General features: G+C 33.5%; 53 protein-coding genes and 1 tRNA gene (1 of these 54 running past the window's edge). 27 read left to right on the top strand and 27 right to left on the bottom strand.

Annotated features, from left to right (window positions below; genetic code table 11):
• The 6 genes from rpmB to FC091_RS12415 form a co-directional block, all read right to left on the bottom strand.
• Positions 1-182, bottom strand: the 5' portion of a protein-coding gene (gene rpmB, locus FC091_RS12440; RefSeq protein ID WP_138434594.1) for a 50S ribosomal protein L28. Its footprint begins 55 nt before the window's first position; only the first 182 of its 237 coding nucleotides appear in the window; it begins with the start codon at positions 180-182; its stop codon lies beyond the left edge, outside the window.
• 79 nt (positions 183-261) lie between these two features.
• The gene (locus FC091_RS12435) at positions 262-1,509 is read right to left on the bottom strand and encodes a competence/damage-inducible protein A (protein WP_138434593.1); all 1,248 of its coding nucleotides are present in this window, start codon (positions 1,507-1,509) and stop codon (positions 262-264) included.
• Positions 1,510-1,851, bottom strand: a complete 342-nt coding sequence (locus tag FC091_RS12430; protein WP_138434592.1) for an Hpt domain-containing protein — start codon at positions 1,849-1,851, stop codon at positions 1,510-1,512.
• Positions 1,852-2,463 (bottom strand): fumarylacetoacetate hydrolase family protein, encoded by a 612-nt coding sequence (locus FC091_RS12425; RefSeq protein WP_138434591.1) that lies wholly within the window; start codon positions 2,461-2,463, stop codon positions 1,852-1,854.
• Positions 2,464-2,491: 28 nt separating this feature from the next.
• A complete protein-coding gene (locus FC091_RS12420) occupies positions 2,492-3,394 on the bottom strand; it encodes a carboxypeptidase-like regulatory domain-containing protein (RefSeq protein ID WP_138434590.1) in 903 nt (300 codons plus the stop codon).
• A 65-nt stretch (positions 3,395-3,459) separates the two neighbouring features.
• Positions 3,460-4,236 (bottom strand): 3'-5' exonuclease, encoded by a 777-nt coding sequence (locus FC091_RS12415; protein ID WP_138434589.1) that lies wholly within the window; start codon positions 4,234-4,236, stop codon positions 3,460-3,462.
• Positions 4,237-4,419: 183 nt separating this feature from the next.
• On the opposite strand from FC091_RS12415, the gene FC091_RS12410 reads away from it, so the two are divergent.
• Positions 4,420-5,118 (top strand): toxin-antitoxin system YwqK family antitoxin, encoded by a 699-nt coding sequence (locus tag FC091_RS12410; protein WP_138434588.1) that lies wholly within the window; start codon positions 4,420-4,422, stop codon positions 5,116-5,118.
• A gap of 226 nt (positions 5,119-5,344) precedes the next feature.
• Here FC091_RS12410 and FC091_RS12405 read toward each other — a convergent pair whose 3' ends face one another.
• The 4 genes from FC091_RS12405 to FC091_RS12390 form a co-directional block, all read right to left on the bottom strand.
• Positions 5,345-6,685, bottom strand: a complete 1,341-nt coding sequence (locus FC091_RS12405; protein ID WP_138434587.1) for a dihydrolipoamide acetyltransferase family protein — start codon at positions 6,683-6,685, stop codon at positions 5,345-5,347.
• Between the two features lie 86 nt (positions 6,686-6,771).
• Entirely contained in the window at positions 6,772-7,869 is a 1,098-nt protein-coding gene (locus FC091_RS12400) for a glycosyltransferase family 2 protein (RefSeq protein WP_138434586.1), read from the bottom strand.
• Between the two features lie 7 nt (positions 7,870-7,876).
• On the bottom strand, positions 7,877-8,494 hold the full coding sequence (gene recR, locus FC091_RS12395; protein ID WP_138434585.1) for a recombination mediator RecR: 618 nt from the start codon (positions 8,492-8,494) through the stop codon (positions 7,877-7,879).
• An 84-nt stretch (positions 8,495-8,578) separates the two neighbouring features.
• A complete protein-coding gene (locus FC091_RS12390; RefSeq protein WP_138434584.1) occupies positions 8,579-11,116 on the bottom strand; it encodes a VPS10 domain-containing protein in 2,538 nt (845 codons plus the stop codon).
• A gap of 75 nt (positions 11,117-11,191) precedes the next feature.
• Here FC091_RS12390 and FC091_RS12385 point away from each other — a divergent pair, with 75 nt between their 5' ends.
• The 3 genes from FC091_RS12385 (at position 11,192) to FC091_RS12375 (ending at position 17,325) form a co-directional block, all read left to right on the top strand.
• The gene (locus FC091_RS12385; protein ID WP_138434583.1) at positions 11,192-12,646 is read left to right on the top strand and encodes a sodium:solute symporter; all 1,455 of its coding nucleotides are present in this window, start codon (positions 11,192-11,194) and stop codon (positions 12,644-12,646) included.
• An 89-nt stretch (positions 12,647-12,735) separates the two neighbouring features.
• Positions 12,736-15,993 (top strand): VCBS repeat-containing protein, encoded by a 3,258-nt coding sequence (locus FC091_RS12380; RefSeq protein ID WP_138434582.1) that lies wholly within the window; start codon positions 12,736-12,738, stop codon positions 15,991-15,993.
• Between the two features lie 3 nt (positions 15,994-15,996).
• Positions 15,997-17,325, top strand: a complete 1,329-nt coding sequence (locus FC091_RS12375) for a vanadium-dependent haloperoxidase (RefSeq protein WP_138434581.1) — start codon at positions 15,997-15,999, stop codon at positions 17,323-17,325.
• Here FC091_RS12375 and FC091_RS12370 read toward each other — a convergent pair whose 3' ends face one another.
• A complete protein-coding gene (locus FC091_RS12370; RefSeq protein WP_138434580.1) occupies positions 17,326-17,688 on the bottom strand; it encodes a CoA-binding protein in 363 nt (120 codons plus the stop codon).
• 102 nt (positions 17,689-17,790) lie between these two features.
• Between FC091_RS12370 and FC091_RS12365 the strand changes: the two genes are divergently transcribed.
• Positions 17,791-20,250: an outer membrane beta-barrel family protein gene (locus FC091_RS12365; RefSeq protein WP_138434579.1), complete on the top strand. Its 2,460-nt coding sequence runs from the start codon at positions 17,791-17,793 to the stop codon at positions 20,248-20,250.
• Between the two features lie 382 nt (positions 20,251-20,632).
• On the opposite strand, the gene FC091_RS12360 is transcribed toward FC091_RS12365, so the two are convergent.
• Complete coding sequence (locus FC091_RS12360) at positions 20,633-21,643, bottom strand: 3-oxoacyl-ACP synthase III family protein (protein WP_138434578.1); 1,011 nt, start codon at positions 21,641-21,643, stop codon at positions 20,633-20,635.
• 179 nt (positions 21,644-21,822) lie between these two features.
• On the opposite strand from FC091_RS12360, the gene FC091_RS12355 reads away from it, so the two are divergent.
• From FC091_RS12355 to FC091_RS12320, 8 genes are all read left to right on the top strand, one after another.
• Positions 21,823-24,264, top strand: coding sequence for an alpha/beta hydrolase family protein (locus FC091_RS12355; RefSeq protein ID WP_138434577.1), 2,442 nt, complete (start codon positions 21,823-21,825; stop codon positions 24,262-24,264).
• A gap of 392 nt (positions 24,265-24,656) precedes the next feature.
• Positions 24,657-26,564 carry a molecular chaperone HtpG gene (htpG, locus tag FC091_RS12350; RefSeq protein WP_138434576.1) on the top strand — a complete coding sequence of 636 codons (1,908 nt, stop codon included), beginning with the start codon at positions 24,657-24,659 and terminating at the stop codon, positions 26,562-26,564.
• A gap of 127 nt (positions 26,565-26,691) precedes the next feature.
• Positions 26,692-28,344: a serine hydrolase gene (locus tag FC091_RS12345; RefSeq protein WP_138434575.1), complete on the top strand. Its 1,653-nt coding sequence runs from the start codon at positions 26,692-26,694 to the stop codon at positions 28,342-28,344.
• A gap of 134 nt (positions 28,345-28,478) precedes the next feature.
• On the top strand, positions 28,479-29,519 hold the full coding sequence (locus tag FC091_RS12340) for a hypothetical protein (protein WP_138434574.1): 1,041 nt from the start codon (positions 28,479-28,481) through the stop codon (positions 29,517-29,519).
• 2 nt (positions 29,520-29,521) lie between these two features.
• Entirely contained in the window at positions 29,522-31,636 is a 2,115-nt protein-coding gene (locus tag FC091_RS12335) for a PKD domain-containing protein (protein WP_138434573.1), read from the top strand.
• Positions 31,637-31,795: 159 nt separating this feature from the next.
• Complete coding sequence (locus tag FC091_RS12330; RefSeq protein ID WP_246035909.1) at positions 31,796-32,371, top strand: Crp/Fnr family transcriptional regulator; 576 nt, start codon at positions 31,796-31,798, stop codon at positions 32,369-32,371.
• 203 nt (positions 32,372-32,574) lie between these two features.
• On the top strand, positions 32,575-33,531 hold the full coding sequence (rlmF, locus tag FC091_RS12325) for a 23S rRNA (adenine(1618)-N(6))-methyltransferase RlmF (protein WP_138434572.1): 957 nt from the start codon (positions 32,575-32,577) through the stop codon (positions 33,529-33,531).
• A gap of 83 nt (positions 33,532-33,614) precedes the next feature.
• Positions 33,615-34,850, top strand: coding sequence for a DEAD/DEAH box helicase (locus FC091_RS12320; protein WP_138434571.1), 1,236 nt, complete (start codon positions 33,615-33,617; stop codon positions 34,848-34,850).
• 80 nt (positions 34,851-34,930) lie between these two features.
• Here FC091_RS12320 and FC091_RS12315 read toward each other — a convergent pair whose 3' ends face one another.
• Genes FC091_RS12315 through FC091_RS12305 form a run of 3 tightly spaced genes read right to left on the bottom strand, consistent with a single transcriptional unit; the run spans position 34,931 to position 37,116 of the window.
• A complete protein-coding gene (locus FC091_RS12315) occupies positions 34,931-36,088 on the bottom strand; it encodes a hypothetical protein (protein ID WP_138434570.1) in 1,158 nt (385 codons plus the stop codon).
• Positions 36,072-36,584, bottom strand: a complete 513-nt coding sequence (locus FC091_RS12310; protein ID WP_138434569.1) for a hypothetical protein — start codon at positions 36,582-36,584, stop codon at positions 36,072-36,074. Before FC091_RS12310 ends, FC091_RS12315 begins: the two co-directional genes overlap by 17 nt.
• The gene (locus tag FC091_RS12305; RefSeq protein ID WP_138434568.1) at positions 36,568-37,116 is read right to left on the bottom strand and encodes an RNA polymerase sigma factor; all 549 of its coding nucleotides are present in this window, start codon (positions 37,114-37,116) and stop codon (positions 36,568-36,570) included. The genes FC091_RS12310 and FC091_RS12305 overlap by 17 nt, the downstream gene beginning before the upstream one ends.
• 128 nt (positions 37,117-37,244) lie before the next feature.
• On the opposite strand from FC091_RS12305, the gene FC091_RS12300 reads away from it, so the two are divergent.
• Together FC091_RS12300 and FC091_RS12295 are read left to right on the top strand one after the other, a co-directional pair.
• Entirely contained in the window at positions 37,245-38,138 is an 894-nt protein-coding gene (locus tag FC091_RS12300) for a hypothetical protein (RefSeq protein ID WP_138434567.1), read from the top strand.
• 44 nt (positions 38,139-38,182) lie between these two features.
• On the top strand, positions 38,183-38,560 hold the full coding sequence (locus FC091_RS12295) for a hypothetical protein (RefSeq protein WP_138434566.1): 378 nt from the start codon (positions 38,183-38,185) through the stop codon (positions 38,558-38,560).
• On the opposite strand, the gene FC091_RS12290 is transcribed toward FC091_RS12295, so the two are convergent.
• Together FC091_RS12290 and FC091_RS12285 are read right to left on the bottom strand one after the other, a co-directional pair.
• Positions 38,557-38,961, bottom strand: a complete 405-nt coding sequence (locus FC091_RS12290) for a hypothetical protein (RefSeq protein WP_138434565.1) — start codon at positions 38,959-38,961, stop codon at positions 38,557-38,559. The genes FC091_RS12295 and FC091_RS12290 overlap by 4 nt on opposite strands.
• A gap of 3 nt (positions 38,962-38,964) precedes the next feature.
• Positions 38,965-39,531 (bottom strand): RNA polymerase sigma factor, encoded by a 567-nt coding sequence (locus tag FC091_RS12285; RefSeq protein ID WP_138434564.1) that lies wholly within the window; start codon positions 39,529-39,531, stop codon positions 38,965-38,967.
• Between the two features lie 141 nt (positions 39,532-39,672).
• On the opposite strand from FC091_RS12285, the gene FC091_RS12280 reads away from it, so the two are divergent.
• The 3 genes from FC091_RS12280 (at position 39,673) to FC091_RS12270 (ending at position 41,575) form a co-directional block, all read left to right on the top strand.
• Entirely contained in the window at positions 39,673-40,020 is a 348-nt protein-coding gene (locus tag FC091_RS12280; protein WP_076617054.1) for a DUF6249 domain-containing protein, read from the top strand.
• Between the two features lie 219 nt (positions 40,021-40,239).
• Positions 40,240-41,226 carry a peptidase associated/transthyretin-like domain-containing protein gene (locus tag FC091_RS12275; protein WP_138434563.1) on the top strand — a complete coding sequence of 329 codons (987 nt, stop codon included), beginning with the start codon at positions 40,240-40,242 and terminating at the stop codon, positions 41,224-41,226.
• Positions 41,219-41,575 carry a DoxX family protein gene (locus FC091_RS12270; RefSeq protein ID WP_138434562.1) on the top strand — a complete coding sequence of 119 codons (357 nt, stop codon included), beginning with the start codon at positions 41,219-41,221 and terminating at the stop codon, positions 41,573-41,575. Before FC091_RS12275 ends, FC091_RS12270 begins: the two co-directional genes overlap by 8 nt.
• A gap of 42 nt (positions 41,576-41,617) precedes the next feature.
• On the opposite strand, the gene FC091_RS12265 is transcribed toward FC091_RS12270, so the two are convergent.
• Positions 41,618-42,142 carry a hypothetical protein gene (locus FC091_RS12265; RefSeq protein ID WP_138434561.1) on the bottom strand — a complete coding sequence of 175 codons (525 nt, stop codon included), beginning with the start codon at positions 42,140-42,142 and terminating at the stop codon, positions 41,618-41,620.
• A gap of 119 nt (positions 42,143-42,261) precedes the next feature.
• Positions 42,262-42,942 carry a M15 family metallopeptidase gene (locus FC091_RS12260; RefSeq protein WP_138434560.1) on the bottom strand — a complete coding sequence of 227 codons (681 nt, stop codon included), beginning with the start codon at positions 42,940-42,942 and terminating at the stop codon, positions 42,262-42,264.
• Positions 42,943-42,974: 32 nt separating this feature from the next.
• Here FC091_RS12260 and FC091_RS12255 point away from each other — a divergent pair, with 32 nt between their 5' ends.
• From FC091_RS12255 to FC091_RS12215, 9 genes are all read left to right on the top strand, one after another.
• Positions 42,975-43,580, top strand: a complete 606-nt coding sequence (locus FC091_RS12255) for an alpha-ketoglutarate-dependent dioxygenase AlkB family protein (protein WP_138434559.1) — start codon at positions 42,975-42,977, stop codon at positions 43,578-43,580.
• A 376-nt stretch (positions 43,581-43,956) separates the two neighbouring features.
• The gene (locus FC091_RS12250) at positions 43,957-44,883 is read left to right on the top strand and encodes an alpha/beta hydrolase family protein (protein ID WP_138434558.1); all 927 of its coding nucleotides are present in this window, start codon (positions 43,957-43,959) and stop codon (positions 44,881-44,883) included.
• Positions 44,884-45,176: 293 nt separating this feature from the next.
• Entirely contained in the window at positions 45,177-46,037 is an 861-nt protein-coding gene (locus tag FC091_RS12245) for an SPFH domain-containing protein (protein ID WP_138434557.1), read from the top strand.
• Positions 46,038-46,039: 2 nt separating this feature from the next.
• Positions 46,040-46,219: a hypothetical protein gene (locus FC091_RS12240; RefSeq protein ID WP_138434556.1), complete on the top strand. Its 180-nt coding sequence runs from the start codon at positions 46,040-46,042 to the stop codon at positions 46,217-46,219.
• A complete protein-coding gene (locus tag FC091_RS12235) occupies positions 46,216-46,383 on the top strand; it encodes a DUF4177 domain-containing protein (protein WP_138434555.1) in 168 nt (55 codons plus the stop codon). The genes FC091_RS12240 and FC091_RS12235 overlap by 4 nt, the downstream gene beginning before the upstream one ends.
• The gene (locus FC091_RS15240) at positions 46,383-46,892 is read left to right on the top strand and encodes a hypothetical protein (protein ID WP_171032521.1); all 510 of its coding nucleotides are present in this window, start codon (positions 46,383-46,385) and stop codon (positions 46,890-46,892) included. Before FC091_RS12235 ends, FC091_RS15240 begins: the two co-directional genes overlap by 1 nt.
• On the top strand, positions 46,885-47,064 hold the full coding sequence (locus tag FC091_RS12225) for an Arc family DNA binding domain-containing protein (protein WP_076617084.1): 180 nt from the start codon (positions 46,885-46,887) through the stop codon (positions 47,062-47,064). Before FC091_RS15240 ends, FC091_RS12225 begins: the two co-directional genes overlap by 8 nt.
• A gap of 66 nt (positions 47,065-47,130) precedes the next feature.
• Entirely contained in the window at positions 47,131-48,441 is a 1,311-nt protein-coding gene (locus FC091_RS12220) for a DUF819 family protein (RefSeq protein ID WP_138434554.1), read from the top strand.
• Between the two features lie 51 nt (positions 48,442-48,492).
• Positions 48,493-49,203 (top strand): DUF4369 domain-containing protein, encoded by a 711-nt coding sequence (locus tag FC091_RS12215; RefSeq protein WP_138434553.1) that lies wholly within the window; start codon positions 48,493-48,495, stop codon positions 49,201-49,203.
• A gap of 516 nt (positions 49,204-49,719) precedes the next feature.
• Here the strand turns inward: FC091_RS12215 and FC091_RS12210 are convergent.
• The 8 genes from FC091_RS12210 to FC091_RS12175 form a co-directional block, all read right to left on the bottom strand.
• Positions 49,720-49,793 (bottom strand) — tRNA-Thr (locus tag FC091_RS12210).
• Positions 49,794-49,841: 48 nt separating this feature from the next.
• Positions 49,842-50,111, bottom strand: a complete 270-nt coding sequence (locus tag FC091_RS12205; protein WP_076617092.1) for a hypothetical protein — start codon at positions 50,109-50,111, stop codon at positions 49,842-49,844.
• A gap of 59 nt (positions 50,112-50,170) precedes the next feature.
• Positions 50,171-51,142, bottom strand: coding sequence for a type I phosphomannose isomerase catalytic subunit (locus FC091_RS12200; protein ID WP_138434552.1), 972 nt, complete (start codon positions 51,140-51,142; stop codon positions 50,171-50,173).
• A gap of 3 nt (positions 51,143-51,145) precedes the next feature.
• Complete coding sequence (locus FC091_RS12195; RefSeq protein ID WP_138434551.1) at positions 51,146-51,556, bottom strand: 6-pyruvoyl trahydropterin synthase family protein; 411 nt, start codon at positions 51,554-51,556, stop codon at positions 51,146-51,148.
• Positions 51,553-52,080 carry an isopentenyl-diphosphate Delta-isomerase gene (idi, locus tag FC091_RS12190; RefSeq protein WP_138434550.1) on the bottom strand — a complete coding sequence of 176 codons (528 nt, stop codon included), beginning with the start codon at positions 52,078-52,080 and terminating at the stop codon, positions 51,553-51,555. The genes FC091_RS12195 and idi overlap by 4 nt, the downstream gene beginning before the upstream one ends.
• Positions 52,081-52,185: 105 nt before the next feature.
• Positions 52,186-54,165 carry an OmpA family protein gene (locus FC091_RS12185; RefSeq protein ID WP_246035907.1) on the bottom strand — a complete coding sequence of 660 codons (1,980 nt, stop codon included), beginning with the start codon at positions 54,163-54,165 and terminating at the stop codon, positions 52,186-52,188.
• A gap of 10 nt (positions 54,166-54,175) precedes the next feature.
• Positions 54,176-55,105 (bottom strand): PorP/SprF family type IX secretion system membrane protein, encoded by a 930-nt coding sequence (locus tag FC091_RS12180; protein WP_138434549.1) that lies wholly within the window; start codon positions 55,103-55,105, stop codon positions 54,176-54,178.
• Between the two features lie 29 nt (positions 55,106-55,134).
• Positions 55,135-57,671 (bottom strand): DUF7507 domain-containing protein (locus FC091_RS12175; RefSeq protein WP_138434548.1); only part of this gene is annotated, 2,537 nt, incomplete at its 5' end.

The raw sequence follows: 57,671 nt of genomic DNA, 5'->3' as shown, positions 1-57,671 counted from the left end.
TTATTGATAGTCTTTAATGCAGATGTAGAAACTTTTAATGTTACCCACTTATCTTCTTCAGGAATGTAAAAACGCTTCTTAATCAAGTTTGCGTTAAACTTGCGTTTTGTTTTATTCATCGCGTGAGAAACATTGTTTCCTACCATCGCTTTCTTCCCAGTAAGTTCACAAACTCTTGACATTGTATTCTTTCTTTAGGTATGTTAATTTTTAACAGGGTGCAAATTTAGTAAAACTTTATGTTTCAACAAACATAAAGTTCTACTTTTTTAATATTTCTTTCTGTAGCATCTCAAAAGCTTTGTTTGTCGCCTTCATTATTACCTTATCTCGATGGTTACCAAAATTAAAAACTTCTGACTTAACACTTTCCTTAGAAGCAATAGCAATCCACACTGTGCCAACTTCTGCATCAGAATCGCCTTTTGTAGGACCTGCATTTCCTGTGGTACTTATTCCGTAATCAGAATTAAATAATTGACGTACATTGATAGCCATAGATTCCGCAACTTCTTTACTTACTACAGATTTTGAAGAAATATCCTCTTCTGAAACATTTAGAATATTTACTTTAGAATCTGTGGCATAACTTACCACACTACCTTTAAAATATTCTGAAGCGCCTTCATTTGCAGTAATTGCTTTTGCGATTTGCCCTCCTGTACAACTTTCGGCAATTGAGATTGTTTTTCCTAAATGACTTAATTGCTTACCAATAATAGCCTCCAAGGATAAATCGTCTTCAAAACCAACAAAAATATCTTCAATTTGTGAAATTAATAATTCAATTTGTTTTTCTAATTCAGTTTCAACAACACTCTTATCCATCGCTTTACCAGACAAACGCAAGCGAACTTTACCTAAATTTGGTAAATAAGCCAGTTTAATAAAATTTGGTAGATTATCTTCCCAAGCCTCTATTCTATTAGCAATAGCACTTTCACCTAGCCCATAGGTTAATAAGGTTTTATGTTTTATGTATGGAAACTTGAATTTTGCTCGTAAAGCAGGAAGCACTTCTGTTTTTATTAATGCCTTCATCTCATAAGGCACGCCAGGAAGAGAAACAAAAACTTTCCCATTCTTTTCTAACCACATTCCAGGTGCTGTCCCAAATTCGTTTTTAAGCACTTTTGCTTTTGAAGGCACTAAGGCTTGTTGGCGATTTAAATCTGAAATTGGCGTACTGATATACTTAGAAAATAAATGCTCTACATGTTTCAGTACTTCTTCATTTTCAACCAAAGTATCATCAAAGTATTCGCAAATGGTATGCTTGGTAATATCATCCTTGGTAGGTCCTAAGCCACCTGTAATAATTATGATATCTGCATTTTCTTCTGCTTCTTTTAAAGATTTAAGGATATGTTCCTTATCGTCTTGTACAGAAGTAATTTGATAGACTGAAATGCCTATCTTATTAAATTCCTTACCTAAAAATGCTGAATTTGTATCTACAATCTGACCTATGAGAATTTCATCGCCAATTGTTATTATTTCTGCTTGCATTTATAATCCGAAGTCCGCTTTTATTTCGTTTGTAGCATTCTCTACTGCAGTGAGAACCATTTGTAGCTGAGCATCAATATTTTTATCTGCTTGTTCAAATTTTCCCCAATCTTGTACCTCGATTAATTCATCATAAACACCTAATTCAAACAACTCTATGGTTGGTTTCATTTTGTGAGCAGCCTGATATGTTTCGTAATAATCACTTTCTGGAACAGCTTTTCGTAAGCGTTCCGCATCTTCTGGAACCTCTTCTATAAAGGCCGCTGCTAAAGCCATAACGAAGTCTTCGTCGTTATCAGCCATTTCGCGTACGCGATTTAATTTATAATGTTCTGCCATTTATTTTATTTTGATTGAAAACATTTCTTGGTCTTCAATATATCCTTTTAATTCGTCGTTTGCAAAAACCTTACCAACTCCGGAAGGTGTTCCGGTAAAGATAACGTCTCCAATTTTTAAAGTAAAATATTTTGACACATATTCTATGAGTTCGTCAATCTTCCAGAGCATAAGCTCTGTATTACCAGATTGTACGACTTCATTATTTTTTTTTAAACTAAAATTGATGTTATCTACATTTTTGAAGTTTGACTTTGGCAACCATTTCCCTATTACAGCAGCACCATCAAAGGCTTTTGCTTTTTCCCATGGTAAGCCTTTTGCTTTTAATTGGGCTTGAAGATCTCTTGCCGTAAAGTCAATTCCCAGTCCCATTTCATCATAATATTTATGAGCAAATTTCTTATCAATGTACTTGCCTACTTTTTTAATTTTTACCAAAACTTCAACTTCGTGATGGACTTCATCAGAAAAATCTGGAATAAAAAAAGGCTGTTTTTTTAATAAAATCGACGTATCTGGCTTTAAAAACACTACAGGATCTGTAGGTTTTTCGTTTTCTAATTCTTTGATGTGGTCTGTGTAATTGCGACCTATGCAAATGAGTTTCATGAAAATTAGATTGTTAGACTGGTTAGATTTAGTTAGATAAAGTTAAGGATATTGCTGGTACTGCCTTCTTTTCACTTTTATAAGTATTAGCCGCATAAAAACGCCATTCACCAGAAATATACGATGCTACCATATACTCTCCTTCATTTTCACAAGTTGCTGAAAATGTAGGTTGATATTTGATACGCTTTTCTTTCTTCTTTTTTTTATCGGTAAAATGAAAAGTTACTTCTTCAGCATTATAAGGGATATACAACCATTCAAAAGCAACGTAAAAACCTTCTCTTGGAAAGAGAATATCGTAGTTTGAAATATCAACAACAGCTTCCTTTTGTTTCTTTTTTAATTCTACAACGACACTCTCTTTTAAAATATCTTCATGCGGAAGACTGTCTTTTCCTATGGTAAATAGCCTTAATCTAAACTTCGCATTTTTATTTTTAAAATTTCCAAAGTGAAATTTAACCGACTTCAGAAATTCTGTTTCTTGATAATCTTCGTTGTATGGAAAATACAAAGCCATTATCCATGGGTTTTCTGCTAATGAACCATATCCGTGACATAAATCTGAATCTTCAATTTTGTTTACAACATTAGTTTTCTCCTCAAACTTATCCTTAATGACCACTTCTTCTAAAACCTCTGTTTTAGGTTTCAAAAAAATCTTTTCAGACTTTAGAAATAAAGAAACTGGTATTTTGCTACTTGCATAGCCTAATGATGATAAACTGACCACTTTATTTGTATCATCTTCGTTAATTTCCAAACGAAAGCTTCCGTCATCATCACTAGATGTGCCAACTGTAGATTCTAGAATAGAAATGTTTACATACGGAATGGGTGTATTTGTGTCCTTGTCTTTAACAACACCTTTTGCAACTTGCTGTTGTGAAAAAGTTAAAAATGGGATAAGCATGAATAGAAATTTCATTGTAATAATTATGAGATTCTTCGCTTTGACTTCGACAAGCTCAGTCTGACAGCTCTTAATGATAACTAAGACAATTTATTATTAAACTGACGTAACTTAATTGCAGTTAACACTTTTTTAGTATATAACGGAAAATCTGCATTTAACAACCAACCAAAATAGCCTGGCTCTTGCTCCATAACATCTACCACACGTTTACCTTTGTGCTTACCAAAAGAGAAGCACTCTTCACCTTCTTTGTTGAAAATTAAAAATCCTGCAAAATCTGCAAACTTTTTGCGAGAGCTAAATTCTGCTAAAAACTTGGTGTCATTTTCTAGTTCTTCATAACGCTCTAGCTGCGCTTTTAAAACCTCATACGTTGCCTTGGTATCTGCTTCTGCACTGTGCGCGTCGTCTAAATTTTTATCGCAATAAAACTTATAGGCTGCGCTTAGTGTGCGTTGCTCCATTTTGTGAAAAATGGTTTGTACATCTACTGCTAATCGGTTTTTCATATCAAAATCTACCTCAGCACGTAACATTTCTTCTGCTAAAAGTGGAATATCGAATCGGTTAGAATTGAAACCACCTAAATCTGAATCTTTTATTAAGTTATGGACTTCTTTAGAAATTTCTTTAAAGGTTGGTGCGTCTGTAACATCTGCATCCGAAATTCCGTGAACTTTGGTTACTTCTGGCGGAATTGGAATGGTTGGATTTACCAATTTGGTATAGGTTTCTTCCTTTCCGTTAGGATGAACTTTTAATATTGAAATTTCAACAATTCTGTCTTTTGAAATATTGATTCCTGTAGTTTCTAAATCGAAAAAACAAATGGGTTTGTTAAGGTTGAGTTGCATTTATGTATTCTTTAAAACAAAGGTAATGAGATTTAGCATAAAAGACTTTAAATGATTAAAAAAGCTGGCTTGACTTTGTAAATTTAAAAGACTAACTTCGTTTACGAGTGCTGAATTTGCATCAGTAAGGTCTGACATGGAGCATTTAAATGGCCTTATATCATTAAAGATGTGCTTAATTTGATGAAAAAGTTTTTTACAATATTAATTTATGGATTTTCATTCCTTTCATTCTCTCAGACAGAATTGAAATTGTATTCACTAGATAAGTGTAGTAATGAAATAGGTAAATTGAATTTTGAACTGGCTGATTCAAATTTTAATCTCTACCCTAGTATAGATTCACTGGACGTAAAAGAATATCAAGAATTCTTCTCAAAACCAATATTTCTGCCAAAGGGAACTTACTATGTGTTTTACAGTTTTGAAATTGAAGATACTGATTATTTTCACATCTCAAATTCTTTAAAAATTGACATTTTGGATTCTGAAATATATAGTGATACTATCGTAATGCCTAAGATTAGATTAGGATATTCAATGGCACTACATTCTAATGAACGTTACTATTTTAATTGCAACAAAATATGCAACGGAATTGAAATTGAATATTTTGACAATGGTAATAAGAAACTACAGGGAAACTTTGATAATGGTATACCTCTTAAAATAAAACATTATTATGAAAATGGTAATATAAAAATGATTGAGTTGTTCCAAAACGGCAGTTTCGAACCCTATAAAATTGAAAGATATGACATTGAAAATAACCTTTTGGAATATGAACTAAGAATCATAAGGAATAAAAAAACTATAATTAAAAAGTACAACAAGAATAATAAGCTTATAGATAAAGAAATATTAGATTATATAATAAACTAAGCACAATGATAGCTATAATTCATTACAATTTTGCTATCTGTAGTTCTACTACGTAAAATTCCGTTGGACATTTCCTGTAACAAAGTAGTAGCCTAAACCGTTAAAAAAACTTTAAAAACATAAAAAGGAAAGCACAGTTATAAAACTGTGCTTTTTTTATTTATGTGAGATGCTGAATCAACACTTCGACACACTCAGTGTGACAGTTCAGCATGACAAAATTAGACTAGATTTCTCTATTAGAATCCCAAGCTTCAAGATAATATTTAACTGCTTTAACAAATTGCCCACCTAATGCTCCATTGACCACACGATGATCGTACGAATGCGACATAAACATTTTGTATCTAATACCTATAAAATCTCCTTGAGGAGTTTCTATAACTGCTGGTACTTTTCGTATAGCACCCAACGCTAAAATACCAACTTGTGGTTGATTGATGATTGGCGTACCCATAATACTACCAAATGTACCAACATTTGTCACTGTATATGTTCCCCCTTGTATATCGTCTGGATTCAGTTTATTTTCTCTGGCTCTATTAGCTAAATCGTTAACCTTTTTAGCCATACCTAAAAGATTTAATTGATCTGCATCTTTTATAACAGGTACAATAAGGTTACCATCTGGTAAGGCTGCTGCCATACCTAAATTTATATGCTTCTTTTTAATGATACTATCACCTTGAACGGAAATATTCATCATAGGATAGTCGCGTAACGCTTTTGCAACGGCTTCCATAAATATCGGTGTAAACGTTAGGTTTTCACCCTCGCGTTTCTTAAAGCTATTTTTATGTTTGTTTCTCCAGTTCCAAATATCTGTTACGTCTGCTTCAATAAAAGACTGAACGTGTGCAGATGTCTGTACAGATTCTACCATATGCTTAGAAATGAGTTTACCCATTCTAGTCATTTCTATAATTTCATCGTCACCAGAAGCGACAACTGGTGTTGAAGCTGGTTTTTGTTTTGGTTGACTTGGAGCTTCTGTTTTAACCGCTGCTTTTTGTTCTACAACTGGTTGAGATTTTACTTCCTCTACAGGTGCAGAACTACGCGATTCCAAATAAGATTTAATATCATTTTTAGTTACACGACCATCCTTACCTGTTCCTGGTATGGTATCTAATTCTGCTTGAGAAATTCCTTCTTCCTTAGCTATATTTTTAACTAAAGGAGAATAAAAACGATCGCCTGATGAAGTTACTGGCTGTGTAGTTTCTTTTGCAGCTACAACAGTTTGGGATACTTCTGCTACTGCCTTAGGAGCTTCCTCTTGTTTAGGATCAGTAGCTTGTGCTTTTACTTCAACAGTATCACCTCCTTCAGTTTCTATTACGGCAATGGTTTGACCTACTTGTACAACATCGTCAACATCAAAAAGTTTTTCTAGTAGTACACCATCAACTTCACTTGGTACCTCACTATCTACCTTATCGGTTGCAATTTCTAAAACGGCCTCATCAGCTTCAATTGTATCGCCAACCTCTTTTAACCAAGACGTTATGGTTGCTTCTGCAACACTCTCTCCCATTTTAGGTAACTTAAGTTCAAACTTTGCCATATCTATAATTTGAAGGTCTTTATTTTAAAATCGAATGCAAAATTAATAAAAAACAGTCTGTTTTACTGATTTTTATTCAATTAAAATTAGAAGCTTACAACTTCTCCTCTACCTGTACTACTATCGCTTCCGAGCATAAAATTACTACTTTTTACCCATATTCTATAGGTGTTTTGTTTTGTTATATTATGTGTTTTCATAAACTCAATAATAGTTTTGTAACTCAAAAATTCTGTATCGAAAACAATTTGTGTCTCACTTGGTATATCCTCTAACTTATCTGAAATCGTAACAGCATTACCGATTTTATATTTAAGTTGCTCATCGACAGATTCTGATATTACTGTAGATTCTTTTGAATGTAACACTTCTGACTCCTTTACAGGAATTCTCTTAGATGCTAAAGTCAATACAGTTTTTACAAGAGCAGATATAAGTATATTCTTTTTAAAATGTTTTTCGTAAAAAATTTCCATGGCACCATAAAAACGTTTAGCATATACTTTGTCTTTAAATGTGCTCTCGCCTTTATAATGTATTACAGAAGTTTCCCCAAAGTAATAATTGCTGTAACCTGCCTTTAAAACTTTATAAGATAAATCAATATCCTCACCATACATAAAATAATCTTCATCAAAGCCACCTACTGCATTATAAACATCTCGTTTTAAAAACATAAAAGCACCAACTAACACCTCAGTTTTTCCAACATCATTTGGCTTTAGATTATTAGTATAATAATTTTTTGAGTTTCCTGTTAATTTTTGAAGTGCCACCTTTGGAGTGGGAATGTGACGTTTGCTTTCTGGTAAAAAATTACCTCTTCCATCAATTAGCTGACATCCTACAATTCCAACATTAGTTTGGTTTTCAGCAAAATTTAAAGCTTTTGTAAACGTATCTTCTGCTACTACAGTATCTGGATTAAGAATACATAAATATTTTCCTTTAGCTTGTGCAACACCAATATTATTACCTTTTGAGAAACCGTGATTTTCCTTATTCTCTATCAGTTTCACATTAGGAAACTGTAGCTTTACCATAGTACAACTATCATCGGATGAATCATTATCTACTACTATAATTTCGGCGTCAATACTTTTTATTGCAGCTTCTACACTTCTTAGGCAAAGTTCTAAAAAGTAACGTACATTATAATTGAGTATGACTACGGAAAGCTTCAAAATGTGATTATGATTTTAAAGACGCTTCAAACGGAATACGATCTACAATACTTCTACCCAATGTAATTTCGTCTGTATATTCTAATTCATTACCAGCAGCAACACCTCTAGCTATAGTAGAGGTCTGAATATTATAACCTTGTATTTGTTTGAAAATATAGAAGTTAGTTGTATCTCCTTCCATTGTAGGACTCATTGCAAAAATGAGTTCCTTTACTTTACCAGATTTTACTTTTTCGACCAGAGAAGTAATATTTAAATCTTGAGGGCCAATGCCATCCATTGGTGATATTTTTCCTCCCAAAACATGGTACAGTCCTCTAAATGAACTTGTGTTTTCTATTGCCATGACATCTCGTATATCCTCAACAACACAAATCAACTGTTCATTGCGATTTGGGTTTTCGCAGATTTCACAGAGCTCTTTATCACTAATATTATGACAAGATTTACAAAACTTTATTTCTGCTCTAACTTTAGAGAGTGCTTCAGCCAACTGAAACGTTTGATGCTCTGGCTGTCTCAACAAATGTAAAACCAAGCGCAATGCAGTACGCTTACCGACACCTGGTAATTGCGACATTTCGTTTACTGCATTTTGCAAAAGTTTAGAAGAAAATTCCATGGGTGCTAAGGTACAGATTTTAAAGCTAAAAAAAGCCCAATTGATAAGTGTAACAATTGGGCTCTTTTCAGTTTACTTAATTGTTTAGTTTAGAATCAACTTTTTGGTAATTTCACCATTATTACTATTAAGTTTCACAAAGTAAATACCATTACTAAACGATGACACATCCACTTTAAATCCATTATACAGATTTACTTTTTTACTATAAAACATAATTTTACCCTGAGTATCAAAAATTCTAATACTGACATCTTCTGTTTTATTCCATTTTAAGTTAATCTCATCTTTAGCTGGATTTGGAAACAATGTAAAATCACTGAACTCAAAATCTTCAACACTCAGAGAGGCATCAAAAACATCTGATCTCCACAAACCTCTACCATAGGTTGCTGCATAAATTTTATTATCAGCTGTATTAATTTCTAATTCATTGATTCTAACGTTAGGTAAACCATTATTAAATGGTTCCCATTGGGTCAATGTGTTATCTGTGTAAAAGACACCATAATTCATACCAACATATAAGCCATCGTCGCCATTGTCTTGCCATACTAAAGCCTGCGCTACAAAACCAGGCAGATTCATAAGCTTTGAAGCCCAAGTTAAACCACCATCTAAACTAACATAGACCTTCTGGCTATCTGTAGTGGCAACGGCAACTTTATTAGGATCTGAAGGGTGTACCGCTATCTCATTAATTATTGAAGGACCAAGATTTAAAGGTGAAAACGCCCAATTTACACCTCCGTCAGTTGTATATCTCAAAAGACCATTGATAGCACAATACATAATTTGATTATTGCTAGGCGAAATTTTAAAATGATCTATATTAGAACCAAAATTTGGCGATATTGGTGTCCAGTTATTTCCACTATCCATAGATTTATAAACCTGGTCAAAAGCTACATAAACAGTGTTTTGAACTATTGGATCTTGCTCAAAAGGCACTACCCAATTCCAATTACTTTGACCGCCTTTGTTATCTGGTTGTGCAAGGCTTGCAAGATTACTATTACCTACTAAATCATATTGCGTTCTATATAAGGCACCAAACTGCGTTGTTCCATACATTATAGAGGGATCATTTTTATCTACAAACCCCTCCATACCGTCAGCACCTAACCAATCTGTCCAAAGTCCATCTTCTCTTAATGTTGATGTACCATTATCTTGTGAGCCACCAGTAACAACAACAGAATCTGTTTGACTCACTCCTATTTTATAGAATTGTCGTATACCTAGTCCTGGAGTTAAATCGGTATAATAGTTGGTGCTAACATTGACTGGGTCATCTGCTCTAAAAATACCACCATCTGTTCCTGCATACAGTTTTGCATCTGTTCCTGTACCTGCAAAATGTAAAATATCCACATCTGCATGACAATAACCAATACCAGAACCGTTAGCAACACCTGGTACCCATTGAGACGTAATATTGAAATTAACACCACCATCTGTAGAGCGCCATGTATTAATACCTGCAATATGCACGTCATTAACATCATTAGGATTAATTACAATATCCATATCTCTAGGTGCTTGCCCTAGGTTATCACTACCATTGGAATCATAACCAAAAAAATTCTGGGTATGAGTTAGTTTTGAAAAACTACTCCCACTATTATTAGAAATATACAAAGCCCCAAAAACACCACTATTTGCCTCTACAACGTAAACTACATTTGGATCATCAGATGAGACCCCAATCATTTTCGGGCCATTAGAAAATTGATTACCATCAGAACCTGTTATCTGAGCAAAGCTTGCTCCACCATTAGTGGATACATAAAAAGCATTCCCTGAAGCATATACTACATTAGGATCGTTTGGTTTGAATTCAAAATCATAGCCAGTTCCAGTTGACACAAAGTATATAGAACTCCATGTAATACCACCATCTGTTGACTTGTATAAACCATTACCTTGAACACTGGCGTATATTTTCATAGAATTTGTTGGATCTACCAATATTTTATTTACAACACCATAGACTAGACTACCTAATGGTGACCAAGTTAAACCTGCATCATTAGATTTTAAAATCGTGCCACTTGTTGAGCCCCAATAATAGGTGTTACTATCTGCAGGATCAATGGCAAGCGCATATACGTCTATATTAGAGAGATTGTCAGAAAGTACGATCCAAGTGGAACCTCCATCAATACTTTTCCATACACCACCTGTTTCACTTCCTGCAATAATATGATCTAAATTAGATTCATCTACAGCTAAAGAGGTAATTCTTCCAACGCCAGGATTCCATCCTGAAGTAGCGTCCCAGTAAGTTGGGCCCATTTCTTCCCATGTACCAACCGTAGTTCTGGCTGATAAACCTTCATTGTTAGTACTTGCATTGTAATTCTCTATTTCTTTATAATAAAATTCAGGTGATTTTAATTTACCTGTTTCGTCCATAGCGCGTTCTGCAAAATACTGCCATCTCTTAAAAATCTTAAAACCTGTACCTCTTCCAGTTCCTACAGAATCAAAATGGCGTTCGGCAACTTCAGAAATGTATTGTACAGTATGGTTTCCTTCTGTGATGAGTTTACGATAGTCTTGCCCAGAAGCATTAAAAACAAAGAGTCCTAACACTACTAGTAAAAATGTCTTTTTCATAAAAAATTGAAATTAAATAGCTATTTTTTTCAAATGTACTATTTTTCATAAATTTTTGAGCAAAGAAAATCATTTATGAGCCCAACTTCGATTTTAATTTTAATAGCTTGTTATTTTACAATATTGGTTTTGATTTCTTATTTCACAGGAAGAGAAGATTCTAACGCAGCCTTTTTTAAGGCTAATAAATCTGCACCATGGTATCTTGTAGCTTTTGGGATGATTGGTGCCTCTTTATCTGGTGTTACCTTTATATCAGTACCAGGTGCTGTAGAGGCTAAACAGTTTGGGTATCTTCAAGTAGTTTTCGGCTATTTTTTCGGTTATTTGATCATAGCGTATATCCTACTTCCGCTTTATTACAAATTAAACTTAACTTCTATTTACACCTATCTTAGAGATCGGTTCGGAAAGACAAGTTATAAAACAGGATCAGTAGCCTTCCTCATCTCAAGAACTGTAGGAGCGGCATTTAGACTGTTTCTAGTTGCTAAAGTTCTCCAACTTTTGGTTTTTGATTTATTCGATATTCCATTTGTTATTACAGTAATTATTACTATTGCGCTAATTTGGCTTTATACTTTTAGAGGTGGTATTAAAACCATAATTTTTACCGATACATTGCAAACTCTATTTATGCTGATTTCGGTTGTAATAACAATTATATTTTTGGCTTCTGCTCTAGATTTAAACAGTGTAAGAGAAATCGTTGATTACACTAAAGAAAGCAACCTGAGTAAGGTTTTCTTTTTCAACGACAATAACGATCCGCAATACTTTTGGAAAAGCTTTTTATCTGGAATATTTATTACAATAACAATGACAGGCTTAGACCAAGACATGATGCAAAAAAATCTGACTTGTAAGAGTTTGAAAGACGCCCAAAAAAATATGCTATCCTTTAGTGTGGTGCTTATTTTTGTGAATATATTATTTCTTGTTTTAGGGTTAATGCTAACTGAATACGCAGCTAAAAACGGCATAACAGCAACCAAAGACGACCTATTCCCTACCATTGCCATGCTCCCTGAAATTGGTATCATTACATCTGCTTTCTTTTTATTGGGATTAATCGCTGCAGCTTACTCTAGTGCAGATTCTGCATTAACATCCTTAACCACGTCTTTTTGCTTTGATATTTTAGATATTGAGAACAAACCTGAAACATCTAAAAAGGGTATCCGTAAAAAAACTCATATTGGCTTTAGTGTGTTATTGGTTGTTGTTATAATACTTTTCGATTTAATTTTTAAAGATGTCTCTGTAATATGGGAACTTTTTAAAGCCGCAGGTTACACTTACGGTCCTTTATTAGGTCTTTTTGCATTTGGACTATTCACTAAATACCAGATAAAAGATAAACTTGTTTGGGTTATTGCCATTATCGCTCCTATGCTGTCTTATGTCTTAAATCTTTACTCTAAAAAACTTTTCAATGGATATGAAATTGGCTTTGAAATTTTAATTATCAATGGTCTCATAATGTTCTTTGGGTTGTTATTACTAAGACAAAAAAATCTAACTTACTGATTAACAAAACTTTTTACAAGCAGCTTTAGTTGTTAATTAATTGTTAAATTATTAGTATTTTTGTTAAGTTGACTAATCCTCCACCCTTAATGAAAAAATATTACATCGCTTTCTTAGCTTTATTGTTAATTTATAACTGTAATAACAACAAAGAAAAAGATGAAAAGACCAAGGAGTCCTATCTTTTCTCAAAAATACAATCTGAAGAAACTGGTTTAGATTTTGTTAATCTAGTTAGTGAAGATCCACAGCACAATATCGTAAGTTATATTTATTATTACAATGGTGGTGGAATTGCTACCGGAGACATAAACAATGATGGGCTCCCTGATCTTTACTTTGTGGCAAATACCCAAGACAACAAACTCTATCTTAACAAAGGAGATTTACAGTTTGAAGATATTTCAGAAAAAGCGAATATTTCTGGTAAAGCCAGTTGGCAAACTGGTGTATCAATGGTAGATATTAATAATGATGGTTATTTGGATATATACGTGTGTGCAGTTTCTCAGCTATTGGACTTTGAAGGACACAACGAACTCTACATCAACAATGGTGACAACACATTTACCGAACGCTCTAGAGAATTTGGATTAGACTTTAAAGGCTATTCTACTCAAGCCTATTTTTTTGATTATGACAAAGATGATGATTTAGACCTTTATCTTGTAAACCATGCTGTGCACACCTCTCTTTCTCATGGTAAAGCTGATATGAGAAATAAACGAGAACCTTTGGTTGGGGACGTTCTATTTAGAAACGACAATAACAAATTTATTGATGTTAGTGAAGAAGCTAATATTTATGGTGGCGGAAACGGTTATGGACTAAGTGCTTCCATAGCAGATTTTAACAATGATGGTTGGGATGATATCTACGTTTGTAATGATTTTCATGAAGACGACTATTATTATATCAATAACCAAAACGGAACTTTTACAGAGCAATTAGGGAATTCATTTACAACTATAAGCCGATTTTCCATGGGAAGTGATGCTGCAGATATTAATGGTGATGGTTATCAAGACCTCATAACTCTAGATATGCTTCCCTTTGATGAAAAAGTTATAAAAGAAACAGAAGGTGATGACTCTATGTTTAATCTACAAACACGTCTAAATAAATTAGGATACAAAGATCAGTACTCTCGCAACATGCTTCAGATTAGTCACAATGGAGATTATTTCAAAGAAACTGCTTTTATGAATAATGTAGCAGATACAGATTGGAGCTGGTCGCCATTATTCGCGGATTATAATAATGATGGCCACCAAGATTTATTTATCTCTAACGGAATTTTAAGACGACCTAACGGTTTAGATTTTAAAAAATACATATCAAGTGCTTTTAAAGGACGTTCTGAAGCGGAAGGACAAGCATGGCTTTACAATTCTATCAACGATATGGGAAGTGGTAAAGTAGCAAACCAAATCTTTAAAGGAAATTCTAAAACCTTTGAAAATAAAACTGGTAATTGGATAGAGAATCAGCCCAACCTATCTAATGGCTCTATTTATGTAGACTTAGATTTGGATGGGGATTTAGATCTTGTAACCAATAACTTTGGTGAAAGCGCCTGTCTTTTCAAAAACACAACAAACACTACCAATAACTATGTTAGTTTAGATTTTGAGTATAAAGGCTCAAATAAAGAAGGTATCGGCACCAAGGTCTTAGTTTTTAATGATGCTAAATCGCAACTTAAACAACTTTTTAAATCTAGAGGCTTTTTATCATCTATAGAAAGCAAAATACATTTTGGTTTAGGTGATAAAACTAAAATAGACTCTATACAGGTAATCTGGCCAAACAACGAATTGCAAACAATAGTAAACCCTGAGCCTAATAAATTATTAAAGATTAAATATACACCTACCAATATTACATACAATTACAAAGATCTTTCTTCTAGACCATCATATTTCAAAAAAGAATCCTTATTAAATTATATACACAAAGAAGATAGTTATAACGACTTTGCACAAGAAAAGCTAATTCCTTATAAAGTCTCAATGCAAGGTCCCGCAGTTGCCAAAGCTGACGTAGACGGTAATGGATTTGAAGATATTTATATTGGAAATGCTTCTGGGAAACCAGCTGCATTATATCTTAACACTGGTACTAATTTTAAATTATCGCAACAAAACGCCTTCAAAGAAGATGCACCTTTTGAAGATAATGATGCTGTGTTTTTTGATACAGACAACGATGGTGATTTAGATCTCTATGTTGCTTCTGGTGTCAATGAAGTAAAATTTACAGAATTGCAGAACGACAGGTTATACATTAACGACCAAGGAACATTCATAAAGTCTAAAAACAAAATCCCAAATAATGATTTGGTGACCTCAACCATTGCCGCAAACGATTATGATAAAGATGGAGATATCGATTTATTTGTAGGAAATCTAGCAGATGTTACTGATTTTGGTAAACCTGTTTCTTCATATCTACTAGTTAATGATGGTGAAGGTAACTTTTCAAAAGCACCAAATTTTAAAGTAAGTTCAAAAGTAACACATGCGTTATGGAAAGATATTGATAATGATGGTAGTGATGATTTACTTATTACTTCTGAATGGAACAAGCCAATGATTTATATGAACGATGGTAATGGAACCCTAAAACCTATTAGTTTACCAGAAAGCATCAATGGACTTTGGCAAACTGTAACCACTTATGACATTGATAAAGATGGAGATGAGGATATATTACTAGGAAATTGGGGAACTAACACTAAGTTTAGTCTCAACTTTGATGGACCATTAATTATGTATCACAACGATTTTGACCAAAACAAAAGACCCGAAACCTTATTAACATATAATAAAAAAGGAAAATATTATCCTCTAAATTCTAAGGACGAACTCGCAGGACAAATGAATGTTGTCAATAAGTTCTATACAAATCATAAAAGTTTTGCAGGCAAGACTATTAATGAAATTATTGGCCCTGAGTATTTAGAAAATTCTAATAAGTATCAAGTTGATATTTTAGCATCAGGCTATTTAAAAAATGATAACGGAAGTTTTAATGAATTTGTAACTTTTGAAGACGATTTTCAAATGGCACCAATCAATGTGTTTTCTAAAGTTTCAATAGATGGAAGCCCTCAATTATTAATTGGCGGCAATTCTTATAAAGTCAACACATATCATGGCTCTTACACGGCTCTAAAAGGCCTTTGGCTTAAGGACGAAACTAATTATGGTAGTATTTCAGATTATGGCTTAGATCCGTTTAATGGTCAAATTAAACACATTGAAACTGTAGAAATGAAAACTAAAAATCTGGTTTTAATAGTTTCAAACAATGATGCTCTAAAAGTTTATTCATATCAGAAGTAAATTATGAAAATTAAACTGCTTCCCTTATTAATCGTCTTGTTTTCTTGTTTTTTTTCATGTCAACAAGAAGCGACACCTATTGCTATTTCTAGTGAAGATTACCATACTACAATAGACAAACTTACAGAAGTAATGGTACACGATATATTTTCGCCACCAGTAGCGAGTAGAATATATGTGTACCCAAATATAGCAGCCTATGAAACCTTAAACCAAAACGGTAAAACCTATAAGTCACTTGTTAATCAACTGAATGGATTAGACCATATAGAATCTAATAAAGCTGAAAGTTCTAACTTAAGATTATCTGCTATTATCGCGTACATTAATGTGGCCAAAGAGTTAGTGTTTACAAAAGAAAAAATCACAATATATAGAGACAGTTTATATACGATTTGGGAAACTAAAAACCCTAAAGAGTTTAATAATGCAAAAGATTACGGTATTGCAATCTCAGACCAGATAATTAGATGGATGAACTCTGATAATTATGCTGAAACACGTACAATGCCAGATTACAATATCTACACAAAAGATCCTTCGCAATGGGAACCTACTCCACCTGCCTACATGAAAGGTATAGAACCACATTGGAACAAGCTTAGAACATTTGCACTAGACTCAGCAGCTCAATTTAAACCCACACCACATCCAGAATTTTCTCTAGAAGAAGGTTCAGCGTTTCATAATGAGTTAATGGAAGTCTATAATATCACTAATAATATAAGAGAAAAAGGTGATGAAAGCGAAGAAATTCAAATTGCTCGTTTTTGGGATTGCAATCCTTTTGTTTCTGTAAACAAAGGTCATTTTATGTTTGCTGAAAAGAAAATAACACCAGGTGCACATTGGATAGGTATCTGCAAAATTGCTTGTAAAGAAACCAACGCAGACTTCGAAAAAACAGTATATGCATACACCAAAACATCTATTGCTATCGCTGATGCTTTTATAAGCTGTTGGGATGAAAAATACAGAAGTAATCTTATTAGACCCGAAACACTGATAAACAAATACATCGACACCGAATGGACACCTATTTTACAAACACCGCCTTTTCCTGAATATACTAGCGGACATTCGGTAGTATCAGGCGCTTCTTCTGAAGTATTAACATCCATTTTTGGCGATGACTTTGCTTTTGATGATACAACAGAGCTTCCATACGGATTACCCATTCGTCAATTTCAGTCCTTTAGATTAGCAGCACAAGAAGCAGCTATGAGCAGAATGTACGGTAGTATTCACTACAGAGCAGCTATAGAGGTCGGAATCGATCAAGGAATCAAAGTAGGCACATTAGTTAACGACAAAGTCAGCTTTTTAAAATAACTAGTACTGATTAGTAGCTAATAAAACCAAAGTACAAGCCACTTCAAATTCAATATTATTCGCTCTTAGAATTTTATAAAGTTCTGGATTTTCAGTTCCCGGATTAAAAATTACGCGCTTAGGTCTTAGATCTAAAATATAGTCGTAATAAGCCTCTTGATGTTTAGGATTAAGGTATAATGTAATAGTATCTAAGTCTTCATAAGCTTTTAAATTAGTGTCTATCACAACATCTTTTACCTCTCCTTGCTTTAGACCAAAAGCCACAACGTCGTGGTTTTTCTGCCTCAACCTATTAACTGCAATATTAGAATATCGGTCTGCTTTTAAAGACGCACCAAGAACCAATGTTTTTTTACTCATATGTTAAAAAGATGTTAAGTAGTGTTAATTAAAGTAACATGATGTAAAAATAGTCGTCTAGACATAAAGAAACTATCAATCAATCAAAATTTCAATCAAAAAATGAAGCAGTTCTTACTATTGCTTATTTTGGCCTCATCAGCCATTTTAAGCGCTCAACCCAATTCCAGCAAAGATATTAAAAACGGTTCTATATCTGGTCGTGTACTAGATGCCAGTCTTAACGAACCATTACCTTATGTAAACATTGTTATAAAAGATGCTACAAGTAAAATTCTTACAGGTGGTATTACCGATAATGAAGGAAACTTCACTATCGAGAAAATTCCGGAAGGTTCTATACAAGTAGAAATTACATTTATAGGATATAAAACCATCTTAAAAAATGAAACTATCGGAAAAGGTAACTACAATATTAAGATGGGAGACATTCTTTTAGAAGAAGATTCTGAAAGTCTAGATGAAGTTACAGTAGTTGCAGAAACCTCTACCATTCAACAAAAAGTAGATAGAAAAGTAATTACCGTTGGCAAAGATCTAACAACCTCTGGACCAACAGCTAGTGACATTATGAACAACTTACCATCTGTTAATGTAGATCAGCAAACAGGAGACATAAGTCTACGCGGTAACCAAAACGTGCAAGTTATGGTAGATGGCAAGCTCACTAACATATCGGCAGCACAATTGTTGCGCCAAATACCTTCTACTTCAATAAAACAAATTGAATTAATCACTAACCCATCAGCAAAATATAACCCTGATGGTTTAAGCGGTATCATCAATATTATTTTACACAAAAATGTTAATGTAGGTTTTAACGGTAATCTAACGTTTGGTTTAGCATATCAGGAAACACCAAAATTCAATAGTTCTATTGATATGAATTACCGAAACGGAAAACTTAATTTTTTTGGCAATTACGGCAATAACATAAACCGAAATGAGAATTACGGAAATATAAACCGTACCAACGACGGCTCAATACAACGATTTAATTTTTTAAGTCGAGGTACTTCTCATTTATACAAAGTAGGTTTTGATTATTATATCAATGAGAAAAACACGCTTTCCCTTTTTACTAATCAAAACATCTTTGAAGGTGACACTTTTGGCACTACCGCTATACGTTTTGTTGATGCAGCCAATAATGAATTTCAAGATAATTTAAACGAAAACGAAAATGATTCGCAGCAATATAATTTTAACTATAAATTAGATTTTGATAAAGAAGGACACAACATAGAACTCGAGGTTGATTATAACATTTTTGATGGAGAATCCTTTAACGACAATAATTTTGTTTTACAAACCGATTTTATTGAAGACAACCTTATTGAACGCACACGTACAACAATCAATTTAGATTACGTTAATCCATTGTCTGAAAAATCAAAGTTAGAACTTGGTTTACAAACACGTCTTTTTGACAATAAAATCGATTATTTTTCTGATGCCAGATTAAGAGATCAAAATGGTAACTCTTTTCCGGCAGACATTAACTTTGATTATTCCCGAAACATTTACTCTGCCTATGCTACTTATAGCAAATCTTTCGAAAAATGGTCCATGCAACTAGGTCTGCGCGCCGAGACTGTAAATGTAGAGTCTGAAGCTTTACAAACTAATCTAAGTGATAACTCAAGTTTATTTATCCCTTTTGAAAACGATTATACAGAGTTTTATCCTTCAGCCTTTATTACATATAATGCATCAGAAAAAAACACCTTTCAGTTTAGTTACAGCAGACGTATTGACCGACCAGGAATAGGGCAAGTCAATCCCTTACCAGAGTGGAATACACCATTAATTTCTTCTTTTGGAAATCAAGAACTTTTACCTCAGTTTACAAATTCGTTTGAGCTAAATTATACCAGAAATCTAGAAAAGGGCAGTCTAACCGGAGGTGTATTTTATCGTATTATAAATGACGAAATAAACCGAGCGGTTTTTATAGATCCTGCAGATTTAAACCGTATTATTTTAACATTCGATAATTTTGATAATACCTCAGCTTACGGTATAGAAGTTAATGGAAATTACAAATTCTTTAAATGGTGGAGTGTTAATGGTAGTTTCGATTTATTTGGTCAAACTCAGAGAAGTATTACTGAACGCTTAGACGTACCAACAGATGTTGCAACAGTAAATGATATTATAAGAGAAGAAGTTAAAGTAGATAACGTCATTTGGAATTTTAGATTGTTCAACAATTTTAGAGTTAACGAATCACTTTCATTTTCATTATTTGGTCTTTACAGAGGGCGAAATAAAGGAGTGCAGTTTACACAAGATGTATTTGCCTTTGTCAATGTTGGGATGCGCTATAATTTCCTAGAAGACAACAGAGCAACCTTTAGTCTTAATTTTAATGATATTTTTAATACCATGCAGTTTAAGTTTGAAGGCGATAGACCATTCCCTCAGTTTGGGGATTTTAACTGGGAAAGCCGAACCATTTTTGCAGGATTATCATACCGCTTTGGAGGTGGTAAGTATAGAGCAAAATCTCGTAAACGACGAGATAACGATGTGAAATCTGACAGTGGAGGTTTCATATAAAAATTAACATTCAAAAGTGTCACAACACTTGAATTATACAGTCTTTATAATAGAAAGACTTAAAACAAATTTAATAGTTGACATAAATAGTTGATGGTTAGTGTTAATGTTTAACTATTAGATAGAAAACCCTGACGGTTTAATACTAGTCAGGGTTTTTGTTAAATACACGTTAAATATGTTAATCTTTGAAATAAATCTAAACCTATTACGTCTAAGTATATGAGATAAGTTTTAAGTAATAGTTGTTATAAGATTTTTTTAAATTTTATAATTGAGTGTTAGTTAAATTGGTTAATAGCTGAAAAGCCCAGACAACTTTAGGTTGTTTGGGCTTTTTTTATGAATACTCTATTGTAATAGTTTGATAAAAAGTCAAGTTTTACCATTTTATAATAGCGCTTCCCCAAGTAAAACCACTACCAAAGGCAGCTAAGACGACGTTATCACCTTCTTTTATTTTGCCTTCTTCCCATGCTTCAGTTAAAGCTATTGGTATGGAGGCTGCTGTGGTGTTTCCGTAGCGCATAATATTATTATAAACTTGGTCGTCACTAAGACCAAACTTCTTTTGTATAAACTGAGAGATTCTTAAGTTAGCTTGGTGTGGGATCAACATATCTATATCTTCCTTTTGCAAATTATTAGCCGTTAAGCCTTCAATAATCGCTTCACTAAAACGTACCACTGCATGCTTAAATACAAATTGGCCATTCATATAAGGATAATAAGACACATCGTCTGGGTCGTTTTCTTCCATAATAGCATCAACCCAACGGCCAGTACTGGGACCTTCTAAAGCAAGCTCTTTAGCATGTTTGCCTTCAGAATGTAAGTGTGTAGATAAAACACCTTTGCTGTTATCTTCTTCTCTACTTAGTACAACTGCACCTGCGCCATCTCCAAAAATAACCGTAACTCCTCTACCTCGTGTTGAACGCTCCAAACCACCAGAATGATTTTCACTACCAATTACAAGTACATTTTTATACATACCTGTTTTAATAAATTGATCTGCAACAGACAGGCCATAAATAAAACCAGAACATTGATTACGGACATCTAAAGCACCTATAGTATCCATTTCTAACAATTCTTGTACACGTACTCCACCACCAGGAAAATACATATCTGGACTTAAAGTTGCAAAAATGATAAAATCAATATCATCTTTAGTTAATCCTGCGCGTTCTATAGCTATTTTGGCGGCTTTAGCTCCCATTATTGATGTGGTATCATCACTTGTTTTTGGGTCTATCCATCGACGCTCTTGTATTCCAGTACGCTCTTGTATCCACTCGTCACTGGTATCCATCCATTGTTTTAAATCGTCATTGGTCACTACGTTTTCAGGAACATACTTGCCTAAACCTGTTATTTTCGAATTATACATGTTTGCTTATAAATTAGAATTGCAAATTTAACCCATTTCTAAAGAAACTAACGTCTATTCGTTATGCATGCATAATAAACCAATCGAATCTGTACCAATCCACTTAAATTTAACAATCCTATTACATTCATCAAAACCGATTTTAAGTATCTTGAAAGCTCTAATCAATTATCAAAAACATGAAATTTTTAATCAAAGTATTAGTATGCTGCTTTTTAGTAAGTGGTAATGCACAACAAAGTCTTACCTACCAACAACCCTCAGAAGAAATTTTGGAATTAGCTGATGTAGAATTAGCACCAGGAGTACAAATAGACAGTAAAGGTGAACATATGGTTTTGCTTTATCGTAACCAATACAAATCAATAGAAGAATTGTCAGAAACCGAATTGAGACTTGCTGGTTTAAGGATTAATCCGGTAACTAATATTGGCAGTAGAACCAATTATTACACCAATCTTAAGGTTAAAAAAATTAAGGACAAAGAAGCTACACAAGTTTCAGGATTACCAAAAAATGCTCGTCTTTCTGGTTTTAGCTGGTCACCAGACGAAACCATGATTGCTTGTCTTAATACTACAACCAAAGGCGTAGAAGTCTGGGTACTTGATATAGCACAGGCTAAGGTTACCAAACTAACAGACGCCAACGTTAATGCCAATATGAGAAGCACTATAAGCTGGTTTAAAGACAACAAACATCTTTTAGTTAAAATGTTACCAAGTGACAGAAAAGATCTCATAGACACTGCAACTGCTGTACCAACAGGACCAACAGTTTCTATAAGCGATGGCGCTAAAGCACAAAACAGAACCTACCAAGATTTATTAAAAACTCCTAATGACGAGTTTAATTTTGAACAGTTAGCACGATCTGAAATTAAAAAGGTGTCCATTACAGGTACTGTAGAGGATTTTTTAGGAGCAGATATGTATCGTGGTGTAAGTTTTTCGCCAGATGGTAATTATATAATGGTTACTAAAGTAAAGCGTCCATTCTCTTATATTGTTACCTACACCAGGTTTCCTTATGAAAGCATTATTTACGACGTTAATGGTAAAATGATAAAAAGTGTAAACGACGTTCCGTTAGACGAAGTAAGACCAAAAGGTTTTATGGCTACAAGAATGGGTAAGCGGAGTATGCAATGGCGTGGAGATAAACCAGCAACTTTAGTTTGGGCAGAAGCACTAGATAATGGTGATCCTGAAATAAAAGTAGATTACAGAGATGTGGTGTACCAGTTAGATGCACCATTTAATGGCAAACCAAAAGAAATTCTAAAGACTAAGCAGCGTTTTTCTGGTATACAATGGGGAAATGAAAATAATGCAATTGCTTTTGATTATTGGTGGAATACAAGAAACTTAAAGACCTATTTATTTAATCCTTCTAATGGAGATTCAAAAATTATTTCAGATCGCAACTATCAAGATGTTTACAGTGATCCAGGAAATTTTATCACTTCAAAAAATGAATATGGTCGTTACACCTTAACCATGAATGGTAATAAACTCTATTTAATGGGAGATGGTTATTCCGAAAAAGGTCAGTTTCCGTTTATTGATGAGTATAATATCAATTCAGGAAAAACAAATCGTCTTTACCAATCTGAATACACCGATAAATTAGAAAGCTTGTATGATGCTATAGACATGAAAAAAGGAGAAATCCTTGTGCGCATTGAATCTAAAACTGAATACCCAAATTATTACATCAGAAACATTAAAAAGGACAATTTAACTCCAATCACAGCTTTTGAAAATCCGTTTAAGAGTCTCGAAAATGTTGACAAACGTGTTATTAGTTACAAACGCGATGATGGATTAGATTTAGAAGGAACGCTCTACTTACCTTTAGATTATAAAGAAGGTGAAAAATATCCTATGATTTTATGGGCTTATCCACGTGAATACAAGGACAAAGCAAGTGCTTCACAAAGCACTTCAAACCCAAATGAGTTTGTATATCCATATTGGGGCTCACCGATTTATTGGGTAACCAAAGGCTATGTTGTTTTAGATGATGCCGCCTTCCCTATTGTAGGCGAAGGAGAGGAAGAGCCAAACGATTCGTTTAGAACGCAATTAGTGGCAAACGGAAAAGCCGCCATTGACGCGGTAGACAATCTAGGATATATAGATAGAGATAAAGTTGCCGTAGGTGGTCATAGCTATGGAGCTTTTATGACAGCCAATCTTTTATCACATTCTGATTTGTTTGCAGCAGGAATTGCCAGAAGTGGCGCCTATAACAGAACCTTAACACCATTTGGCTTTCAAAGTGAAGAGCGAAGCTACTGGGAAGCACCAGAAATCTATTATAACATGTCACCTTTTATGCATGCCGATAAAATGAAGACTCCGCTCCTATTGATTCATGGTGTAGCTGATAACAATTCTGGTACATACCCATTACAAAGTGAGCGTTACTTCAATGCCTTAAAAGGCTTAGGTGCTCCAGTAAGATTGGTAATGTTACCAAAAGAAAGTCATGGATACAGAGCAAAAGAGTCTATAATGCATATGCTTTGGGAACAAGACCAATGGTTAGAAAAGCACGTAAAAAACAGAAAAAAGAAAGAAGAAAAAATTGAAAAAGCAGAAATGATTAAAGACTAAAAATCTTCTTATAGCTACATAAAAAGCCGTTCTAGATAGAACGGCTTTTTTTATACCTTAAAGAGTTTGCGTGAAAAACTCGATTTGTCGCGCTGAATGTATTTCAGCGTTTAATTATTATTTGAACGTCAATCATTAAAGATTCTTAAACAAGTTCGGAATGACATAACGTTTTACTTCTCATGCAACATTTTTTTTATGCCATCTTGTCATAATTCTTCAATTGGTATTTTATTTGAACATTGCTGTTCAGAATAAATTGACTAATAACGTCACTTCGAGTGTTTCGAATATATTTTGAAATGTATCGAGAAGTTCTCAATAGCTCTGCTGAGCTTGTCGAAGTGCTTCGACTTCGTCTCAACTCGAACTGACATTAAACTTAAAATACAATGGCAAAAGGAAGTATTAATGTATCGGTAGAAAATATCTTTCCGTTAATTAAAAAATTCTTGTACTCAGATCACGAAATCTTTTTACGTGAGCTCATCAGTAACGCAACTGATGCAACCTTAAAACTAAAGCACCTAACTAGTATTGGCGAATCTAAAGTTGATTACGGAGAGCCAAAAATCGAAGTTAAAATTGATAAGGAAGGTAAAAAGCTTCATATTATAGACCAAGGTTTGGGTATGACAGCCGAGGAGGTTGAAAAATACATTAACCAAGTGGCTTTTTCTGGTGCCGAAGAATTCTTAAACAAATATGAAGATTCGGCAAAAGATGCTGGTATTATTGGACATTTTGGTCTTGGCTTCTACTCTGCGTTTATGGTAGCAGACAAAGTAGAAATTATTACAAAATCGCACACAGATGCTCCTGCTGCGCATTGGACGTGTGACGGTTCTCCTGAATTTACTCTAGAAGAAGCGGATAAAACCGATAGAGGTACAGAAATTATCCTTCATATTGCTGAAGGTGAAGAAGAGTTTTTGGAAGACGGAAGAATCCGTGAGCTGTTAACCAAGTACAACAAGTTTATGCCAATTCCGATTAAATTCGGAACTAAGGAAGTAAACGATCCTGATTTTACACCAAAAACAACCAAAGACAAAGACGGAAAAGAAACGACTGAGCCTCACAAAAAAATAACTGTTGATGATATTATCAACAATCCAAATCCTGCATGGACAAAACAACCTTCAGATTTAGAGGATCAAGATTACAAAAACTTCTACAGAGAGCTGTACCCAATGCAGTTTGAAGAACCTCTTTTCCACATTCATCTTAATGTAGATTATCCGTTTAACTTAACAGGAATCTTGTATTTCCCAAAGATGACGAATGATCTTAATATTCAAAAAGATAAAATTCAACTGTATCAAAACCAAGTTTTTGTTACCGATAATGTAGAAGGTATCGTACCCGAATTCTTAACTATGTTGAGAGGTGTTATCGATTCGCCAGACATTCCATTAAACGTTTCGCGCAGTTATTTACAGGCTGATGGTGCAGTAAAAAAGATTTCATCTTACATAACACGTAAGGTTGCTGATAAGTTAAAATCATTGTTCAATAGTAACCGTGAAGATTTCGAAAAGAAATGGGACGACATTAAAATTGTTATTGAATACGGAATGTTATCTGAAGAAAAGTTCTTTGAGAAAGCTGATGCTTTTGCTTTATATCCAACGGTTGATGGTAAATACTTCACATTTGAAGAATTAACCAATGCTATTAAAGCTAAGCAGACTGATAAGGATGATAAAATGGTGATTCTTTACGCGTCTAATAAAGATGAGCAGCATGCTTACATACAAGCAGCTAAAGATAAAGATTACGAAGTGTTATTATTAGATTCACCAATCGTAAGTCACTTAATGCAAAAGTTAGAAACCACAAAAGAGAATATTTCTTTTGCACGTGTAGATGCAGATCATATTGATAACCTTATCAAAAAAGATGACACTACAATTTCTAAGTTATCAGAAGACGAAAAAACGAAGCTAGATGAGCTTTTAAAGGAAGTGGTGCCATCAGAAAAATTCATGGTACAATTAGAAGCTATGGATAGCAATGCGTCGCCATTTATGATTACACAACCAGAGTTTATGCGTCGTATGAAAGAAATGCAACAAACAGGTGGTGGCATGTTCGGCATGGGCAATATGCCAGAGATGTACAACCTAGTTGTAAACACGAATCACGATTTAGTCAATGAAATTCTTAATACAAAAACACGCAAAAAACAAGAGCGTTTAATAAATCAAAGTTTGGATTTGGCGCGTTTATCTCAAGGACTTCTTAAAGGTGAAGAACTGACTAACTTCATTAAGCGAAGCTACGAAATGATAAAGTAATTAATTCCTGCAAAAGCAGGAATGTTAAGACTAATTATAAAACCACTTAGAACTTTCTAAGTGGTTTTTTTGTAACTTTAAATCTGAGACGCTGTCTTATTAAAGTAACAATCAATCAAAAAAACCAATGAAAACAAAGATTTCACTCATTGTTGTTGTATTTAGCTTTCTTTTTACAACAGCCCAAGACCAAAATTTAACCCAAAAATTCGATGACATTGTAACTCAATACTACAATGATGCTAATGCACCTGGAGCAACGGTTTTAGTTGCAAAAAATGGAAAAGCTATTTATAGAAAGGCTGTGGGTAAATCTAATTTGGAACTCGACGTAGATATGATTCCAGAAAACGTATTTATGCTGGCTTCTATCACAAAACAGTTTACAGCAGTTTCAATTTTAATGTTAGAAGAACAAGGAAAGCTAAACTTAAACGATCCCATTACTAAGTTTATTCCAGATTACCCTACCCAGGGCAAAACCATAACTGTGCACCACCTTCTTAATCACACTTCTGGTATTAAAAGCTATACTAGTATCGGAGATTTAAGACAAGTTGCCAGGCAAGACAAAACCTTAGATGAACTTATAGATTTCTTTAAAAATGAACCTATGGATTTTGATCCAGGTGAAGATTATCGTTATAATAACTCTGGGTATGTATTACTCGGTAAAATTATAGAAGTAGTATCTGGCGAAACTTATGCAGATTTTATTGATAATCACATTTTTCAACCTTTAGGTATGACAGCCTCGCAATATGGCAGTCACAGCAAACTCATTAAAAACAGAGCCATGCCTTATGAAGAAGCAGACAATGGCTATGTTAATGCAAGTTACCTCAGCATGTCTTTACCACATGCAGCAGGTGCGCTTACCTCAACTATCGACGATATGCTAAAATGGCAAAATGCCTTAGCAAATAACACATTGATAAAAGCATCTACATTAGAAAAAGCAATTAATGGTTCTAAGTTAAACAATGGTGAACACATTGATTATGGCTACGGATTAGGCGAACTAACACTTAAGGGTTCTAAAGGTTATACGCACAGTGGTGGTATTTTTGGAACCTCAACAGACGGTATTTACTTGATAGATGAAGATGTATATGTCATTGGATTAAGTAATTGTAGCTGTAATGATATTGGCTCAGTAACTACACAATTGGCGGCAGCTGCCATTGGTAAACCATTCCCTACGATGAAGGATGTAGTACAATTAAACGAAGATCAACTAAAAAAATGGGTTGGTGCTTATGAGTTTGAAGATGGTGCCATAAGACATGTATTCTTTAAAGATGGAGCATTAAAAAGTATGAGAGAATCTGAAACAAATACTGTTTTTGATATTTTCCCATTGTCTGAAAACCGATTTATGTTCCCTGATGGTGCTATTGAATACATATTTTCTGTTAACAAAAATGGCAAAAAAGAAGCGGTTTTTAGAGCAGGTGATGAAAATAAAGGTATTGAAACAGATAAACCAATGCCAAAAGAAAAAGAAGAGATTACATTAGACGTAGATATTTTAAATACATATACAGGTACTTATGAATTAGCACCAAACTTTAATGTTGTTATTACTGTAAAAGGAAATGAAATTTATGCGCAAGCTACAGGACAAGGTCAATTTCAGCTTTTTGCTGAAAATGAAACCACGTTTTTTGCTAAAGTCACAGCTTTAAAGGTTGTGTTCAATAAAGATGCCTCTGGAAAAGTAGAAAGTTTTACACTGTATCAAGGAGGACAAGAAACCATTGCCAAAAAAATAGAATAGCTTCAACACATTGTAACTTAAAAAACCACTTAGAATAATACTAGGTGGTTTTTTTATTATACTGACCGTTATCATTGTAGGAAAATAGCTTAAACAATAATTTTATAAAACTATGTTTAACCAATTTTTTTATCATGAAATCATTTTATACATTCATTTTATTAGTCCTATGCAGCACTCTTGCAACTAACGCCCAGAAAGTTGTCGCTTTACATAGCGACGCCAATGGAGTTCAATATTTTGACGGCACTTCTGCATTACAAGATGCGTATACTGCAGCAGTAGCTACAGATACAATTTATTTAACAGGTGGTACCTTTATACCTCCCGCTTTATTTGACAAACAACTCACCATTTTTGGCGCTGGTCACCATCCTAATGCTACCACAGCAACACAGGCAACGATCATCTCTACGCATGTAACTCTCGGCGATAATGCTGATGGTTTTTACCTAGAAGGTGTAGTCATAAACGGCAATCTTAATTTAGGTGACGCTAACGATATATCGGTAAATGATATAGTTATAAAACGCTGTAGACTAGGCACACTCATTGCTGGTGGCACATCCGAAACCAACACAAGCAACAATAATTTATTTGTAGAAAATATTATTTTTTCTACTTCGGTATCAAACTTAAGAAGTAGTACGTTTTACAATAATATTTTTCAAAATCGTAATTATAATTTTACCGATTTGCTATTTGTAAATAATGTTTTTAATTATCAAAGTTTTAGCAGTAATCACTGGACTATTGAAAATTATGCCAATAATTGTGTTTTTAGAAATAATATATTTCTCAATGAATCAGCCTACGTAAGTGAGGGCAACGGACAAAGTGAATGGATTAATAACATTTTTTGTTCACCTAGTACAAATACCAATTTAGGTTTAGACCCAATACTAACTAACAACTACCACATGTCTCGTGCGGAAGTGTTAGTCGATCAAAGTGGAGATAATTTTAACTATGCTCATGATTATCACCTACAACCAGGAGCAGCAGCTAATTTAGGAGATGATGGTACCGAGACAGGTATTTATGGTGGTGTTTATCCTTGGAAAGATTTTTCTATACCAACAAATCCACATATTGTAAGTAAAGCTATTTCTGGATCTTCAGATGCTAGTGGCAACATACAAGTAAATATTACCGTAGAAGCTCAAGATAATTAGTTATGAAAGCACTTAAATTAATTCCACAATTGTGGATGTTATTAAGCTTGCTTTTTACAATCCACAATACAGCACAGAATGCTATTGTTGGCTATGAATATGCGTTTAACAATGGTGAAGGTCTGCAGTTTGTTGCGGTACCACCAACATCAAATTTCAATTTGGTTACAGATATCGATGTGAGCACCTTAACTAATGCTATTAATACTGTTCATATACGTTTCAATGATGATAATGGCTTATGGAGCCCAATTGTAAGTAAAGTATTTGTAAAACCTCCTGAAACATTTGTAAATGCAAGTACGATTGTTGGCTACGAATATGCTTTTAGTGATGATAATCCACCAACTTATGTATCCATATCACCAACGGCTAGTTATAACCTGATTTCGGATCTTGATGTTAGCAGTATGCCCAATGATGTGAATATCTTCCATATAAGATTTCAGGATGATCTCGGACAATGGAGTCCAATAATTAGTAAGGTATTTGTAAAACCACCTAAAACTTTCACCAATGCTAGTAATATCATAGGTTATGAGTACGGATTTGATGATGATAACCCACCTGTTTATGTCCCTGTTTCACCAACAGGGAGCTACAATCTAGTTTCAGATTTTGATGTTAGCAGCTTGTCTAACGACGTAAATATTTTTCATATCAGATTTCAGGATGACTTAGGTCAGTGGAGTCCAATTGTTAGTAAAATTTTCATAAAACCACCAGATACATTTGCATCTGCAAGCAGTATCGTTGGTTATGAGTATGCGTTTAATGATGGTGAAAACCTTCAATATATATCCATTTCACCAACCGCAAGTTTTAATCTTGTCACTGATATAGATGTGAACGGTTTAACAAATAACATTAATACACTTCATATAAGATTTAAAGATGATCTTGGCCAATGGAGTAGTATGTTGAGCAAGGTATTTGTTAAATCACCAGAACCAGCAACATTACCTAATAATGTATTGGTATCATACGACTATTGGTTTAATGATAATACAGCTTCTGTTGTTACAACTACTATTGAACCTGCACAAGCTAATTATACTTTAGTAGAAATTGATGTGAGTCAACTTTGGGCAGGTGAATACAGACTTAATACTCAGTTTAAAGACACATATGGTAACTATAGTGTAGTTATGACGGATACTATAAATAAAGCTATTCTACCTCTTGCACAATTCACTGCAGATGTTCTCGAAATTTGTACTGGAACTACCGTGAATTTCACTAATACCAGTATTGATTTTGATGATCAACTTTGGGATTTTGATGATGGAAACACAAGCAATATGGTAAATGCTTCACACACCTTTAATACACCTGGAACATACGATGTAAGTCTTTCTATTGAGGATACAAGCACTGGTTTAACAGATGTTGCGTCTCAAACTATTGAAGTTTATGAAACACCAACAAATACAATTACCACTTCTACAAGTTTACCAGCGTGTTTTGGAGAAATAGTAACGCTTACTGCAGATTATGAGAATGGAACTTATTTATGGTCCAATGGTGCAACAACACAAAGCATTGAGGTTACAGCAGAAGGCGAATATAGTGTTGAGATAAGTAATCCTAATACAACACTATGTTCTGTTACTTCAAATAGTATCAATATTACTTTTAGTCTTGAAATAGATGCTAACGTTTCTTCCGACGCCACAACAATAACAGCCAGTTTAGCTGGTGCATCATACCAGTGGATAGATTGTAGTAACGGAAATATCGCTATTGTTGGTGAAACAAACCAAAGTTTTGCACCTACAGTTTATGGTGACTATGCTGTAGAAATCACTGTAAACGGATGTACCGTAACCTCAGAATGTGTTACCATGAGTAACCTCTCTAGTGAGGACTTTAATCTAAAGACTATGGTAAAACTATATCCAAATCCTACAAAAAATCAATTACAGATTTTAACTGAGTTGGATATTACTATCGAAGTTTACAGCACCTTAGGTCAACTGATTACAATAATAGAACAAGATACTGGTAATGGTAATTTAGACATGAGTCATTACGAAAATGGCATGTACTTATTTATTGTCAAAGCTACGAAGGACGGTATCAATAAGCGTAATGTATTTAGAATTATCAAAAATTAAAGATTATAAAAAATGAAGTAAGTAAAAAACCATCTTAGCGTTTAAGATGGTTTTTTCTTATAAATAGCGACACTTTAACTTTTTTTATTTTCCAATATCGAACTTTACACCTCTTAGTTATTCTTTTATTTAATTTAAAACTTCGATCAATAAAAAAAAGTGAAATCGGATAATTTAGAAATCAAAGAAATCTTTAAAGGGCTTGTTTTCTCTGAAGATGAACTAAAGCTCATAGCGTCCGTCTTTTATAAGATTATTATCAAAAAGGGTGACATTCTAATTCAAACGGGAGATAAAGTTGATTCACAGTACTACATTTTAGAAGGCTGTTTAAGAGCTTTTCACACGGATAAACAAGGAAAAGAATACACTATCCATTTTGGAATAAAAGATTGGTGGATGACAGATTTTACAGCTTTTACTTCTGGTGAGAGCGCAATATTAACTTTAGAGGCTCTGGAAGACTCTATCATTTATGCGATAAACAAAGACGATAAGGAATATTTACACAATCAAATCCCAAAGATAGATCGATTTTTTAGAATTAAACTAGAGCGCGCGCTAGCTGCTTTTCAAAAACGAATATTGTCTGGCATTTCTAAATCTGCTAAAGAACGTTATCTAGACTTCTTGTCTACCTATCCTGATATTGAAAAGCGTTTAAAAAACTACCAGATCGCTTCATTTTTAGGAATTACCACTGAAAGCCTCAGCAGAATTAGAAAAGAAATATAATAATTTCGCATTTCTTAACATACATCAATTTTTAATTGGTGTATTAATATTATCATTGCAATACATAACGACACATTTAAGTGATCCCTAAGGATTAATAGCTAAAAAGCGCAGGTTAAAGAAATCTGCGCTTTTTTTATCACATTCATAGCTTAAAGATTCTATATGCTTTCATTTATATTTGTTGTACAATAGAATTAAAATTGAAACCAGAGAAGTCCCTTTCAAAAATAAAATCGCGACTGCATCCAAGAAACAAGCATAATACACGTTATGATTTTTCTAAACTCATTGAGAGTTTACCAGAGTTATCAAAATATGTTTCTAAAAACAAATATGGAGATGACTCTGTTGATTTTTTTAATCCTAATGCGGTTTTAACACTTAATAAAGCCTTGTTAAAACACCATTATGATATTGATTTCTGGGAAATCCCGAAACATTATCTATGTCCGCCAATTCCTGGAAGAGCAGATTACATACATTACATCGCCGATTTACTTGCTGAGACCTTTTCAGAAATCCCAAAAGGTGCAAACATTAAAGTTTTAGATATTGGTGTTGGTGCTAATTGTATTTATCCAATTATTGGACACCAAGAATACGGTTGGTCGTTTATTGCTTCAGACGTTAGTGAAAACGCAATTAAGTCTGCTAAGCAAATTGTTGAACAAAACAAAAATCTTTCTTCTTACATAGAACTAAGACTTCAAAAACAACGTAAATCGTTTTTTAATGGTATTCTTTCTGAAGATGAGAAAATAGATTTTAGCATTTGTAATCCGCCTTTTCATGGGTCTAAAGAAGAAGCTGAAAAAGCAAACTTACGAAAGGTCAAAAACCTCAAAGGAAAAGCTAAAGGTAAAACCAAATTGAATTTTGGTGGGCAACAAAACGAATTGTGGACCAAAGGTGGTGAAGCTCGTTTTATAAAAGATATGATTTTTGAAAGCAGAAATTTTAGCAAACAGTGTTTGTGGTTTACAACATTAGTGTCTAAAGAGGCTACTTTAAAACCTACTCATAAAATCCTTGAAAAGGTTGAAGCAACTGCTATAAAAACTGTAGAAATGGGACAAGGTCAAAAAACAAGTCGTTTTATAGCTTGGACATTTTTGACGGAACACGAACAAAAACAATGGATAAAAAACCGTTGGTAAGATTTTATTCTACCTTTGTTTCACCATTGTCATGCAGCATCAAGTGTGGAATTATATAGCCACTTTAAACCTAATTCAAACAAATGTCATTCAAGGATCTAAAACTCATTAAACCACTTCTAAAAGCTATTGAAGCTTCTGGCTACACGGAACCTACTTTAGTGCAAGAACGTACTATTCCTGTAATTTTAGGAGGTAAAGATGTTATTGTTTCTGCCCAAACCGGAACAGGAAAAACAGCAGCTTTTGCACTACCAATATTACAGCGGTTGTTTGATAAACAAGATGCTCCAAAACGTGGAAAAAAAATAAAAGCATTAATTATTAGTCCTACACGAGAACTGGCGCTACAAATTCAACAGAATTTTAAAAACTATGCGCAGTTTTCTAACCTTAGATCGCTAGTTATTTTTGGTGGTGCTGCAATTGAACCTCAGGTTGATGTTCTTAAAAAAGGTGTTGATATCCTTATTGCAACTCCTGGTCGTCTTTTAGACTTACACAAACAAGATTATATCAACTTAGATAAGGTTGAAAATTTTGTTTTAGACGAGGCAGATTTAATGCTTGCAATGGGTTTTATAGATGATGTAAAAAAAATAGAACGCCTTTGCCCTGAGGAAAAACAGACCTTATTATTTTCTGCTACTATACCTTCCAAAATAGAAGCGCTTGCAAATTCTATTTTAAAAAATCCTGAAAGAATTGATGTTACTCCAACGCAATCTGTGGCTCAAGATGTGAGTCAGGTATTGTACTACGTGCCAAAACGCAGAAAAATAGAATTGTGCTTGCATTTACTACGAAATACCATAAAAGGAAATGTTATCATCTTTAGACGCACCAAATTTGGTGTAAAAAAACTAGAGGAACGCTTGGCAGAAAAAGGCTATCGCGTAGATAGTATTCACGGTGATAAAAATCAGAATGACCGACAAACAGCCTTAAACAAATTCAAAAATGGCTATGCTAAAATTTTAATTGCTACAGACGTGGCTGCTCGAGGTATTGATATTAATGAACTAGAAAATGTGTTTAATTTTGACATACCAAACCAAGCTGAAACGTACGTGCATCGTATTGGTAGAACAGGTAGAGCAGGTAATATTGGCACAGCATATTCTATGTGTTCTGCAGATGAAAAGAACTATATAAAAACCATAGAAAATTATATTAACGTTCAGATTCCTGTAGAAAAAGAACATCCTTATCCTTTAGACCCAAATGCAAAACCTACTGTTCATAAAAAGAAAGGTAGTAAGTACAAAAAAGGTCGTAAAAGTGAAGCGTCTAAAAAGAAGAAAAAACGCTGGTATTGATTAATAAATATAATGAACTGTCAATCTGAACTTGTTTCTCTGATTCTGAAATAAATTCAGATTGACAGATATGTTAAACTTTACTTTTTAACATCAATAAAATCTTCTCCAAAACGAATAATACCGTTTGTAACATGAATTTTTATTTGATTAGGATTGTCTTCCTCACCAATAACCATCATTATAGAATGCTCTTTTTTTCGGCTTGGAGGAATCTCCGTGATTAGTTTAGCCCAATAATGCACTGTATTGTAGCCATACGTCTCGATGAAGTATTCTGATTTTTCAGGAAAAAACAGATTGATTTCAGAATAATCTGATGCCATCTGAAACTCTCTAAAATTTTGAGAAAAATTATGGAACCGAAACTTACTATTAAAATCTACTATCCTAACCTTTTCCGCTATTTCGCCAACTTTAATATTACTAAACTCGGTATCAACATCTACTTTTTTTAACTGCGCTACTTGTACCTCATCAACATGTGTAAATTTATAGTTTCCTCCTTCTAAAAAATTTGCTCTAAAACTTCCATTTACCACATCAAAAACATTGAATGGGTTTTGAATATTCTGAAACTTCAATTTTGTAGTTCTGGCATTAACAACCAGTTGGTTATTTATATCATTCTTAAAAATTAGGTTAGAATTTTCTGCCATTACTCGAAGCTTAATTTCTGGAGGTAGTTTTATAGAAAACTTTGTTCTTAAAATCTTTACATTTTTGGTATTGATTTTTTTCTTGTTTCCTTTTTTATCTACCTCTCGTAAATTCTTTAAATACTCCTTAAGGCTTTTCCCTCTAGAACTACTATTTATTGCTAAAAAATACTGCTTAGATTTTCTAAAAACTCGGTTAGATTTTTCTTTGAAATTTATAAAATCGCCTTCAAAAGTAATACCGTAAAGTGTCTCTAAACTGTAAGAAACATCACTTTTTGCTTCACTTCCTCCTGTTTTAAACTCTAACACACCATCTTTTATTGATGCCTCAGTTTTAATCTCATTAAGCTTACTTTCTACCTCTTTTTTTGAATAGTTTTCAAATTCTAGTGTATAATCAAAATGTACTTTATCGTCTTCTGATTCTGAAAACTCTACATACGTGCCATTAAGATGAAGATAAATCGATTCTACATCTGCTTGTTCATAGCTTTTTTTAAAAATTTCCTTGACCTGTGCCCGTCCCATTACTGATGTGATGAGCATCAGCATTAAGAACTTAAATTGATTGTTCATACTGTTCGTTTTTCTGATTTAAAATTTTGATATGTTCTTGAATATCTTTAAGTATCTGAGATCGTGTTTGTAGATTGTCAATTAAAAGTTCTACGATTTCAAGGTTATTAGGATTGGCTCTAAATTGAATTGAAATATTCTTATAATCTGCATCTAACTCATCTAGTTTTTTCTTAAAACGTTCTACCAAAACCTCATCTTCTGCTATGGCTACAAAGTTTTTCCACTCGGCATTAATTTCTTTTAAATACTCAGCTTCCACGGCTTCTACTTGTGCTACTATTGGTGCCACATTTTCTGTTGGCTGTCTGTAAAGTATTGTTAAACCTACAGCTAATGCTATAATGACGACTGCTGTAATTTTTAACCATGTATAACCCACTTTTTTAGATTGGCTCTGTTTTTTCAACTTATCTAAAAACTCACTTCTGTGATTTTCTGGAGGTGTTTTTAAGTCCTCTTCCTCCCTAAATAAATCTCTAATATCTTGCTTCATTATACTTTGGTTTTAAGAATTCTTGTAATTTTAGTTTACCTCTTCTAAGATGCGTTCTGGATGTTTTTACTGGTATATCTAATATCTCTGAAATTTCGGTATGGTCATATCCTTCAATGAGATAAAGCTTTATAACTATTTTATGTTTTTCATTTAGTTGTTCTATAGCATTTAGAATGTCAGTTTTATTGATGTTGCTATCAAAATCCCAATTATCTTCATTAGTTATTTGTAATTCTGAAACTACTACTTCTGAAAATTCAATCTTTCTTTTCCTTAAAACATCTAAGCACTGATTGATGACAATCCGCTTTAGCCATGCTCCAAAAGTGTATTCAGGCTTATAATTATCTAAATTCGTAAATGCTTTTAAAAACCCTTCTTGCATAGCATCTTTGGCGTCTTCATCATTATTGAGATATCTACTTGCAACGGTAAACATAGCATCACAGTACATGTCGTAAACCTGTATTTGTGCGACTTGGTTTCCTTTTTTACAAGCTTGTATTAAACTATTTGTTTGCTGTTGCATTAAGTTTGGTTAGCATCTCTATTATTAAAAACGAAGAAAAATGATATGGGTTTCAAATTTTGATTAAAAAAGTAAAAATTAATTGAATATAATTAACTTTAGACTTCATTAACACCAACTAAATACCAATGAGTCAAGATTATAACAATCCTGCATTTAAAAAACTACTCCAAAAGTTGCAGGAAGAGAGCTGGCAGTTAGAGTTACTAATATCTGGTTTTACCATATTTGGTTTGTTTACTGCGTTTCCGTACTTAAGTATAGAGGTTAAAGCCGCATATAATGATGGCAAAATTTACTCTTGGATTGTGCTCTCTGTAATCTTAGTATCCTGTGCCATTTTAATTTTTAACTTATTGCTTCATGTTGTTTTACGTGGACTTTGGATTGGTGCCTTAGGTCTAAGATATGTCTCGGGTGATATAGACTATGATGAGCTAAATTACAGCCCTAAATTCACTAAATATCTAAAAAAGAAGGTTGGTTCCTTTGACAGATACATCGCTAGACTAGAGAATTATTGCAGCATTATCTTTGCTATTTCATTTCTTTTAATTTTCTATGTTCTGGCATTTACATTTACCATAATCTCAATTGTTTTGGTAGTTAAGTTATTCCTTGATAACGATAGTATAAACGAAACCGTTGGTTTGTGGATAGGCGTACCTCTAATATTATTTATAGTATTTGGTATGTTCTTTACTTTTATTGATTTTGTTACCCAAGGATGGCTCAAAAAAAAGAAATGGATAAGTAAGCTTTACTTTCCGATCTATTGGGTATTTAGTAAAATTACCTTAGCTTTTTTGTATCGTCCGTTGGTATATAACTTTTTAGACAACAAATTTGGAAGACGTATTAGTTTTGCTCTAGTACCTATTTATATTTTAATCTTGGTCGGCACTAGTCTAAGTTACAATACGTCTAATTACTTTAATAAAGATTTATACTCTAGCAGTATCATTACTGACAATAAACATTATGAAGATGAGCTGGAAGATGACGATTTATTGAAGAAGTAGCCATTTCATCTAAGGTAGTAACTAAAAAATTTTTAAAGATTTTTATGGTCTTTGATGATGATATCGATGACTATATATTTTCTTATAACAAAAGTCTGAAGCCTGAAAAGGATGTTAGAGGTTTAGATACTGACATTGTGGTAGTGAATAATATGTCTTGGCGCAAAAGAGATAGTCTCCGCAAAGCTTATATTAATACTCTCAACGAGGTTTTTACTGTAAAAATTGATTCGCTATACTTTAATAGTGAATTTGTTTTGAGCAAAAGAAACAAAAACCAAAAAGGGTTCGAAAGTTATATAGGCATCAAAAACCTAAGCGAAGGCAAACATATTCTAAGTGTAATACGAAAACGCATTAAAAAAAATGATACTCAAACCGTGCGTTATGCTACTATTCCGTTTTGGTACTACCCAGATTAATACGAGAATCTTTGATTAAAATACTGTTTTAACAATGGAATTTGAATCGCTACCATTACAGCCAATAATACTGTAGCGTACATTAACGTATTTGAAAAATCTACAGATAGGTTACTAAATAAATCAAACGATACTTCTGGTAAATTATAGCGCTCTGACAAGGTCGATGAATCGGCTGATTTATTAAAAATGACATTATAAATTAAAGCCACAAAACCTAAACCTAATAACCACCATACATATTTAGGAATCAGCGGTTTATAAACAATATTTTTAGTTTCAGAAAGTGTTTCAATTTTAGACATTACATCATTGGTAAAATCAGCCGGAGCTTTTTCTAAACTGTCATTCGCCATTAACTTATTGACTAAATCTTCTATTCTTTTATCTTCATTTTCCATCTTTCAAGCTGTTTTGGGTTGAAAATACTGTTCTAAAATTACGGCCAATTTCTTTCGAGCTCTAAAAAGCTTCACTTTTACCGTATTGGCTTCAATATTTATAATTTTTGATATTTCTTCTAAAGATAACTCTTCAAAATAAAATAACGTTAATAAGGCACTACTGTCTTCTGGTAGTTTGTTAATGCATTTCTTTATCAAATCACTTTTTTCCTCTTTAATAATATTGTCTAATGCATTATCTATAGTATCTAATTTATTAAATGTAAACTCATCTATAGCAACATTATTAAGATGCTTTTTATTCTTTTTAATTGTATCCAAGCATGTATTATAGGCAACTCTATATATCCATGTAGAGAATTTTGAATCTCCTTTAAACTTGTCTAAAGACTTAAATACCTTAATGAACGTATCTTGCGCCACTTCCTCTGCCTCTTCTCTATGCTTTAACATGCGCAAGGCTAATGTGTACACCAAATCCTTATAACGATCTACTAATTGTGCATATGCCTTAGTATCGCCATTTTTAATAGCAGTAATTAATATGTTTTCGTCGTTGGTGGCCATTTTGTAATTAAGACGACGCTTAGATATAATAGGTTACATATATTTCTAAAAAAAATTTTTGTAAAAACTGTAACCTAAATCAAAACCATGTCGTCATAAGCTTAGAAACAAATAAAATTAATCAATTAAAAAACAAACATCATGGACGAAGAAATATTAATACCTATCAGTCTTTTTGCAGCAATCTTTGGAATGGTATATTTATACTTTTCTACCAGAAACAAAGAACGTTTAGCCCTTATTGAAAAAGGTGCAGATGCCAGTATCTTCAATATTGGCAAACGCTCTGGGTCTTCATGGAAAGTTATAGTACTAAACTTAGCATTTCTATTAATGGGTATAGGTTTAGGCGTATTTATTGCCAACATTTTAGACACTTATACTGTGCTTGATGATGATGCAGTATATCCTTCAATGATATTCTTAATGGCTGGTATTGGTTTGTATGTAGGCTATACACAAACTAAGAAAGCTTTGGATTCAGAATAAAATTCATCAATCAATCAACCAATCGATAGAGGCTATCTAAAAAGTCTAAAATCTGTCATTCTGAATTTATTTCAGAATCTTAATAAGCAGATTTTTAGTTTGTTTTAGAATCTGAAACGAGTTCAGATTGACAAAACACTGACTTTTTAGACAGCCTCTTTTAATACAATTCATTTAATTATTTGTAGTGCTGAATTTATTTCAGCATCTTTATAATCTATGAATTCCAAATTTTACATAACTTTATTTTTTATCATTTTAGGCTGGTGTACCAGCTTTTCTCAAATCAAAGTCTTGGATAGTATTTCGCAAACTCCTGTTAGCTATGCAACCATATCATTTGGAAATGGCCAAGGTATTTTTGCAGATGATGATGGTATGTTTTATTTCAACAAAAAAATATATCCAGATGTAGACTCGCTTTATATTTCTGCAATAGGCTTTAAAAACCTCAATATTGCTACAGAAAATTTATCTAACCAGTTGTTATTACAGCCTCAAGCCGATGCCTTAGATGAAGTAGTACTTAGCACTAAGCTGAACAGAAAGTTTAAAGAAGAAACTTTAAAACCATATCTCGACGATGATTATTACAACTGTTGGCTACCAACTATAGAGTCTGAGATTGCAGTATATTTTTCTAAATCTTCAGACCAAGACCAAAAATTGACTAGTGTTACATTTCCTATTGCTTTAGAGTCTAAAGATTGGAAAAAGCGAAAACGTGCTAATAGCGATAAAAAGAAATTTTCAACCTTATTTAAGGTACAATTTTATGCCAATGACAATGGTAGACCTGGTAAAGTACTTACTTATGAAACTATAGTTTTTAGAGCTACAGAAAAAAACGGAGATGCTTATGAGTTGAATGTTGAAGACTACGATATTTATATTCCAAAAGATGGTTTTTTTGTATCCATTCAAGTGATGGGCTACACCAATAAAGAAGGCAAACTTTTGCCGAACAAGAAATACAAGGAAATAAAAACTAAAAGTGGTACAGTAAAAATTCCGACCAATTTTAGACCACTTCTACCCTTTACTGATGAGATTGAAAGTAAAAATACTTACATAAAACGTATTTTTATAAATGGTAATAATTGGGTAAAATTTGATAAAGGCAACGGTTTTAAATCTAGCTTACTCGACAAAAATCTTTTTAATTACGGCATTGGCATAACCTATAAAACATTTAAAGATGAATAACCCAATTGGACTATACATTATGGCTGGCATGTACATTTTGGCAGGCCTTATGCACTTTGTTAAACCCAAAATGTATATGCGTATTATGCCAAGATACTTACCAAACCACAAATTTCTTGTGCTGCTGAGTGGTATTGCCGAAATTATTTTGGGAGCAGCTTTGTTATTCTCAGAAACTAAGGCATTTGCCATTTATGGTATCATAGCAATGCTAGTTGTATTTCTGTTAGTTCATTTTTATATGTTATCTAGCGAAAAAGCTTCTGCAGGCATTCCAAAATGGATATTAATTTTAAGAATTCCACTTCAATTTTTATTGATGTATTGGGCTTGGGTTTATTTAAGTTAGGAGGAAAGGTCTATTTCTCTCGTTTTAATCCTTCGATAACTATTACCATGTAATAGTTTCTGTTTCTAAAATATAATTAGAACCATCAGTAAAAGTAAACTCGAAACTGAACGATAATTGTTGATTTATTTCTGGTCTTGTAATTAATGAAAATTTTTCAAAATCAAAATTTGATTTACCACCATCTCCTATTTGATTTATATAGGTAATATAATTGTTTAAATCAGTAGTTACAGAAGTCATATCACTTCCATTAAAGTAATTAACGCTAATTAACTCATTTAGAGGTGTACCTGATAGATATTCTGAAGAAAAGTCTTGATTAGAAGTCACTACTATATTGTTTATCCATTTAATTGGATTGTAGGTGTCATCACAACCAAAAGCATAGGCTGAGTGAATGAGCCTTAGGTCAAATTTGAACAACTGAGCAACAACAGTCTCTTCAGTTATAAGGTCAAATTCTAATATGTCATTAGTAGATATAAAGGTACTATTAGGTGAAAAAATATCATCTATTATTTCTGTATCATAATTTTCACATTTACCACAAGAAGTTATTATCATTAATGAATAATAAATAAATAATATTATGCTAAGCTTTTTTCTCAATTTTATTTTTTAATTAAATGGTAAAAATCAAAAAGGTTGCGTTTAAGCTGGTCTAAAATGTAAATATTATAAATCTACTCAACCTCAAAATCAAAATAAGTCTTTGGGAAAGGCTCCCAACGCAAGGTAAAATGCCACCATTCTTTTGGGTAATTTCTAAAATTGTGTTTTAACATGATGCGTTGCAATATCTGACGATTCTCTTTTTGTTGCTCTGTAATATTAGGATAGTCTACCCAAGATTGTTCACCAAAAAAATCAAAAGGACTTCCCATATCTAAGGGTTTACCAGTATTGCCATCTATAATCGTAAGATCAACAGTGCTTCCTCTACTATGACCAGATTTTGAGGCTATGTAACCAGCCTTAAATAAATTCCGTTTTTTTACATCAGGATAAAAAACAGACTTATTCACTGTGTCATTCAATACTTTTGCCCAACGCACAAAATGGTTTACAGCACGCTGTGGTCTGTAACCATCATGAACCAGCAAACATAAATTTTGCTCTTGCAGTTCTTCTTGCACTAACTTCAGCTTTTCTGCTGCTGCTAGAGTTAAAATTAAACGATTAGATTTGTAACCATAAATGGTATCACCAACAAAATTGTTTGTGGTATAATATTTTAACGCTACATCGAGATCTGGTATTACCGACTTAACGTACACAAATCCTTCAGGTAACTCTTGTTTCTGGTAAAAACCAAAGCACAAAAAACCTAAAGTAATTATTGATATGAGAATTTTATTTTTCATGGCGATGCACTAATTTAGAGAAAAATTATGCTATGAACTTGTTTTCGAAAGAGAAACAACATTTTAATTTACCAAATGCCGAGCTTATCTATGTACCAGAGTTTTTCAATTCTCAGGAATCCGATAACTATTATAGAATTATAAAAGACGAAACCAACTGGCAACATGATGATATTACGGTTTTTGGAAAAACGTATAAACAGCCTAGGTTAACAGCACTTTTTGGAGAAACAAACCAAACTTACAGTTACTCTAACATCACAATGCATACTGAAGCTTTCACTAAAGACTTGTTGGATATTAAATCTAAGGTTGAAAAATTCTCAGATGAAACATTCAATACGTTGTTAATCAATTTGTATCGCGATGGTAGTGACAGTAACGGTTGGCATGCAGATAACGAAAAAGAATTAGGAAAAAATCCAATTATCGCATCAGTTAGTTTTGGTGAAGAACGACCATTTCATTTTAAACATAGAACCATCAAAGACGAGCGTCACAAAATAATATTAGAACACGGCAGTTTACTACTAATGAAAGGCGAAATGCAACATTATTGGTTGCATCAAATTGCCAAGACTAAGCGACATATACAACCGAGAATAAACTTAACATTTAGAAGACTTGTACAAGTGTAAAAACAAAAAACCGGGTTCCCTCAAACCCGGTTTTTCTAATTTGCTTTTTTTATTATGTAAGTAGATTTAGGGTCTCTAAGTCAACATAACATAATGCAAATATTAATTAATTAATCCATTGAACTAAAAACTAAATTTTAGTACACTTCAAATATATAATTAGGTTTTAATTTAGTCGCTCAAAAACACTATTAATCGATGAAATACATTTAATTTTAACATTTAAAGATAAAAACGTGCGTTTCGTCGATAAAATGCATACACCTAAAAAATAAAATTGTATTAAAAATGATAATAAAATCATTGCAAAAAAGTTGAAAAACTAAATTATTAAAAACATTATCCGTTAACTTTACAAAACAAAACCTTGTTAACAATGAAGCATTATATAGCAATAGTTTTAATATTGATTTTTTCCGTTTCTTTTAGTCAAGAAAAAACATTTACAGAAGAAGAAGTATCAATTTCTAAATTTATTGATGGGACTTTACTAATCCCTAACGATAACCAAAAATCAGCTTTAGCTATTATTATAGCGGGTTCTGGCCCAACAGATAGAAACGGAAATCAGAACTTTTTAAAAAATAATTCACTAAAAAAACTTGCTGAGAATTTAACTAACAGCGGTATAGCCACTTTTAGATACGACAAGCGTGTGGTAAAACAAATACGTCAAGGTAATGTAGATAAGGATATGATGTTTGATGATTTTGTAAATGATGCAAAAGATGTCATAGATTATTTTAATGAGAAAGAAACATACTCAAAAATCTATGTTATTGGTCATAGTCAAGGAAGTCTAGTTGGCATGCTAGCTTCAAAGGAAAATGTAGACGGCTTTATATCATTAGCCGGTGCAGGCCAAAACATTGGAGATGTTATCGTAGACCAGGTTACAAACATGGCACCCAAACTTGGTGAAGAAGCGCAAAAAGTAGTCGATAAACTAAAAAAAGGTGAAACTACAACTGATTATCCTCAGGCATTAGTTTCTGTTTTCAATATAGATATTCAACCTTTCATGATGAATTGGATGCAATACAATCCAACAGAAGTTATTAGCGAATTGAAGATTCCTGTATTAATTGTAAATGGCACAAAAGATCTTCAAGTATCACAAAATGAGGCAAAACTACTTAAAGAAGCAAACGAAAAAGCTCAATTACAGATTATTGAAAACATGAACCATGTTCTTTTTGAAATTGAAGGAGATGATTTAGAAAATTCTAAATCTTACAATGAAGCATTTAGGGAAATTTCAACTAAACTTGTTGATAGTATTGTAGAGTTTATAGGTTCTTGAAAACATTTATAACATTACTAAAATCAAAAAAGCATCTCAAATTTGAGATGCTTTTTTACTAACTAACCAACCAAAATGTAATGTCGCGATTTTGTAGTGTTGTTACGCTTGTAACTCTCGCTATATCCATTACACTTAATATGTAACAAACTGCGTGCCAAACTCAAATTTTTAATTTTTTTCATAAAAATTGTAACAAATATTTGGTTTGTCACACTAATATTATATATCTTTATGATATCATTTTAATATCATATTGAATTTTAAATGATTAACCAATTAAATTTTTAATTATGAAAGAAGAGAAAATCATCATCCCAGCAAATGGCTACTTTATGTTATTTGTCTTTTTAGTATTATTCTTTGGAAGTATTGTTACTATGATTACTTTAAAAACACCATGGCCAATTATTACTATAGTTTTATCTCTTGTTATGGCTTTTGGGTTTGTAATGGTACAACCAAACGGCTCTAGAGTACTGCTTTTATTTGGTAAGTATGTAGGTACTATTAAAAAAAACGGTTTTTATTGGGTAAATCCATTTTATACCAAAAAGAAAATCTCACTTAGAGCAAGTAACTTTGATAGTGAGCGTCTTAAAGTAAACGACAAACTTGGTAATCCCGTGATGATAAGCACCATTTTGGTATGGCGTGTACAAGACACCTACAAAGCTGCTTTTGATGTAGACAACTACGAAAACTTTGTGCGTGTGCAAACCGATGCTGCAGTGCGTAAATTGGCAAGTATGTATCCTTACGATAATTTTGCGGACGAAGGGCATGATGAAGATATTACACTTCGCTCTAGTGTAAACGAAGTTAGCGAGGCCTTAGAAAAAGAAATTGACGAGCGCTTATCTATTGCCGGAATTGAAGTTTTAGAAGCACGGATTGGTTACTTAGCCTATGCTCAAGAAATCGCAAATGCCATGTTAAAGCGTCAGCAAGCTACTGCTATTGTTGCTGCGAGACATAAAATTGTTGAAGGTGCTGTAAGCATGGTAGAAATGGCTATAGAAGAACTTAATAAAAACCAAGTTGTTGAACTAGATGAGGAACGTAAAGCAGCAATGGTAAGTAATCTTATGGTTGTTCTTTGTGGAGATAAAGAAGCTGCACCAGTAGTTAATACCGGAACATTAAGTCATTAATCATGAACAAAAATCAAACATATAGCATTGCTTTAGGTAGCGCTTTCGGAACAAGTATAGGAACGTCTATCGGAGCTGTTACTGGTACCGTAGCTATGGGCACTGTCTACGGTTCTGTAATAGGCTTTATAGTAGGTGTAGTATTAGCATTGGTCATATTCAAAGCAGATAAGGAAAAATGAAAGAATACAAAGTAATAAAGCCAAAACTAGGCTGGAAAAATCATACTGACAGATTGGAAGACATTCTAAACAAGTATGCAAAAGAAGGTTGGCGATTGGTCGAAATAACACCAAACCAACATATGATATCGTTTATAGTTTTTGAACGCGATAAAAATAGATAATGCGAATTTTTAAAGAAGAACAACGTTTTAACCAAACATGGATTATTGTGCTTTTAGTACTCAGCGCAATAATCCCTTCAGTCATAATTACCAATAGGTATCTAGAAAATTCAGAGTCATTATCTACAGCAGAATTTATTGGCACGCTATCTATTGTTGTAATTGCAACAGGATTAATTTTCTTCTTTAAATTATCTACCAGAATTGATGAAAAAGGAATTTACTATAAATTCTTCCCCTTTCAATTTAAACCCAAGCTAATAGAATGGCAAGAGATCAATAAAGCCTACGTTAGAAATTACGATGCCATTACAGAGTATGGTGGTTGGGGACTGAAAGGTGGTGCGCTTTGGAATAAATCTAAAGGAAGAGCTATCAATGTATCAGGAGATATAGGTATCCAACTCCAACTAAAAAACGGTAAAAAATTATTAATTGGCACTCAGAAAAAAGAAGAAGCCATACGAGTATTAGAAGCTTACAAAATAAAATTAAATACTGATGTCTAAGAAAAAAGCCTTTGCATTACGAATAAATGAAGATATGCTAAAAGCCATTGAAAAATGGGCAGCAGATGAGTTTCGTAGTACCAACGGACAAATAGAATGGATGCTAATGCAACATCTAAAAGAACACAACAGACAGCCCAAAAAGAAAGATAAACCAGATGAAGAAAAGTGATTGGAAACAGTCACTTTTTTATTGCCCTTTATTTTGGTATTTTGCGCATAACTAATAATCCTAACTATGGACAACTCTCCTATTTTCACCAACGATACAATTGTATTTGGTCTCCTAATGCTCGCCTTAGGTTTAGTCTTTATTACAGAATCTATTAAAACTGGTTTTTGGGCAAAATTCTACAAAATAGTGCCAGGCTTATTTATGGCATATATGTTACCGGCTGTTTTAACAACAACAGGACTTATTGCACCTGAATGGACAACAATTTCTGAAACTGGTGTGGAAACAGAACACAGCTCTAATTTATATTATGTTGCCAGTCGTTATTTATTACCCGCAGCTTTAGTTTTAATGATACTTAGCATTGACTTAAAAGCTGTTTTTAATTTGGGCTGGAAAGCACTTGCCATGTTTTTTACTGGTACAATTGGTATTGTAATTGGTGGTCCTATAGCAATCTTATTAATCTCGCTAGTTTCTCCAGAAACTGTTGGTGGTGTGGGTCCTGATGCTGTATGGAGAGGCCTATCTACACTTGCTGGAAGCTGGATTGGTGGTGGAGCTAACCAAACAGCCATGCTAGAAATTTATGGTTATAACCAAAAACTATATGGAGGTATGGTTTTCGTGGATATCGTTGTCGCCAACATCTGGATGGCTATCATTCTATTTGGCATTGGCAAACGCAACGGTATTAACAAGTGGTTAAAAGCTGATACATCTTCCATAGAAAGTTTAAAAGAAAAAGTGACTCAGTTTTCAGAAAAAGTAAAAAGAAATCCATCACTTACCGATCTTATGATTATTGTTGCTATCGCTTTTGGAACCGTTAGTATTGCGCACTTATGTGCTGGGTATTTGGCACCATTTTTTAAAGGTGTAGTAAATAATATTCAATCTGAAACAACCAGAAACGTATTTACATTTCTCGATTCTTCATTCTTCTGGATGATTAGTATATCAACAGTAATAGCAATTCTGCTATCCTTTACTAAAGCCAAGAATTATGAAGGTGCAGGTGCCAGTAAATTTGGTAGTGTATTTATCTATATCCTTGTTGCTACCATTGGAATGAAAATGGATCTAACCCTAATATTTGACAATCTAGGACTGATTGCTATAGGTGTAGTTTGGATGACGATTCATGCCTTGTTATTAATTCTTGTGGCAAAGCTTATTAAAGCACCATACTTCTTCTTGGCTGTAGGAAGCCAAGCTAATGTTGGTGGTGCCGCTTCTGCTCCAATTGTGGCTTCTGCTTTTCATCCTTCATTAGCAACGGTTGGTGTTTTACTTGCTGTTTTTGGTTATGCTGTAGGAACCATTGCAGCGATTGGCTGTACAATTTTAATGCAATTAGCAGCTGGTGGCTAGTATTTTTAATTTCAAAATAAGATATTTGCGCTGCTAAATTTCTATCTATCTATGACAAATTTCTATAAAACACTGAGCCTTTTAGCTTTACTATTAATGGTATGCTCTTGCGGAGAAGATAACAATACTAACTTCACCTTAAATGGCAGTATTAAAGGCCTTAAAAAAGGCGTTGTATATCTTCAAAAAGAAGTTGACTCTACCGTAATAGATTTAGATTCTATGGTTATCTCTGGTCAACCAGAATTTACGTTAAAAACAAATTTAGAAGAGCCAATGCTTTTATACCTTAAGCTCTTTAAAAATGATGGAGAAGAACATTACATTCCGTTTTTTGCTGATGAGGGCGTTACTGAAATAAAAACTACACTTAAGAACTTTAATTTTGATGCTGAAATAAAAGGTTCTAAACCACAAGATTTGCTTAATGAATATACCAAAGTAATGTCAAAATTTAATAATCAGAATTTAGATATTATAGAAGCTAATTTCTTAGCTCAAAAGAATAATGACAGTATAGCGGTAGACTCATTGAATAAAGCCTCAGAAGTATTATACAAACGTAAGTACTCGTATACAATTCAGTTTGCTCTAAATAACAGAGACAATATTATAGCGCCTTATTTGGCTTTGTATGAAGTTCCTTCTGCTAATCCTGTTTATGTAGATTCTATCTATAATGGTTTAACTGAAAATATTAAAAACTCATTTTACGGCAAAAAACTTGGAGATTTCATTGCTGAAAGAACCTCTGAACAATAAATGAACACTAGTTTATTGAAAAACAAAGCTCTAACTACAGATTGTAATTAGAGCTTTTTTATTTAAAAGTCGATAGAGGACACCCTTTGACTACGCTAAGGATAAACTTCTCGTCCTTTTGAGTTTTAGAAAACAAAAAACCAAACTACGAATATCGTAATTAGAGTTTCAATTTTAGAGTCGTTAGAGGGACTCCCTTCGACTACGCTCAGGATAAACTTCTCGTCCTTTTTAATTTTAGAAAACAAAAAACCCTAACTACGTAAATTGTAATTAGAGTTTCAATTTAGAGCCGATAGAGGGACTCCCTTCGACTACGCTCAGGATAAACTTCTCGTCCTTTTTAATTTTAGAAAATAAAAAACCCTAACCACGAAAATCGTAATTAGAGTTTCAATTTTAGAGCCGATAGAGGGACTCCCTTCGACTACGCTCAGGATAAACTTCTCGTCCTTTTTAATTTTAGAAAGTAAAAAACCCTAACCATGAAAATCGTAATTAGAGTTTCAATTTTAGAGCCGATAGAGGGACTCGAACCCACGACCTGCTGATTACAAATCAGCTGCTCTAGCCAGCTGAGCTATATCGGCGAAAAGCGGATGCAAAATTAAACCTTAAATTCAATTTTGCAAGTGCTTTTATTTTAATTTGTTTATTCTTTCGATTAATGCTCTGCCTTTAGATTCAAGGTCATTATTAATTGCTTTAAAATGTGATTTTGCATCGTCTACACTTCTATCGTTTACGCGAGCAATTAATTCATCAAAAGACGCAATGGCCTCGTCAATAATAGCATTACTCTCCTTAGTTGGTTTCTCGGTGTTTTCTAATTCCCAATAATAAACCGCCTCAATGATATCTCCAAAAACGTAATTAATATCTTTTTTTAAATCTCTTTTATTTGCCATAATAATCTATGTTAATTTGGATACAAATGTACGGAATACTTGATATACTTTATTAATATTTAAACGTAAACTTCGAGTAGTTTTGCACTCTTGGTAGACAACTTGAAATCTTTAACTACCGCAGGAATGAGGATAGTTTCACCTTTTGAAATTACCTCTCTTGTATTATCTGCTATAACTTCCACTTCTCCATCTACACACATATATATTAGAAATGAATCATGTGTGTTTTTGACAACCAATTCACTATCTAATTCCAAATAATTAGTTGTAAAAAAAGGACAACTTATCATGTTATTTGGTAAATTCTTTTCTTTACTGTAATTAACTCTGAAATCATCTTTTAAATCAAATTTAAAAGCATCTATAGCTATGTCATTATGCAATTCGCGTTTGTTACCGTGTTCGTCAACTCTATCCCAATCATAAACACGGTAGGTAACATCACTTGTCTGCTGTATTTCTGCCAATAAAACACCTGCACCAATAGCATGCACACGACCTGCTTCAATAAAATATGTATCGCCTGCTTTTACTTTATCAAAATTTAGAATATTTGTGAGAGTCTTTTCTTTAAGGTGCTTGAGATAAGTTTCCCTATCCATTTTTTGATTAAACCCAACTATTAAATTAGCATCATCATCGGCCTGCATAACATACCACATTTCGGTTTTACCGAAAGAATTGTGTCTGGTTTTTGCCAATTTATCATCTGGATGTAATTGAATACTTAAATCTTGTTTGGCATCTATAAACTTAATTAATAATGGAAAATCATTACCAAATCTTTCATAGTTCTTCTCACCTATTAATTCTCCTTTATATAATTCTAATAAATCTTGTAGGTTTTGAGAACTAAGCTTTCCATTAATAACTTTTGAAACATAACCTGCTACTGTGCTAATTTCCCAACTTTCTCCTAATTGATTAGAATTAGATGGTTTATTAAACTGTGCTGCAAGTTTGGTACCGCCCCAAATTTTATCTTTTAATATGGGCTTAAATCTTAAAGGATAAAGGTTATTCTTCATTAATTATTCTCCAGAGTATGTCACAAAATTACGTGGAGTTTCGTACAAAGTAATTTCCAAGTGAAATTTAGGATCTAATTTGGCTTTTACTTTGTTATAGATAACCACAGCTATATTTTCCGCAGTAGGATTTAAATCTTGAAACTCTGGAACTTCAATATTAAGATTCTTATGGTCAAAAGCATCCTCTACTTCAGATTTAATAATGTCCTTTAAAATCTTTACATCTATAACGTAACCTGTTTCAGGATCTATTTCCCCTGTTACACTAGCAATAAGTTCGTAATTATGACCATGAAAGTTAGGATTATTGCACAGTCCGAAAACTTCATCGTTTTTTTCAAAGCTCCAGTCTTTTCTGTAAAGTCTATGTGCTGCATTAAAATGTGCCTTTCTGTGTACTGTTACTTTCATAATTTTTTTACGTTTATAAATTCATAAAACTTATCGAAAATGATTTTAAACCAAGCTGTATAATGTTCTGGATGTAGAGCCATATCTTCTTTTACATCTTCTAATGGCATCCATTTCCAATCTGCTACTTCATCTTCATTTATATTGGGCTCACCATTATAATATCCAATCATAATATGATCGTACTCGTGCTCAGTTAACCCATTATCAAAAGGTGCTTTATAAATAAATGAGGTTGTCTCTTTTAATTCAGTTACAAATCCCATTTCCTCTTGCAATCGTCTTTTACCCGCTTTTAAATTAGTTTCTCCATCTCTTTGATGACTACAACACGTATTGGTCCATAAACCAGGTGAATGATACTTATGCCGAGCACGCTGCTGAAGCATCAATTCATTATTATCATTAAAAATAAAGACTGAGAAAGCTCTATGAAGTAATGCCTTTTCATGTGCTTCCATCTTTGGCATTAAGCCAATTTGATTATCGTTTTCATCTACAAGGATGACTTGTTCTTCTACCATAAAGCAAAATTAACTCCTAAAGGTCTAAAAAAGGTAAAGGATTTCATAAAAAATAGCCGTTTAATTACTTAAACGGCTATTTTTTATTTCTATATACTTGAAGTCTTATTCTTTATCGTCACAAGATTTACCATTAATACTTGTAATAATAAACTCACTTCGTCTATTAAGTTGATGTTCTTCTTCTGAACAACTAGACGCGTTGGTTGGCTCACAACCACAGTCATTAACTAATTGAGATTCTCCATAACCTTTAGCTGTTAAGCGCTCTGCCGCAATACCGTTATCTATTAAATACTGACGTGTAGATTTTGCTCTTCTATCAGATAGTCTCTCATTATAGTCTGCTAGTCCTCTACAGTCTGTATGCGAACGAATATCTATATTCATTGTTGGATATTTATTCAGTACAGCTAATACTTTCTGTAATTCTATTTCTGCATCGTATCTGATGTTTGATTTATCGAAGTCAAAATAAATGATAGGAATGTCTAAAATCTTAGCTAAATCATCACAAGGGTTGATTTCTTGTACATCCTTTTCTAAAAGCAATTGCAACTGCAATTCTTGCTTTTTCTTAGGTGTGGTGAAACGCTTCTCGTCAGAAATATAAGTCTCTTTTTCACCTCTGATAAGATATTCCATTTCACAATCTAACTCAAACTCAAAAGCTGCGTCTTCGCCTACAGTTTTACGCTCTATTTCTTTTCCTTCACTATCAAATAAAATAACTGTAGCATTAGGTATAAGCTCGTCTGTTTTTTTGTCCTGAACTGTTCCAAAAACTAATTGCTCGCATTCTGGTACTTCAAAGGTGTAGATATCATCACTACCTTTACCACCTTCTCTGTTAGAACTGAAATAAACACGTTTTGTTACTAAATTCTCGTAATAACCAAAATCGTCTGCAGAACTATTCACTGGTTCGCCTACATTTTGAATAGGAAAATTCCTATTAGAACCACCTTCAACTTTTTGGTCTAATTCTTCAGATTTAAAAACATCTAAGCCACCTAAACCTGGAAAACCAGTAGACGAAAAGAACAGATTACCGCTTGTATCCATAAATGGAAATGATTCTTGTCCTTCAGTATTTATTGATGGCCCTAAGTTTTCTGGTTTACCGAGCGTACCATCATCATTAACGTCTACTACAAAAATATCAGACTGTCCAAATGTACCTGCCATATCTGAAGCAAAATATAAACGTGTTCCTGTTACATTTAATGTTGGATGAGCAACACTGTAATCTTCACTGTTAAAATGTACTTTATGAATTTCGTCCCAAGTACCATCTTCACTCAAAGTAGCTCTATACAATTGCAGTCTGTTAACTCCTGTCCCATCTTCTTTATACTTTAATCTATAGAAGTTATTTCTTGTAAAGAACATGTATTTTCCATTTGGTGAAAATACTGCACTAGACTCGTGGTACTTAGTATTCACTTTACCTTCGATTGCTTTAGCTTCTCCAAAGCCATTTTCAGTTTTCTCTGCCGTATATAAATCTAAATATGGTTCTTCATTCCAACGATATTTACGACCTCCTCCTCTGGCTGAAGCAAACACAATTCCATTTTCGTATTCTGTAGTACCAAAATCTGAAAGTTCTGTATTGATTTCTAAATTCTGAATCTCAATATCATCACGACTCTGTTCTTGAATATTAGTTCTGTAATCTACTCTAGAAAGAAATGCTCTACCTCTCATATCGTCTGGCTTAAGCTCATTGAATTTCTTCATCCACTTGTCAGACTCTTCATAATTTTCAATCCCTTTGAGTGCTAAGGCATACCTAAAATAATATTCGGGATCAATTACTTCGTTCATAGTAAATAACTCACCATACCATTTAGCCGCATTTTCCATATCATTTCTAAAATAATAGGAATTTGCCAACTTCTGAAAAAGCTCTGCAGACTTATAGCCTTTATTGGCTACTTCAAGCAGGACTTCACTTGTTTTTACATAAGCAAAATCTCTGTAGTCATCTTCTACACTTTTTATTTTACCGTTTTGCGCATAGGCAGCTAAGGCAAACATACCTGCGCAAACTAAACTTGTATATCTTGAAATTGTTCTCATAGTCTTGTTTTTAGAAGAAACGTGGTGATAAAATTCGACCTAATCGCTTCACTTCAAATCTTAAAGTTATCTCGTGAGTTCCACCATTATAATTATTTAATCCAGTTGTGGTTAAATCATATCCATAACCAATAAACATTCCTGGTGTGGCCTGAAAACCTACAAGAGCACTAACTGAATCATCCCATCTCCATGCTAAACCAGCAGTAAGGTTTTTCTTGTACCAAAAGTTTGCTGAAACATCTGCGATTAATGGTGCACCTGAAACCCCTTTAACTAAAAATGCTGGCTTTAACTCTAGAGTTTCACTCAGATTAAACACATATCCACCAATTGCATAAAAATGCATTCGCTCATTAGCTAAAGAAACCTGAACATCATCATAATGCTCTGTTTCTAAAAAATTTGGAACTGCTAATCCTAAATACCACTTTCTAGTATGCATGTATAAACCTGCTCCAATAGTTGGAGACCATGTGCTTAAATTATCTGCAAATGTAGGGTCACCAACTTCTCTAATGACACCTAAAGACCAATCTGATTGTAAGTTATGGAAACCTCCTTTCACTCCAAACGATAATTTTAGATCATTAGCATTTAATGGAATAGTGTAAGAAAAATTAGCATCTAAGTAAGTTTCTCTTACTGGACCTAGAGCATCGCTTACAATATTTAGTCCCAAACCTATACGCTCATTTCGTAGTGGTGAATGAATACCTAAAGATTGTGTCTGTGGAGCTCCATCAATACCAACCCATTGAGATCTATGTAAACCTACAACACTTAACGTTTCTCTCTGACCAGCATAAGCTGGGTTCACACTCAATGTATTATACATATAATGGGTGTATTGAGGATCTTGCTGCGCATTTAAATCAGTTGCTAATAGTGTAGTAAACACCATTAAAATTAAACTTGCTTTTGATAATATACGTATCATCTTTCTGTCTTTTTTCTAAAGTTGTTTACTTATCTATTTATATATAACCATCCTACTCTTGGTTCTGATCCGTCACCGAGATTAAGAACATAATAGTATGTACCTACAGGTAACTTATCAGATTGATTAATTACTGCTCTACCGTTAGAACTTCCATCCCAATCATTTAGATATCCTTTTTCAGAGTACACGATGTTACCCCATCTGTTGTAGACTTCTAACTTATTATTCGGGAAACGTTCTATACAGTCTATTACGAATGTTTCATTTATTCCATCCCCATTTGGTGAGAATTCATTATAGATGGTTAAACATATCGGATCTACAGACGCTGTTCCTTCATCATTTACAGGATCTATATCTATACCTCCATCAGCACTATCAACAAATGCGGTATTAGTATAGTCACCAAAGCCTAATACTTCCACCGTTATTTCTAAAATTTCGACTTGATCAGGATCTAACTGCCCTACTGTCCATTCACCATCAAACTCTGAATATGTTCCTGCTGTAGTTATTGCTGATACAAATACATAACCTGTTGGTATTTCTTCACTTATAACCACGTTAGTTGCAGTAACGTTACCAATGTTGGCAACTTCAATGGTAAATGTTACTTCATCGCCTACAACTGGTCTTATTTCGTCAACAATTTTAGTTACTTCTAAATCAAAGATTGAATTAACAGGTGTTACTGTTGGATCATCTGGTTCACCGTCACCGTTATCATCATTATCATTGGTATCGTTAGGGTCATCACTTGTATCCCTTACATCATCTGATGGATCGCCTAAATCACCACCTGGTCCTTCAGCCGTTACATTAGCAGAGTTTGTTACAAAACCAATATCTAAATCAATTTGTGTAATTTCATAAGTTGCAGTAAATGTTGTACTATCAACTTCACCTGGAAGCAACTGTGCAATTGGTCCACCAACTAGATTAATACCTGGTAACAAATCTTCAACTTCAATGTTAGTTAATGTAACATTACCTGTATTTTCAACAACAAATACATAAGAAATTATATCTCCTAGACTACCTTCAATACCATCACCATTTGTATCTTCAAGAGGTAATGTTGTCTTAATAAGACTTATCATTGGTACTTGAGTTATTTCAGTATCTGTTACATCATCTTCTGTATTACCATCTGTATCATCACCATCATCACTATCATCAGATACGCTACCTCCTAAAGGATCTGTTCCATTAGTAACAGCTTGATTAGTAACAATTCCTGCATCGATATCAGCTTGAGTTAATGCATAAGTTGCTGTGTAAACTATCGTTCCTGAACCTACTATCATATCTTCTAGATCTGCTTCACCATCTTCATCACTACCTCCACTCACATAAGTTGGTGTTGGTAAAATTCCTGTTCCTGTGAAGTCTGCAGCATCCTCTGTAACACTAACATCAAATAATGTTACATTACCTGTGTTAGTAACTACATATGTATAAGTGATAATATCACCTGCATCAGCAACTCCATCTGCTCCAGTATCTAAACTACTTGTCTTCTCAATATTTATACTTGGAGATTGTGGAATACTAGTATCTGTTGGATCGTCCGTACTTGTTGGATCGGTTGGATCATCACTATCATCAGTAACTCCACCACCTAATGGATCTGTTCCACTAGCAACAGCTTGGTTAGTTACGATACCAGCATCAATATCCTCCTGAGTTAATGCATAAGTTGCTGTGTAAACTATCGTTCCTGAACCTACAATCATATCCTCAAGATCAGCTTCACCATCTTCATCACTACCTCCACTCACATAAGTTGGTGTTGGTAATAATCCTGTTCCTGTGAAGTCTACAGCATCCTCTGCAACACTTACATCAAAAACTGTAACATTACCTGTATTAGTAACTGTGTATGTATATGTTATAATATCTCCTACTGTTGCAATACCATCAGCACCTAAATCTAAACTACTCGTTTTTTCTATAGACAATGTTGGTAATTGTGGAATTACAGTATCTGTCGGATCATCATTACTTGTCGGATCCGTTGGATCATCACTATCATCAGTAACACCATCACCTAAAGGACCTGTTCCAGTAGCAACAGCTTGATTAGTCACTATACCTGCATCAATATCAGCTTGAGTTAATGCATAAGTTGCTGTGTAAACTATCGTTCCAGAACCTACAACCATATCCTCAAGATCTGCTTCACCATCTTCATCACTACCACCACTCACATAAGTAGGTGTTGGTAATACTCCTGCTCCCGTGAAGTCTGCAGCCTCCTCTGTAACACTTACATCAAAAATTGTAACGTTACCTGTGTTAGTAACTGTGTATGTATATGTTATAATATCTCCTACAGTTGCTATACCATCAGTACCTAAATCTAAACTACTTGTTTTTTCTATAGCCAACATTGGATCTTGAGATATAACTGTTTCCGTTGGATCGTCTTCGGTGTTGCCATCCGTGTCATCACCATCATCACTCGTGTCATCGACATTCGTGTCCGCTGGACTATCGCCATCAGCTAAAACACTGTTGCTAAAGCCGCCGGCATCTACCGCGTCCTGCCCGATGACATAGG

The sequence above is a fragment of the Winogradskyella algicola genome, from assembly GCF_005869935.1.
Taxonomy (GTDB): Bacteria; Bacteroidota; Bacteroidia; order Flavobacteriales; family Flavobacteriaceae; genus Winogradskyella; species Winogradskyella algicola.
The sequence above is the reverse complement of the archived record's forward strand: the minus strand, read 5'-3'. Positions and strand labels throughout refer to the sequence as shown.

Excerpts from the sequence above, each read along its gene's own strand:
- FC091_RS12415 (WP_138434589.1), bottom strand. The coding sequence starts at position 4,236 with ATGCAACTCAACCTTAACAAACCCATTTGTTTTTTCGATTTAGAAACT.
- FC091_RS12370 (WP_138434580.1), bottom strand. The coding sequence starts at position 17,688 with ATGAGTAAAAAAACATTGGTTCTTGGTGCGTCTTTAAAAGCAGACCGA.
- FC091_RS12385 (WP_138434583.1), top strand. The coding sequence starts at position 11,192 with ATGAGCCCAACTTCGATTTTAATTTTAATAGCTTGTTATTTTACAATA.
- FC091_RS12420 (WP_138434590.1), bottom strand. The coding sequence starts at position 3,394 with ATGAAATTTCTATTCATGCTTATCCCATTTTTAACTTTTTCACAACAG.
- FC091_RS12195 (WP_138434551.1), bottom strand. The coding sequence starts at position 51,556 with ATGAAAGTAACAGTACACAGAAAGGCACATTTTAATGCAGCACATAGA.
- htpG (WP_138434576.1), top strand. The coding sequence starts at position 24,657 with ATGGCAAAAGGAAGTATTAATGTATCGGTAGAAAATATCTTTCCGTTA.
- FC091_RS12280 (WP_076617054.1), top strand. The coding sequence starts at position 39,673 with ATGGACGAAGAAATATTAATACCTATCAGTCTTTTTGCAGCAATCTTT.
- FC091_RS12425 (WP_138434591.1), bottom strand. The coding sequence starts at position 2,463 with ATGAAACTCATTTGCATAGGTCGCAATTACACAGACCACATCAAAGAA.
- FC091_RS12435 (WP_138434593.1), bottom strand. The coding sequence starts at position 1,509 with ATGCAAGCAGAAATAATAACAATTGGCGATGAAATTCTCATAGGTCAG.
- FC091_RS12390 (WP_138434584.1), bottom strand. The coding sequence starts at position 11,116 with ATGAAAAAGACATTTTTACTAGTAGTGTTAGGACTCTTTGTTTTTAAT.
- FC091_RS12340 (WP_138434574.1), top strand. The coding sequence starts at position 28,479 with ATGAAATCATTTTATACATTCATTTTATTAGTCCTATGCAGCACTCTT.
- FC091_RS12345 (WP_138434575.1), top strand. The coding sequence starts at position 26,692 with ATGAAAACAAAGATTTCACTCATTGTTGTTGTATTTAGCTTTCTTTTT.
- FC091_RS12365 (WP_138434579.1), top strand. The coding sequence starts at position 17,791 with ATGAAGCAGTTCTTACTATTGCTTATTTTGGCCTCATCAGCCATTTTA.
- FC091_RS12275 (WP_138434563.1), top strand. The coding sequence starts at position 40,240 with ATGAATTCCAAATTTTACATAACTTTATTTTTTATCATTTTAGGCTGG.
- FC091_RS12260 (WP_138434560.1), bottom strand. The coding sequence starts at position 42,942 with ATGAAAAATAAAATTCTCATATCAATAATTACTTTAGGTTTTTTGTGC.
- FC091_RS12220 (WP_138434554.1), top strand. The coding sequence starts at position 47,131 with ATGGACAACTCTCCTATTTTCACCAACGATACAATTGTATTTGGTCTC.
- FC091_RS12270 (WP_138434562.1), top strand. The coding sequence starts at position 41,219 with ATGAATAACCCAATTGGACTATACATTATGGCTGGCATGTACATTTTG.
- FC091_RS12180 (WP_138434549.1), bottom strand. The coding sequence starts at position 55,105 with ATGATACGTATATTATCAAAAGCAAGTTTAATTTTAATGGTGTTTACT.
- FC091_RS12380 (WP_138434582.1), top strand. The coding sequence starts at position 12,736 with ATGAAAAAATATTACATCGCTTTCTTAGCTTTATTGTTAATTTATAAC.
- FC091_RS12335 (WP_138434573.1), top strand. The coding sequence starts at position 29,522 with ATGAAAGCACTTAAATTAATTCCACAATTGTGGATGTTATTAAGCTTG.
- FC091_RS12305 (WP_138434568.1), bottom strand. The coding sequence starts at position 37,116 with ATGCAACAGCAAACAAATAGTTTAATACAAGCTTGTAAAAAAGGAAAC.
- FC091_RS12300 (WP_138434567.1), top strand. The coding sequence starts at position 37,245 with ATGAGTCAAGATTATAACAATCCTGCATTTAAAAAACTACTCCAAAAG.
- FC091_RS12405 (WP_138434587.1), bottom strand. The coding sequence starts at position 6,685 with ATGGCAAAGTTTGAACTTAAGTTACCTAAAATGGGAGAGAGTGTTGCA.
- FC091_RS12215 (WP_138434553.1), top strand. The coding sequence starts at position 48,493 with ATGACAAATTTCTATAAAACACTGAGCCTTTTAGCTTTACTATTAATG.
- FC091_RS12375 (WP_138434581.1), top strand. The coding sequence starts at position 15,997 with ATGAAAATTAAACTGCTTCCCTTATTAATCGTCTTGTTTTCTTGTTTT.
- FC091_RS15240 (WP_171032521.1), top strand. The coding sequence starts at position 46,383 with ATGCGAATTTTTAAAGAAGAACAACGTTTTAACCAAACATGGATTATT.
- idi (WP_138434550.1), bottom strand. The coding sequence starts at position 52,080 with ATGGTAGAAGAACAAGTCATCCTTGTAGATGAAAACGATAATCAAATT.
- FC091_RS12225 (WP_076617084.1), top strand. The coding sequence starts at position 46,885 with ATGTCTAAGAAAAAAGCCTTTGCATTACGAATAAATGAAGATATGCTA.
- FC091_RS12315 (WP_138434570.1), bottom strand. The coding sequence starts at position 36,088 with ATGAACAATCAATTTAAGTTCTTAATGCTGATGCTCATCACATCAGTA.
- FC091_RS12265 (WP_138434561.1), bottom strand. The coding sequence starts at position 42,142 with ATGATAATAACTTCTTGTGGTAAATGTGAAAATTATGATACAGAAATA.
- FC091_RS12205 (WP_076617092.1), bottom strand. The coding sequence starts at position 50,111 with ATGGCAAATAAAAGAGATTTAAAAAAAGATATTAATTACGTTTTTGGA.
- FC091_RS12430 (WP_138434592.1), bottom strand. The coding sequence starts at position 1,851 with ATGGCAGAACATTATAAATTAAATCGCGTACGCGAAATGGCTGATAAC.
- FC091_RS12285 (WP_138434564.1), bottom strand. The coding sequence starts at position 39,531 with ATGGCCACCAACGACGAAAACATATTAATTACTGCTATTAAAAATGGC.
- FC091_RS12360 (WP_138434578.1), bottom strand. The coding sequence starts at position 21,643 with ATGTATAATTCGAAAATAACAGGTTTAGGCAAGTATGTTCCTGAAAAC.
- FC091_RS12255 (WP_138434559.1), top strand. The coding sequence starts at position 42,975 with ATGAACTTGTTTTCGAAAGAGAAACAACATTTTAATTTACCAAATGCC.
- FC091_RS12200 (WP_138434552.1), bottom strand. The coding sequence starts at position 51,142 with ATGAAGAATAACCTTTATCCTTTAAGATTTAAGCCCATATTAAAAGAT.
- FC091_RS12185 (WP_246035907.1), bottom strand. The coding sequence starts at position 54,165 with ATGAGAACAATTTCAAGATATACAAGTTTAGTTTGCGCAGGTATGTTT.
- FC091_RS12320 (WP_138434571.1), top strand. The coding sequence starts at position 33,615 with ATGTCATTCAAGGATCTAAAACTCATTAAACCACTTCTAAAAGCTATT.
- FC091_RS12235 (WP_138434555.1), top strand. The coding sequence starts at position 46,216 with ATGAAAGAATACAAAGTAATAAAGCCAAAACTAGGCTGGAAAAATCAT.
- FC091_RS12295 (WP_138434566.1), top strand. The coding sequence starts at position 38,183 with ATGGTCTTTGATGATGATATCGATGACTATATATTTTCTTATAACAAA.
- FC091_RS12240 (WP_138434556.1), top strand. The coding sequence starts at position 46,040 with ATGAACAAAAATCAAACATATAGCATTGCTTTAGGTAGCGCTTTCGGA.
- FC091_RS12245 (WP_138434557.1), top strand. The coding sequence starts at position 45,177 with ATGAAAGAAGAGAAAATCATCATCCCAGCAAATGGCTACTTTATGTTA.
- FC091_RS12410 (WP_138434588.1), top strand. The coding sequence starts at position 4,420 with ATGAAAAAGTTTTTTACAATATTAATTTATGGATTTTCATTCCTTTCA.
- FC091_RS12355 (WP_138434577.1), top strand. The coding sequence starts at position 21,823 with ATGAAATTTTTAATCAAAGTATTAGTATGCTGCTTTTTAGTAAGTGGT.
- recR (WP_138434585.1), bottom strand. The coding sequence starts at position 8,494 with ATGGAATTTTCTTCTAAACTTTTGCAAAATGCAGTAAACGAAATGTCG.
- FC091_RS12290 (WP_138434565.1), bottom strand. The coding sequence starts at position 38,961 with ATGGAAAATGAAGATAAAAGAATAGAAGATTTAGTCAATAAGTTAATG.
- FC091_RS12310 (WP_138434569.1), bottom strand. The coding sequence starts at position 36,584 with ATGAAGCAAGATATTAGAGATTTATTTAGGGAGGAAGAGGACTTAAAA.
- FC091_RS12250 (WP_138434558.1), top strand. The coding sequence starts at position 43,957 with ATGAAGCATTATATAGCAATAGTTTTAATATTGATTTTTTCCGTTTCT.